Source organism: Thermosynechococcus sp. TG215, assembly GCF_031583455.1.
In the GTDB taxonomy this organism is placed as follows: Bacteria; Cyanobacteriota; Cyanobacteriia; order Thermosynechococcales; family Thermosynechococcaceae; genus Thermosynechococcus.
The window spans coordinates 2,384,781-2,442,451 of record NZ_CP134178.1 but is presented as its reverse complement, the minus strand read 5'-3'; the positions used below and the strand labels follow the sequence as shown (position 1 = coordinate 2,442,451).

Annotated in this window: 50 protein-coding genes, 1 tRNA gene and 1 pseudogene (2 of these 52 cut by a window edge); 15 read left to right on the top strand and 37 right to left on the bottom strand. The window is 54.8% G+C overall.

Annotated elements, in window-relative coordinates; genetic code table 11:
- From RHJ02_RS11935 to glgP, 17 genes and pseudogenes are all read right to left on the bottom strand, one after another.
- On the bottom strand, positions 1-460 hold the beginning of the coding sequence (locus RHJ02_RS11935) for an ABC transporter permease (protein WP_302677438.1). It extends 548 nt beyond the left edge of the window; only the first 460 of its 1,008 coding nucleotides appear in the window; it begins with the start codon at positions 458-460; the stop codon falls past the left edge of the window.
- 3 nt (positions 461-463) lie between these two features.
- Positions 464-757: a DUF2103 domain-containing protein gene (locus RHJ02_RS11930; RefSeq protein ID WP_302678392.1), complete on the bottom strand. Its 294-nt coding sequence runs from the start codon at positions 755-757 to the stop codon at positions 464-466.
- A 1-nt stretch (position 758) separates the two neighbouring features.
- Complete coding sequence (locus RHJ02_RS11925) at positions 759-2,294, bottom strand: hypothetical protein (protein ID WP_310800260.1); 1,536 nt, start codon at positions 2,292-2,294, stop codon at positions 759-761.
- A gap of 12 nt (positions 2,295-2,306) precedes the next feature.
- Positions 2,307-3,443 (bottom strand): 5-(carboxyamino)imidazole ribonucleotide synthase, encoded by a 1,137-nt coding sequence (locus RHJ02_RS11920; RefSeq protein ID WP_206200343.1) that lies wholly within the window; start codon positions 3,441-3,443, stop codon positions 2,307-2,309.
- Positions 3,444-3,504: 61 nt separating this feature from the next.
- Entirely contained in the window at positions 3,505-6,222 is a 2,718-nt protein-coding gene (locus RHJ02_RS11915; RefSeq protein ID WP_310800259.1) for a bifunctional acetate--CoA ligase family protein/GNAT family N-acetyltransferase, read from the bottom strand.
- Positions 6,223-6,300: 78 nt separating this feature from the next.
- A complete protein-coding gene (locus RHJ02_RS11910; RefSeq protein ID WP_206200341.1) occupies positions 6,301-8,487 on the bottom strand; it encodes an amylo-alpha-1,6-glucosidase in 2,187 nt (728 codons plus the stop codon).
- Positions 8,488-8,647: 160 nt separating this feature from the next.
- The gene (locus RHJ02_RS11905) at positions 8,648-11,113 is read right to left on the bottom strand and encodes an ATP-binding cassette domain-containing protein (protein ID WP_310800579.1); all 2,466 of its coding nucleotides are present in this window, start codon (positions 11,111-11,113) and stop codon (positions 8,648-8,650) included.
- Positions 11,114-11,237: 124 nt separating this feature from the next.
- Complete coding sequence (locus RHJ02_RS11900; protein ID WP_310744324.1) at positions 11,238-12,392, bottom strand: efflux RND transporter periplasmic adaptor subunit; 1,155 nt, start codon at positions 12,390-12,392, stop codon at positions 11,238-11,240.
- A 45-nt stretch (positions 12,393-12,437) separates the two neighbouring features.
- A complete protein-coding gene (locus tag RHJ02_RS11895; RefSeq protein ID WP_310743094.1) occupies positions 12,438-12,764 on the bottom strand; it encodes a hypothetical protein in 327 nt (108 codons plus the stop codon).
- Between the two features lie 52 nt (positions 12,765-12,816).
- On the bottom strand, positions 12,817-14,169 hold the full coding sequence (gene rppB / locus RHJ02_RS11890; protein WP_310743093.1) for a two-component system sensor histidine kinase RppB: 1,353 nt from the start codon (positions 14,167-14,169) through the stop codon (positions 12,817-12,819).
- Complete coding sequence (gene rppA, locus RHJ02_RS11885; protein WP_310800258.1) at positions 14,162-14,848, bottom strand: two-component system response regulator RppA; 687 nt, start codon at positions 14,846-14,848, stop codon at positions 14,162-14,164. Before rppA ends, rppB begins: the two co-directional genes overlap by 8 nt.
- A gap of 12 nt (positions 14,849-14,860) precedes the next feature.
- Entirely contained in the window at positions 14,861-15,715 is an 855-nt protein-coding gene (locus tag RHJ02_RS11880) for a hypothetical protein (RefSeq protein WP_286625236.1), read from the bottom strand.
- Positions 15,712-15,933 (bottom strand): hypothetical protein, encoded by a 222-nt coding sequence (locus RHJ02_RS11875; protein WP_302678383.1) that lies wholly within the window; start codon positions 15,931-15,933, stop codon positions 15,712-15,714. The genes RHJ02_RS11880 and RHJ02_RS11875 overlap by 4 nt, the downstream gene beginning before the upstream one ends.
- 35 nt (positions 15,934-15,968) lie before the next feature.
- Positions 15,969-16,841 (bottom strand): annotated as a pseudogene (locus RHJ02_RS11870) (efflux RND transporter permease subunit); the annotation flags it as partial.
- Positions 16,842-16,900: 59 nt separating this feature from the next.
- Positions 16,901-17,383, bottom strand: a complete 483-nt coding sequence (locus tag RHJ02_RS11865) for a hypothetical protein (protein WP_310744596.1) — start codon at positions 17,381-17,383, stop codon at positions 16,901-16,903.
- A complete protein-coding gene (locus RHJ02_RS11860; RefSeq protein WP_206200334.1) occupies positions 17,377-17,682 on the bottom strand; it encodes a nucleotidyltransferase domain-containing protein in 306 nt (101 codons plus the stop codon). Before RHJ02_RS11860 ends, RHJ02_RS11865 begins: the two co-directional genes overlap by 7 nt.
- Before the next feature lie 12 nt (positions 17,683-17,694).
- Positions 17,695-20,286: an alpha-glucan family phosphorylase gene (glgP, locus tag RHJ02_RS11855; protein WP_310800256.1), complete on the bottom strand. Its 2,592-nt coding sequence runs from the start codon at positions 20,284-20,286 to the stop codon at positions 17,695-17,697.
- A 38-nt stretch (positions 20,287-20,324) separates the two neighbouring features.
- On the opposite strand from glgP, the gene RHJ02_RS11850 reads away from it, so the two are divergent.
- Positions 20,325-21,452 (top strand): hypothetical protein, encoded by a 1,128-nt coding sequence (locus RHJ02_RS11850; RefSeq protein WP_302678381.1) that lies wholly within the window; start codon positions 20,325-20,327, stop codon positions 21,450-21,452.
- Here the strand turns inward: RHJ02_RS11850 and RHJ02_RS11845 are convergent.
- On the bottom strand, positions 21,356-22,360 hold the full coding sequence (locus RHJ02_RS11845) for an RsmB/NOP family class I SAM-dependent RNA methyltransferase (RefSeq protein WP_310800255.1): 1,005 nt from the start codon (positions 22,358-22,360) through the stop codon (positions 21,356-21,358). The genes RHJ02_RS11850 and RHJ02_RS11845 overlap by 97 nt on opposite strands.
- Complete coding sequence (locus tag RHJ02_RS11840; RefSeq protein WP_206200330.1) at positions 22,338-23,078, bottom strand: DUF561 domain-containing protein; 741 nt, start codon at positions 23,076-23,078, stop codon at positions 22,338-22,340. Before RHJ02_RS11840 ends, RHJ02_RS11845 begins: the two co-directional genes overlap by 23 nt.
- A 109-nt stretch (positions 23,079-23,187) precedes the next feature.
- Here RHJ02_RS11840 and RHJ02_RS11835 point away from each other — a divergent pair, with 109 nt between their 5' ends.
- Complete coding sequence (locus RHJ02_RS11835; protein WP_206200329.1) at positions 23,188-24,132, top strand: GTP-binding protein; 945 nt, start codon at positions 23,188-23,190, stop codon at positions 24,130-24,132.
- On the opposite strand, the gene RHJ02_RS11830 is transcribed toward RHJ02_RS11835, so the two are convergent.
- Complete coding sequence (locus tag RHJ02_RS11830; RefSeq protein ID WP_310800254.1) at positions 24,129-25,700, bottom strand: iron uptake porin; 1,572 nt, start codon at positions 25,698-25,700, stop codon at positions 24,129-24,131. The two genes, RHJ02_RS11835 and RHJ02_RS11830, sit on opposite strands and share 4 nt — an antisense overlap.
- Positions 25,701-25,836: 136 nt before the next feature.
- On the opposite strand from RHJ02_RS11830, the gene recJ reads away from it, so the two are divergent.
- Positions 25,837-28,125, top strand: coding sequence for a single-stranded-DNA-specific exonuclease RecJ (recJ, locus tag RHJ02_RS11825; protein ID WP_310800253.1), 2,289 nt, complete (start codon positions 25,837-25,839; stop codon positions 28,123-28,125).
- Between the two features lie 19 nt (positions 28,126-28,144).
- On the opposite strand, the gene psb30 is transcribed toward recJ, so the two are convergent.
- On the bottom strand, positions 28,145-28,285 hold the full coding sequence (gene psb30, locus RHJ02_RS11820; protein ID WP_149819710.1) for a photosystem II reaction center protein Ycf12/Psb30: 141 nt from the start codon (positions 28,283-28,285) through the stop codon (positions 28,145-28,147).
- A 153-nt stretch (positions 28,286-28,438) separates the two neighbouring features.
- Between psb30 and larE the strand changes: the two genes are divergently transcribed.
- Positions 28,439-29,251, top strand: a complete 813-nt coding sequence (larE, locus tag RHJ02_RS11815) for an ATP-dependent sacrificial sulfur transferase LarE (RefSeq protein ID WP_206201702.1) — start codon at positions 28,439-28,441, stop codon at positions 29,249-29,251.
- Here the strand turns inward: larE and RHJ02_RS11810 are convergent.
- Together RHJ02_RS11810 and RHJ02_RS11805 are read right to left on the bottom strand one after the other, a co-directional pair.
- A complete protein-coding gene (locus tag RHJ02_RS11810; protein WP_206200327.1) occupies positions 29,223-30,695 on the bottom strand; it encodes a helicase C-terminal domain-containing protein in 1,473 nt (490 codons plus the stop codon). The two genes, larE and RHJ02_RS11810, sit on opposite strands and share 29 nt — an antisense overlap.
- Positions 30,696-30,736: 41 nt before the next feature.
- Positions 30,737-32,230 carry a UDP-N-acetylmuramoyl-L-alanyl-D-glutamate--2,6-diaminopimelate ligase gene (locus RHJ02_RS11805; protein WP_310800251.1) on the bottom strand — a complete coding sequence of 498 codons (1,494 nt, stop codon included), beginning with the start codon at positions 32,228-32,230 and terminating at the stop codon, positions 30,737-30,739.
- A gap of 347 nt (positions 32,231-32,577) precedes the next feature.
- Here RHJ02_RS11805 and RHJ02_RS11800 point away from each other — a divergent pair, with 347 nt between their 5' ends.
- Together RHJ02_RS11800 and glmS are read left to right on the top strand one after the other, a co-directional pair.
- Positions 32,578-32,883, top strand: coding sequence for a hypothetical protein (locus RHJ02_RS11800; protein ID WP_302678374.1), 306 nt, complete (start codon positions 32,578-32,580; stop codon positions 32,881-32,883).
- 39 nt (positions 32,884-32,922) lie between these two features.
- A complete protein-coding gene (glmS, locus tag RHJ02_RS11795) occupies positions 32,923-34,803 on the top strand; it encodes a glutamine--fructose-6-phosphate transaminase (isomerizing) (RefSeq protein WP_310800250.1) in 1,881 nt (626 codons plus the stop codon).
- A gap of 129 nt (positions 34,804-34,932) precedes the next feature.
- On the opposite strand, the gene RHJ02_RS11790 is transcribed toward glmS, so the two are convergent.
- Positions 34,933-35,259, bottom strand: a complete 327-nt coding sequence (locus RHJ02_RS11790) for a 2Fe-2S iron-sulfur cluster-binding protein (RefSeq protein ID WP_206200323.1) — start codon at positions 35,257-35,259, stop codon at positions 34,933-34,935.
- Positions 35,260-35,466: 207 nt separating this feature from the next.
- Positions 35,467-36,207: an FHA domain-containing protein gene (locus RHJ02_RS11785; RefSeq protein ID WP_206200322.1), complete on the bottom strand. Its 741-nt coding sequence runs from the start codon at positions 36,205-36,207 to the stop codon at positions 35,467-35,469.
- Positions 36,208-36,533: 326 nt separating this feature from the next.
- On the opposite strand from RHJ02_RS11785, the gene RHJ02_RS11780 reads away from it, so the two are divergent.
- Positions 36,534-36,671 (top strand): hypothetical protein, encoded by a 138-nt coding sequence (locus tag RHJ02_RS11780; RefSeq protein ID WP_024125599.1) that lies wholly within the window; start codon positions 36,534-36,536, stop codon positions 36,669-36,671.
- Here RHJ02_RS11780 and RHJ02_RS11775 read toward each other — a convergent pair.
- Complete coding sequence (locus tag RHJ02_RS11775) at positions 36,668-39,430, bottom strand: SMC family ATPase (RefSeq protein WP_310744589.1); 2,763 nt, start codon at positions 39,428-39,430, stop codon at positions 36,668-36,670. The genes RHJ02_RS11780 and RHJ02_RS11775 overlap by 4 nt on opposite strands.
- 437 nt (positions 39,431-39,867) lie before the next feature.
- Here RHJ02_RS11775 and RHJ02_RS11770 point away from each other — a divergent pair, with 437 nt between their 5' ends.
- Positions 39,868-40,227, top strand: coding sequence for a hypothetical protein (locus tag RHJ02_RS11770; protein WP_206200320.1), 360 nt, complete (start codon positions 39,868-39,870; stop codon positions 40,225-40,227).
- 11 nt (positions 40,228-40,238) lie between these two features.
- Here the strand turns inward: RHJ02_RS11770 and menD are convergent, their stop codons facing one another.
- The 3 genes from menD to ftsH3 all read right to left on the bottom strand — a co-directional run bounded on the left by menD (position 40,239) and on the right by ftsH3 (position 44,054).
- Positions 40,239-41,927, bottom strand: coding sequence for a 2-succinyl-5-enolpyruvyl-6-hydroxy-3-cyclohexene-1-carboxylic-acid synthase (menD, locus tag RHJ02_RS11765; protein WP_310744588.1), 1,689 nt, complete (start codon positions 41,925-41,927; stop codon positions 40,239-40,241).
- 162 nt (positions 41,928-42,089) lie between these two features.
- Positions 42,090-42,160 (bottom strand) — tRNA-Gly (locus RHJ02_RS11760).
- Between the two features lie 55 nt (positions 42,161-42,215).
- The gene (ftsH3, locus tag RHJ02_RS11755) at positions 42,216-44,054 is read right to left on the bottom strand and encodes an ATP-dependent zinc metalloprotease FtsH3 (RefSeq protein ID WP_302677465.1); all 1,839 of its coding nucleotides are present in this window, start codon (positions 44,052-44,054) and stop codon (positions 42,216-42,218) included.
- A gap of 110 nt (positions 44,055-44,164) precedes the next feature.
- On the opposite strand from ftsH3, the gene RHJ02_RS11750 reads away from it, so the two are divergent.
- Positions 44,165-44,992 carry a pentapeptide repeat-containing protein gene (locus tag RHJ02_RS11750; RefSeq protein ID WP_206200317.1) on the top strand — a complete coding sequence of 276 codons (828 nt, stop codon included), beginning with the start codon at positions 44,165-44,167 and terminating at the stop codon, positions 44,990-44,992.
- Here RHJ02_RS11750 and hisB read toward each other — a convergent pair.
- Positions 44,989-45,621, bottom strand: coding sequence for an imidazoleglycerol-phosphate dehydratase HisB (hisB, locus tag RHJ02_RS11745; RefSeq protein ID WP_206200316.1), 633 nt, complete (start codon positions 45,619-45,621; stop codon positions 44,989-44,991). The genes RHJ02_RS11750 and hisB overlap by 4 nt on opposite strands.
- A 6-nt stretch (positions 45,622-45,627) precedes the next feature.
- On the bottom strand, positions 45,628-46,248 hold the full coding sequence (locus RHJ02_RS11740; RefSeq protein ID WP_206200315.1) for a hypothetical protein: 621 nt from the start codon (positions 46,246-46,248) through the stop codon (positions 45,628-45,630).
- 127 nt (positions 46,249-46,375) lie between these two features.
- On the opposite strand from RHJ02_RS11740, the gene RHJ02_RS11735 reads away from it, so the two are divergent.
- Entirely contained in the window at positions 46,376-47,290 is a 915-nt protein-coding gene (locus RHJ02_RS11735; protein ID WP_310800249.1) for an FtsQ-type POTRA domain-containing protein, read from the top strand.
- Positions 47,291-47,339: 49 nt separating this feature from the next.
- Positions 47,340-48,071: a peptidylprolyl isomerase gene (locus RHJ02_RS11730; RefSeq protein ID WP_206200313.1), complete on the top strand. Its 732-nt coding sequence runs from the start codon at positions 47,340-47,342 to the stop codon at positions 48,069-48,071.
- Here the strand turns inward: RHJ02_RS11730 and RHJ02_RS11725 are convergent.
- Together RHJ02_RS11725 and RHJ02_RS11720 are read right to left on the bottom strand one after the other, a co-directional pair.
- Entirely contained in the window at positions 48,031-48,567 is a 537-nt protein-coding gene (locus RHJ02_RS11725; protein WP_206200312.1) for a DUF2062 domain-containing protein, read from the bottom strand. The genes RHJ02_RS11730 and RHJ02_RS11725 overlap by 41 nt on opposite strands.
- A 78-nt stretch (positions 48,568-48,645) precedes the next feature.
- Positions 48,646-49,857, bottom strand: a complete 1,212-nt coding sequence (locus RHJ02_RS11720) for an MFS transporter (protein WP_206200311.1) — start codon at positions 49,855-49,857, stop codon at positions 48,646-48,648.
- 309 nt (positions 49,858-50,166) lie between these two features.
- On the opposite strand from RHJ02_RS11720, the gene RHJ02_RS11715 reads away from it, so the two are divergent.
- On the top strand, positions 50,167-51,570 hold the full coding sequence (locus RHJ02_RS11715; RefSeq protein WP_206200310.1) for a BCD family MFS transporter: 1,404 nt from the start codon (positions 50,167-50,169) through the stop codon (positions 51,568-51,570).
- Between the two features lie 6 nt (positions 51,571-51,576).
- On the opposite strand, the gene RHJ02_RS11710 is transcribed toward RHJ02_RS11715, so the two are convergent.
- The gene (locus RHJ02_RS11710) at positions 51,577-52,827 is read right to left on the bottom strand and encodes a hypothetical protein (protein WP_302678368.1); all 1,251 of its coding nucleotides are present in this window, start codon (positions 52,825-52,827) and stop codon (positions 51,577-51,579) included.
- A 296-nt stretch (positions 52,828-53,123) separates the two neighbouring features.
- Complete coding sequence (locus RHJ02_RS11705) at positions 53,124-53,528, bottom strand: hypothetical protein (protein WP_149819669.1); 405 nt, start codon at positions 53,526-53,528, stop codon at positions 53,124-53,126.
- 139 nt (positions 53,529-53,667) lie between these two features.
- On the opposite strand from RHJ02_RS11705, the gene RHJ02_RS11700 reads away from it, so the two are divergent.
- From RHJ02_RS11700 to cobA, 3 genes are all read left to right on the top strand, one after another.
- A complete protein-coding gene (locus RHJ02_RS11700; RefSeq protein WP_206200308.1) occupies positions 53,668-54,108 on the top strand; it encodes a DUF29 domain-containing protein in 441 nt (146 codons plus the stop codon).
- An 89-nt stretch (positions 54,109-54,197) separates the two neighbouring features.
- Positions 54,198-54,839, top strand: a complete 642-nt coding sequence (locus RHJ02_RS11695) for an L-threonylcarbamoyladenylate synthase (protein ID WP_206200307.1) — start codon at positions 54,198-54,200, stop codon at positions 54,837-54,839.
- A 53-nt stretch (positions 54,840-54,892) separates the two neighbouring features.
- Positions 54,893-55,660, top strand: a complete 768-nt coding sequence (gene cobA / locus RHJ02_RS11690) for a uroporphyrinogen-III C-methyltransferase (RefSeq protein WP_310800248.1) — start codon at positions 54,893-54,895, stop codon at positions 55,658-55,660.
- Here cobA and RHJ02_RS11685 read toward each other — a convergent pair.
- Both RHJ02_RS11685 and RHJ02_RS11680 read right to left on the bottom strand, forming a co-directional pair.
- Positions 55,634-57,520 (bottom strand): chloride channel protein, encoded by a 1,887-nt coding sequence (locus tag RHJ02_RS11685; RefSeq protein ID WP_310800247.1) that lies wholly within the window; start codon positions 57,518-57,520, stop codon positions 55,634-55,636. The two genes, cobA and RHJ02_RS11685, sit on opposite strands and share 27 nt — an antisense overlap.
- Before the next feature lie 73 nt (positions 57,521-57,593).
- Positions 57,594-57,671: the 3' portion of an NnrU family protein gene (locus tag RHJ02_RS11680; protein ID WP_399379846.1), read on the bottom strand. Its footprint extends 603 nt past the window's final position; only the last 78 of its 681 coding nucleotides appear in the window; its start codon lies off the right edge, out of view; it ends in the stop codon at positions 57,594-57,596.

Genomic DNA, 57,671 nt, shown 5'->3' with positions numbered 1-57,671 from the left:
AGCTAATGACCCGCAGCAGGCGATCGCTCCAACGATCTTGCGTCACCGCTGCCCAAATACCTAAGGGAATGGCTAATCCCCAAGTGAGCAGAATGGAACTTACGGACAACAGGAGGGTGGCGGGTACCCGCTCCCACAATAGGGAGGCCACCGATCGCTGGTAGACAAAACTAGTGCCAAAGTTGCCATAGCGAATAATCTGCCACAGCCAGTGCAAGTATTGCTCCACGGGCGACTTGTCAAGACCAAATTGCCGCTCCAATTCCTGCAGGCGTTCCAAAGAAATTTGGGGATCCGCCTTGAGATTGTCCAGATAGTTGCCCGGTGCCAACTGCATAATGGCAAAACTTAACGCCGAGGCCAACAGCAGCGTGATCAGGGCTTCCCCCAAGCGTTTGAGAACAAGGCGGCTGGTGTCATTCCCAAGGGGTTCAAAGCGTTGGCCAATGGATTTGAGCATGGATCATTTGGAAGCCAGCACGGCATCAATAGCAGCCTTGAGTTCTGCTTCACTGAGTTGGGTAATGACAAACACCTCCTGCACCGTTTTGCCTCGCCGCGCAATCAGCTTAAACCCACCTTTGATGGGCACCGACACCCGTAGATGCAGATGGGGGGATTTCCCTTTGACGGGAGCAATGACACCGGGCGTGAGGGTACTAATGCCTGCCACCTTGGCCAATTTTTCCAAGACGGGAATGAGACCTTCAATGTGAGTGGAGTGATTGAGGACGACCCGACCCGTTCCTGCTGCCATGTTAGGGTAACCACCGTGCGTGCAAGCCGGGTGCCAAAGGTTCTGGCATCCCAACAGCAATTTTATCTTGATTTAATTCTAGGGGGAAAAGCCAAATTTGATGTTGTTGGGGGGAAAGTTGACGCGGTGGCGGGGGGGGTGCTTGGGGGTCAGTGGGCAGTTCTGCCAGATCACTGGGACTGGGGTTGACAGGGGCAGTCTCGCTATACAGATCGCTATTATCCACCACATCGGGCATTTCCCGTCCCTCAACAGCGTCAACGGCCAATGTACGGCCATCGGGTGCCAAGCTGAGGTAGAGTTCCTGCTGCGGGTCAAAATCTTTGAGCTTGAACAGTTCCTTAGTTTTCAGATCAAAGAGGGCAAGATAGGGAACTTCGCGGTAAGAGCCTTCCCCTTCAATGCGGGTGAGGATGGCATAGAGAAATTCCCCCTTGGGGTCAAATTGGCCGGCAATGATTGAGCCATTGATGGTTAGCAGTTCCCTATGCTCGCCAAAGATGTCCACCACATAGAGCGATCGCGAGAAATTGGGGTTAAACTTCACCGCTGCCACTTGCCGGCCATCGCGGCTAAAGTCCAGCACCATGCCATACTGGGGCAAAAAGTCAAAGTCACTCTCACCATTGCCGGCTTCTAGGGGCACAATCGCTAACCCCTGCCCTTGGGCAATGATTAAATGCTGGTTGTCGGGGGCAATGCGAAAATCACCGGCAGCCGCTTGGTTGAGCCGCCGAGGCTGAAAATTTTCATCGAGGAGCCACAGGGAGCTATCCGCAGGCTGGAGACGATTTACCCGCTGAACCACGATTTTGCTGCCATCATTGGCCAACTGAAAGCGCAGGTTTTGATACTCGCTATTGTCAAGGATCAGGGAAATTTCGCCCACGGGTCGAGGTTGCCGGCGGGGGGTTTCAGGGGCATTGAAGTATAGCCCGGTAGTCACGGTGTACAGTTGGGGGTCAAAACCCATTTGCTCGCCGCGCTGACCGGCACTAAAGAGAATGCGATCGCCAGCAGGATAGGGCTGAAAGTCAAACACCCGTAGATTGGCAGGTGTAAGGAATATCTTCCGTTGCAGCGTCAGGTTATAGAGGATGAGGCGCCCCTCTTCAACCCCGGAGCCAAGATAGACCAGCACGCGATCGCGACTGCGAAACTGTCCCTGAAAGGGTTTGATTGGTTTCCCTTGGGGCACAGAAACGGCATCCTCGAGGGAGACTTTGAAGGTTTGACCGTAGGGAATCGGCTGTGTCAGCGTGTAGGCAAAACGACGACCCGACCAACTGGCCTTGCCCTCAAGGGGTGGCTCAATCTTGAGATGCGCCGCCACCGATGACCAATCCATCAGCCGATTAAAGGCGAGGATAAAGGCGCGATCGTCAGACCCCACATCGCGGTTTTGCCATGTAAAGTCCCGCACTTGGGCCTGGGTGCGATCGCCCCCCCACAACAGCAAAAGGGTCAGCACCAGCACCACAAGGAACACACTCAAAGCAGCGCGATCAAGGGGCTGAGGGAAGGAGTGAGAACGCATTAGCAGGAACGGTCACACAGCAACAGGCGTACTATACCAGAGGGCTTCAATGTGCTGGATCATGGGTAGGGCTGCCGCTGGTTCTGCCAACAGCACTGTAAGATGACCCAACTTGCGACCCGCGTAGGTTTGACTTTTACCATACCAGTGAAGGTTCGCGTGGGGGAGAGCCGCCAAGACCTGACATTTTGCCCCATAGTCAACCTGCGGTTCGGCTAAGCCCAAGAGATTTACCATCACCGCTGCCGGTACCTGCATGGCGGGACTGCCCAAGGACTGGCCACTAATGGCGCGCAAGTGCTGCTGAAATTGACTCGTGACGCAGGCATCAATGGTGTAATGCCCAGAATTGTGGGTGCGGGGCGCAATTTCATTCACGAGTACCTCACCCGTGGCTGTGAGGAAAAACTCAATGCCAAAAATACCCACAGCATCAAGTGCCGTTAGGATTTGGCGGGCAATCTGCTGAATTTGCTCACTCACTTGGGGGTCAACCGGGGCAGGGGCAATCACCCAGCGACAGATGGCAGCCACCTGCTGCGTTTCCACCACGGGGTATAGGGCAATGTCTCCTTGGGGCGATCGCGCTGCCATGATCGCCAGTTCTTTGACATAGGGCACAAAGGCTTCCACCAAAAACCCTTGGGGCGGAATTTCTGGCCAACGCTGCTGAAACTGCTGCCATGCCTGCTCATCGGAGATGACAAATGTGCCTTGGCCGTCATAGCCGTGGCGACAGGCTTTAATCACACAGGGAATGCTGGGCGGGCGATCGCCCAAATAGCCAAAGGCGGGTACAGGAATCCCCAGTTGTTGCAAAAAGTGGCGCTGCTGGTACTTGTTCAAGAGGGGAGCCAAGGAGGCAAGGCGGGGATAAAAACAAATCCCCTGCTGTTCAAGGCGCTGCAACCCCTCGAGATCGACAAACTCATTCTCAAAGGTAATCACATCAACCTGCTTAGCCAGTTGCGCTGTCGTTGCCACATCGGCGATCGCCCCATAGCAGACCCCCGCAGCAACCGCGACGGCTGGATCCGTTGCCGCAGACGTTTGTACCCACAGCGAGAGTCCCATTTCCTTGGCCGCCAGCCCCAACATCCAAGCCAACTGACCGCCACCAATAACACCGATCTGAGTTACCTTGTTCACTCTTTCCGCAATAGACTCAACGGAAACTATTGTCCTATCTCAATGCCCCTTGGATTGCCCCCTAGAGATCCAGCTGCACAAACCAAACGCTGGGATCATCACCGGCAGCAAACTCAAAGTTCAATTTGCGGCAAATACGCATCATCCCCTCGTTATCCTTGAGAACATAGGCGTGGATGGCACTTAGCCCCTCATCGCGGCCAATTTGAATCAAGCGGTGTAGTAATTCAGTGCCAAGGCCTTGCCGCTGCCAGCGATCGCTAATCAACATCGAAAACTCGGCTGTATTGCTAAAGTGATCCTTACTGAGGCGAGCCGCACCAATAATTTGCGGTTCACTGGCGCCTTGATGCTCCACCACCAGAGCCATCTCGCGATCGTAGTCCACAAAACAGATGCGCACTAGGCGATCGTGGGCAACCCGCTGCGACAACTTCATCAGGTGGAAATAGCGCAAATAGACACTCTGCTCCGAGAGGGTGGCATGGTACTGCCGCATTAGGGGTTCATCCTCTGGCCGAATCGGTCGAATCAGCACTGGGGTACCATCGCGCAACTGCCAAGGACTCACGTATTGGGTGGGATAGGGACGAATCGCAGGCTTGACAAAGGTGCTTTCCTCTTTGTGGAGCACAATGCGGGCATCCAAGGCCATCAGGCGATCCGGGGGTGCCACCAAGAGGGGGTTGATGTCAATTTCCTTAATCCACGGCTGCTCCACCACCAGCAGGCTAAAGCGCACCAGCAGATCTTCTAATAGGGCAAGGTTGACGGCTGGCCAGCCTCGCACGCCGGCAAAGGCACGGGAGATTTTCGTTTGCTGAATCAGACGGCGTGCCAAGGTGGTGTTCAGGGGGGGAAGGGCGATCGCGGTGTCTTCGAGGACTTCCACCAACTGTCCCCCCGTACCAAAGAGAATCACCGGCCCAAACTGAGCATCGGTGGAACTGCCCAAAATGAGTTCAAACCCCTTCCATGGGATCATCGGCTGCACGGTGACACCAGCAAAATGACCTGCGCCAGCAGCAGTGGTGACATTTTTCTCAATCTGTTGGTAGGCGGTAATGACCGCAGCCGCATCGGGAAGATTGAGGGCAACACCCCCGACATCCGTTTTGTGGGTAATTGTGGGTGAATAGAGCTTGAGAACCACAGGATACCCTAGGCGATCGGCAGCAGCCACTGCCTCTGCTTCACTGCGGGCAATACAGGTTTCCACCACCGGTAGGCCGTAGGCAGCAAGAACCGCCTTGGCTTCCCACTCCGTTAATAGGGTACGCCCCTCACTGCGCACGTGCTCAAAGAGTTGACTGACAGCATTCCGATCCGGGGGGGTGGTGGTTAGGGGCAGCGAGGGGGTTTGGTAAAGCGCCTGCAAGTGATCGCTATAGCGCCACATATAACTAAAGATGCGGGCAGCGGTATCGGCATAGGCATAGGTGGGAATGCCCGCCTGATTGAGAATCGCTTCTCCCCCTTTGACCGTTGTGCCCCCCATCCAACTGGCCAGAATCGGCTTGGCACCACTGGGACGGTTTTTGGCATAGGTAGCGAGATCTTGGGCGATCGCCAGCGGATCGGTCATAGCTTGGGGCGTCAGCACCACCAGTAGGCCATCACTGTTGGCATCAGTTTCACAGTATTGCAGAGCTTTGAGATAGCGATCCGCAGTGGCATCCCCCAAAATATCCACGGGGTTACCGTGGCTCCAAGCGGGGGGGAGCACTTGATTCAGTGCCTGTAGGGTATCCCCAGAGAGGGGACTGAGTTTACCACCCGCCCGAATCAGGGCATCAGTGGCCAAGACCCCAGGTCCACCGGCATTGGTGAGAATCGTCAGATGGGGGCCTTTGGGGCGCGATTGCTTGTCGAGGACTTCGGCCATGTCAAACAAATCTTCAATGGTTTCCACCCGCAGCACCCCACAGCGTTCTAGGGCCGCATCCACCACTGCATCGGATCCCATCAATGCCCCGGTATGGGAAGCGGCGGCCTGAGCGGCGGCGGCAGTACGTCCTGCTTTGATGACAATAATCGGCTTGACATAGGCCACTTCCCGCGCGGCGGAGAGGAACGATCGCGCATCCCCCAGAGATTCCATGTAAATAACAATGCAGCGGGTTTGCGGATCATCGCCTAGGTAGTAAATGAGGTCGCCCCAGCCCACATCCAGCATCGTACCAATGGAAACAAAAGCACTAAAGCCGACATTCTCCTGCAAACTCCAGTCCAAAATCGAAGTGCACAGGGCGCCACTTTGACTGAGAAAGCCGACATGACCCGATCGCGCCATTGTCGCGGCAAAGGTAGCATTCAGCCCCGTGGGCGGACACATTATTCCCAGACAATTGGGACCAATAATGCGCATCCGCGCCTGATGGGCGATGGCTAAAATCTCTTCTTCGAGGGCAAGACCCGCCGCCCCCACTTCCCGAAATCCCGCCGAGACAATAATTGCCCCCTTCACACCCGCTGCTGCACACTCGGCAACCACCGCTGGTACTGTAGCCGCAGGGGTGGCAATGACTGCGAGATCAACCGCTTCGGGGATCGCCGTCACACGGGCATAGGCCTTGATGCCCAACACCGAACTGCGGCGCGGGTTGACGGGAAAAACCGTTCCGCCAAAGGGGGTTTGAATCAGATTCCAGAGAAGGGTGCGGCCAACACTGCCTTCTTTTTCACTGGCACCGATGACAGCAACACTTTTGGGGGCAAAGAGGGGGCGCAGGGGTTGATGACCGGCGCGCCAAATGTCGTAGGCGGTGGTTCGGGTCATGCTGTTGCTTGCGTTACAGAGGTTGGGAACTGAGCCACCTCTACTCTAGCGAGGGCGATCGTCCCGAGTTACGATTCGTTACGCCGGCTGTACTTCCCAGTCACAGCCCTTCTCGCCCGTGCGCCAAAGCCGCAGGTGAAAGCGAGTGTCACCGACCCGCAAATTACGGAGGTGGAGTTCCTCGATACTGTTGGGCAACAGGGGCTGATGCACCAAAAACTTGCCTTGGGGCACATCCACCAGCGGCCAAGCCATGATCTGAATGAATTGAAACAGACTGCCCGTTGCCCAAGCTTGGGGAGAGCAGGCCACGGGATATTGCACCGGTTGGGGATAGGTCTGGCGATCGAAGCCACAGAAAAGTTCTGGTGGGCGCAAATCTGGCTGCCGACAGGCCATATCAAAAAGGGTATCCACCAAGGTCAGGGCAAAGTCACTATCACCAATGGCGCGCAGCCCCAAGGCAATCAGACCCGTATCGTGGGGCCAGACCGACCCCAAGTGATAGCCAATGGGATTGTAGGCAGGGGAGGTGCTGCTGAGGGTACGAATGCCCCAACCATTGAATAGATCCGGCAGCCGCAGACGTTGTCCGACCCGTTGGGCTTTTTCGGGGTCACAGATTCCTGTCATCAAGCACTGACCTGCATTGGACGTGAGGCTATCAACGGGGCGACCCTCGCCATCGAGGGCTAGGGCATAAAATCCCTCCGGTTCAAGCCAAAAGTCGCGGTTAAAGCGAGCTTTGAGATCCGTTGCTTGCTGCCGCCAGCGATCGCCCCACTCGCCATAGCCAAAGTCTCGAGCAAGGGCACTCAGACGGGTTTTGGCGGCATAGACGTAGCCTTGAACTTCACAGAGGGCAATGGGACTGTGAGCCAGTTGACCGCGACGGTTGACGATACAATTGCCAGAATCTTTCCAGCCTTGGTTGTCAATGCCTTTGGCTGCTTGGCGATCGTAGGTGAGGTAGCCCGTGGCGGCCATTTGTTGATCCACCCAGTTCATTGCCGCAAGGGCATGGGGCCAGAGCGCCTCGACCGTGGTGCGATCGCCCGTCCATGCGTAGTAGTCGGCATAGAGCATCAGCCACAGGGGGGTGGCATCCACCGTACCATAGTAGGGGGTATGGGGAATCTCGCGGTTGCGCGCCATCTCGCCAAAGCGCAGTTCATGGAGAATTTTCCCCGGCTGCTCATCGCGCTCAGGACAGACCTGTTTCCCTTGGTAATGGGCAAGGGTGCGCAGCGTATCACGGGCGATCGCTGGATTCAGGATCAGTGTCTGCATGGCTGAGATGATCGAGTCACGGCCAAACAGGGTGGCAAACCAAGGAATGCCAGCCGTCAGCACCTTGCCATGGCCAAAGGACTGCAAGAGCATATAGAGATCTGCCATCCCCCGCCGTAGGATGCGATTCCACTGCGGATTTGAGGTGACAATTTCCGTGCAGTCTGACCACCACTGTTGCCGCTCCTGTTGAGCCGCTTGATCGGCAGCCGCTAGGGATGAAGGCACAGGGACATGGGCTGTGGGTGCCCCATTGGTAAAGGGGCGGATGCAATAGTGAATGCTGTGGTAGCCTTGGGGTTCTAGCTTGAGACGCCAGAGGGCGGTGGTGTCATCAAGACGATCCGGAGGGGTGCCCAAGAACTGCACTTGGGTTTCCATAAGGGCGCCATCAAGCCCTTGGTAGGCAAAGCACAGATCCGCCCGTCCTTTGGTGTGGCGCAATTCACAACTGACGGGTTGCAGCGTTTTTCCCCGCTGTGGGCGACCACCGCCGTATTGGCGAATTTCAAATAAATCTTGAAAGTCTGCCGCAAAGGTTAAACGAATCTCCACGCTGGCCGGCTGCGCCTGATGATTGGTGATGAGAATCGTTTCAAAGAGGGCACCCCGCACCACTAGGAATCGTTCAATTGCTAAGGCCTCCGCGGGCAGAGAAGGTTGCTTGGGATTGGTGCACACCACCTTGAGCGCATGGCTACCTGTACAATGAAAACTCAGCAGAATCGGGCGATCGCCCCCCACGCGCAATTCCGCCTGACTGAGGAAGCGGGTATCCTGACAAAATAAACCTGTAATAGCCGTTTGCTGCTCGTCATTACAGATATTGCCCAACTCATCACAAATGAGCAGCACATCGTCGTCCTTGAGCACCGGAACCGTTTTCGGGTGAGTTCGAATTTTAGTAGCCGGCGGGGGCGGGGCGACAATGGGGATATAATCGCGCCCATACAGGGAAACAACATCGCTCTCCATGGGTGCGGCAGCAGTCTATGTTCAATAGGAACAATTTTGGGTCATTTGTTAGATCATCTCGCAGGACAGCCATAATTGCAATAAGTAAATATGCACAATTGTAATGAGTCAATATGCGGTTGAACCCTGCCTCTGGTTGGAAGATCAACCCCCGATGGCCTTAAGGTGGCGCTTTGCGCCATTGCAAATAGGTGGCCACGCCCGTGTAAATGAGGCTGTGGAGGATCAGCAGTCCCCAATTTAGCAGCAGATTACCCCAAGTGGGAGCATAGACAGGTGTTGGATCAAAGGGCTGAGGCGGTGGTTCAAAAAGGCCAAAATCGAGGGGCGGCGGTACCATGCCATTCACGTCAATCAAGGCACCATAGGCACCCATTGTCCAACGGCCAATCGTCAGCCAAGAGAGGACAGTCGCAACGCCCGTGAGCTTAAAGAGGACACCGGCAAAAATAATTTGCGGCAGGAGCAATGGCGGTAAAATCTTGCTGGCTTGATCACTGTTATTCACAGCAGCAGAGACTAGTAATCCTAAACAGAGACTGGCCACTAGGGTCAGGAAGGTGGTGATGCCAAACCCCACCGGCCAAGGGAGGAGGGTACCCTGCGGCAGACCAAAGGCCAACAGTGCCACAAGGGTAATGAGCAGTGTTTGTACCAAAGCCATCCCCTTACCAAGGGTGAGTTTGGCTGCCATGTAAGCCCAGAGACTGAGATTGGCAAGACGTTCGCGGCGGTAGATGGCCACCTCTGTAATCAAAGCTTGCGCCCAGCCGGAGAGTCCCACCCAAAGACAGGCACAGGTAAAGACAAAGAGAATGCGCAGGGCTTGAGCCGCTTGCAGCAGGCCGGGGGGATCTTGGGGGACAAAGGGGGAGCGATCAATAGCAAAGCGGGTGAGCAGCAGGGCAATGGGGACGCTGATCAGATTCAAGACAAGGCTGAGGCGATCGCGCCACAGGAGTTGCCACTGGCGTTGACACAACACCCGCCATTGATAGAGGTGAGGGGGTGCTGGCTGTTGGGGAGGGGATTCGGCACTGGCACGGTTTTCGCCCCCCAAAACACTGGTGCTCTCATAGTGGTGCCCCATGCTGAGGTGGCTGGCAAGGTAGCGTTGATAGTCCGTGGATTGGCGAAATTTTTGACTCCATTCGGCACTATTTTCGGGAGTCAAGAGGGCATAGATTTCAGCCACGGAATTCAGGGGGCGATCAGCGCTAAAGAATTCACAAGCGCGATCGCTAGAGCCAAAATAGCAAAGACGCCCACCCGAGCCTAGAACCAGCAGGCGATCGCACAAATGCACATGACTCGTAGCATGGGTCACCAAGACAATCGTGCGTTCTTCATCTGCCAATTGCCGCAGCAACTGCATCAACAAAAAGTCTAGCCCCGGATCCAGACCCGAGGTGGGTTCGTCAAGGAAAAAGAGCTTGGGGTTGGCCAATAGCTCAACGGCAATACTCACCCGCTTGCGCTGACCGCCACTGAGACTCGCCACCAGTTGATCTTCAGTTCCCGTTAACTGCACCTGTTCAAGAACTCGCTGAATGGCGGCTTTGCGGTTTTGGGCATCGGTATCCGCTGGTAAGCGCAGTTGCGCCGCATAGTTCAGGACTTCGGCGACCGTGAGGCGGGCGTGGACAATATCATCTTGGGGTACATAACCAATTTGGTGACGGTAGGTGGCAAGATTGCGATGCAGATCGAGACCATTGAGTAGCACCTGTCCTGCCTGAAGGGGAGCCAGCCCCATCAACACTTTCAAGAGGGTGGATTTCCCCGTACCACTGCCACCGACAATACCCACAAGCTGCGTCGGCTCCGCCACAAAGGAGACCTCTTGCAAGAGGGAGCGATCGCCGGCAGCCGTTTTCACCCATCGTTCCAATCCCCAAGCATCAATGCGAATGTGGCTGCCCTGATCCGTAATCTCCAAGGTCTCGTGGCGGTAGAGCAGGACAAAGGGGCCAATGCGAATTTGATCGCCATTGCGCAGCGTGTAGGGTTCCCTCAGCAATTGATCATTGACATAGGTGCCATTGGTACTGCCCAAATCTCGCAAAATATAGAGACCCGCACCCGTGCGATCAATACTGGCATGGCGTAGGGAGACCGTGGGGGCAGCCAATTGCCAATGCTGATAGCTGTTGCTGGTTTCGCGCCCTAAAGTCAGCGGCCATTCCTTGAGGGCTTTGAGGACAAGGCGGCGCTGCTGGGGCAAAGGAGGTGGACTCGCCGCTCCCAAAGACTGGATCTGCACCAGTAGTTGCACCTTATTTCTGGGGTTTTGGCCAATCTCTAGACGTAGGGTTTCCCCAAGGGCAAAGCCCTCTTCAATGCCGATGCGGCGTTGGTGGTAGAACGTGCCATTGGTGCTGCGGCGTTGATGGCCATCTCCATCCCAAAGGTAGTAGGTTGCCCCCTGTTGCTTAAAAACGGCATGGCGGTTGGAAATCACTGACCAGAGTGGCTCATCGGGCACTACTAAATCCGCCCATTGGTAATCGCGTCCAAGGCGATGCTCCGGTTGGGTCAGGGAATAGGTCAACATTTTCCCCTGACTTTCGAGGGTGAGGGTGACGGTGGGGAGATCAACAACCGTTTTTGGGGGGGGCGATCGCATCACTATCTGCCTGTTCAAGGTGTTCAAAACTCTAACTAATATCTTGCCTAGTTTGGCAGACACCCTGTCCTCGTGACACACAAACCCCTCAGAATGGAGAAGATCGAGTGGCATTTTGCGATTTCTAAGGGTTGACCTTCGTGGGGGTAGAAGATTGAGAGGGTTCGGTATGCGCTGCGGAATTCAGCCGTTGTGTTCGATAGGCTTGCCAACCTAGACCTGCCCCAAATAGAGCGATCGCCCCAACAGCCGCCCCCAACCAAATCCACGGTGGAGAGTCTGTTTCCGGTTTTGTGTCTGAAGTAGCGGTTGAGGTATCCCCCCACAGAGATTGGGCATAGAGTTGCATCGTACCTTGGGTAACAATACGATCGCCCCCATAAAGACCGCTAATCACTTCTACCTGATCGCCAACTCGCTGGCCAAGGGTCACTTCGACAGCTTCAAAGGCAGTACCATTCTGCACAAACACAAGGGGGGGCTGATCGACTGGCTCCACGATCGCGGACTGGGGAATCATCACGGCATTGCGGGTTTGGCGATCGTCAAAAATTTGGACAGTCGCAAAGCTACTAGATTTGAGTTTTTGGCTGGAATTAGCCAAGCTGGCGCGTACCGCAACTTGCTGCGTGGCGGGATCAACGACACTATCAATGAGTTCAATACGACTGCGGAAAACACGATTGGGAAGTCCTGCAACAGTGATATTTAGAGCTTGACCCACAGCCACCTGTGCTCGCTGTGCTTCTGTAAGGTAAGCAACAACTTGGAGGCGATCGCCATTGACAATTTTGAGGAGGGGTTTACCAGCATCTTCACTGGCCTCGCCGGGAGTAATCCTTTGCTCTACCACCGTACCAGCAATGGGAGCTGTGATCGTGACACTGCCATCGGCATTGGCGGTTGTGCCCAATTGTTGCAGGCGGGTGCGGTAGGTCTGTTGACTGAGGTGTAGCCGATCGCGAGCTACCGCCACTTGGGCTTGGGCGCGTTGCAGTTGGGCATAGGCTTCAGCAGGGGGGAGTTGACTTTGGGCTTGGGCAAGTTGGGCTTGGGCGGCTGCTAACTCCTCTTCTGTGGCTAAAAAAGCTCGCCGGGCAATGGCACCGGCATTCAATAGTTCGCGATCAAAGCGTTCTTGCGCCGCTTGGACTTTGACTTGCGCTTCGCGGAAGGTAGCAGCGGCAATCCGTTGCTGTTGTTGGAAATTTTGCTGGGCAAAGCGCAGATCTGCTTCCGCCGCCCGTACACTCATGAGGGCTTCACTTTGGCGATCCAAAGCACTGGTTCGCAGTTCCGCCAGTTCAGGGCTAGCCAGAATGGCTCAGGGCTGGCCGACACGAACCCGATCGCCCGGCTGCACCAGCAACCGCAGTAGGGTACCGCGTACGGGCATGGTTACTACGGCCTGCTGATTGGGCAACGCCACCAGTTCACCCGTCACCTCTAAAATGGCAGCCAGCGGACGGGGTTGCACCGTTTCTAACCGCAGCCCCAATTGCTCTTGGGTAGTCGCGTCCACCTCGACTGCCGTCGGCCCAGTCCCCGCTGTGGGGGCGTGAAACTCGTTTCCATGCCCAGCATGACTGTAGGCTGCAGGGGGCAACAACAGTACCAAAAAAACAAGGGGCGATCGCAACCACTTCAACATTTCTGCGCCTCAAAGCGAGCCATGACTTATTTTGACGGCAGCCGATGAAATGTTAATGAAATTGAGGGTCGGTTTTTGTTGATAGTGGCAAATATACGGTAAACGTACTGCCTTGACCCAAGTCGCTCTTAACCTGAATCCGTCCGCGATGGTGATGGAGAATTGCTTGGGCGATTGCCAATCCCAACCCTGCTCCGCCCTGTTGCCGCCCGCGATCTCTAGCAACGCGATAGAAGCGGTCAAAAATCTTCTCCTGATCCGCTGCTACGATACCGATACCAGAGTCAGTGACGGTGAATACCGCCTCTTGGTGCTGTTGGTGTAGCGTTACCTCTACCTGCCCGCCTGCGGGTGTATATTGGAGTGCATTTTGCAGCAGATTGCGAATGACGCGGCTCAGTTGACTGGGAATCCCCCACACGTAAAGTTGGGGAGCCATGCCTTCCTGCCAATGGAGATCAATGCCGCCGGCGATCGCCAAGACCACAAGTTCATTCACCACCTCACTAATGAGTTCGGTCAGACAGCAGCGTTCTGCCATTGGCAATCTCTCAGTTTGATCCAGCCGCGACAACAACAGCAAATCCTGCACCAAATCCGTAAGGCGATGGCTCTGGCGCTGGAGAGCATTCAAGGTTTGTGCCACGACCTCTGGGGCAGGATCTGGATCCGTCGCCAAGGCCTCCAAAGTGGCGCGAATGGCGGCAACGGGAGTGCGCAGTTCGTGAGCCGCATCAGCGGTAAACTGCTCCATGCGCACATAGCTTTGGTAAATGGGAACCATCGCTCGCCCTGCTAAGTGCCAACCGGCAAAACCAATGAGTGTCATGCCCAAAGGCAGTCCAGTCAACAGTAACCAGCGCAGCATCGTCAATCGCTGATCCTCCAATTGGAGCGATCGCCCAAGGACAAAATACCCCCAAGGTGCACCCGTCACCGTTTTTAGGAAAACGCGGTGCTGTTGATAGCGTTGGCCATCCGTCGCCACCATAATTTGCCAGTCTTGGGGCGGAAACTCCACAAAGGGAGGCACGCCTAGGTAGCCGATGGGCTGACCCTGCCCGCTCCAAAACACCAAATAGTAGCGGGATTGTTGACTCAGACCCAACACATGCCGCTGAGGATCAAGGGGGGGATGGGCACAGGGTTGAGTCGCGCGACATAGCCCCGGCAGTGTTGCCAGCACAGTGGTATTAAACTGACCTGCGTGAGTGAGCTTTGCCTCCAACTGATCGTGAAGAGTGCCAGCAACGGAGGCCATCTCCTGCCGGAGGGTTTGTGCCTGAAAATGGCTGATGATGGCGTACATTCCCCAGCCCATGCCGTTGAGAATAGCGCTCATGGTGAGGGCATACCAGAGGGCAAGACGACTGCGGCTGTGGCGGAAGAGCTTATGATCAACCATGATCGACAACAAAGCGATAGCCTAACCCATGGACGGTTTCAATGCAGTGCTCTTGACCAAGGAGGGCGAGTTTGCGGCGCAGCAGGCGAATTTGTGCTGCCACTACATTACTACTGGGTTCACTGCCCACTTCCCAAAGCTGCATCATCAGTTGGTCGCTACTGAGAATCCGCTGGGGGCGTTTCATGAGGTATTCCAAGGTCTGGAATTCCTTAGCGGTTAACTGCACCTCAGTACCCGCCCTATTTCTCAGGGTGAAGGTACCATAGTCTAACGTTAATGCCCCTTGACACAATTGCTGGGGTTGGAATTGGGGCGATCGCCGCAGTAAAGCCCGCAGCCGCGCCAGCAACTCAGCCATTGCAAAGGGCTTAATCAAATAGTCATCTGCCCCCGCATCTAATCCCTGAACGCGATCGCTGAGGCCATCCCGTGCCGTCAGCAACAAAATGGGCACCGTGTAGTGGTGGATACGCAGTCGCTGACAAACCTCCAACCCCGACAGCCGAGGGACCATCCAATCCAAAATCGCAACACTGTAGTCCACCTGCAACTGCTCAACATAGGCCCAAGCCAGTTCCCCCTCCTGCGCCCAGTCCACCACATAGCCTTCTCGTTGCAACACGCGCTGAATGGCGGCTCCTAAATCCGGTTCATCTTCAAGCAGCAACACCTTCATCCGTGCAATCCCCTAATTCACCGTCACCCAAAAGGGAGCAGTAACAATTTGCTCACCCCGCTGGAACTGTCCCCAGAGCTTGTAACGTCCGGGCACAGGAAACTGGGTCATAAAACGGATTACCTCCTTAGGTTGATGATCCACGGCATGGGCATGGAGATAATCAGCAGGTTCGAGGGGAGTCGTGTCTCGCAAAATCACCAGATGCCCTGCTTCGCCAAGGTAGGGGCGCAGATCCCTAAGGGGTTGCTGGGTGGCAGCATCCCGTAGGCGAAAGGCCACTTCCACCGCTGATCCAGCCTTGAGGGGTTGAGGGAGTTTTAGTTCGACTGCCGTTGTGCCAATCACTTGGGTGGTTTGAGCGGTTGGTGTACTCGATGCGGGCGGCGTTCCTTCAGCCGCGATCGGGATCATCGCCACCGTTTCGTCAGCGCCAGCGGGTTTATAATCGGCAATGAGGGTGTAGCCTCCCCCTTGGGGCAATGTGGTTGTGACTTGAAACTGACCTTCACCCAGATAGCGGGGATGCAGGTGCTGAAACACTTGAAAATCATCACTGACGATGATCAGGTGCATTAGCGCCTCTTGAAAACGCTCAAACTGCGTCACTGCTTCACCAGTGTGGGTGCGAATCGCCAACGTAAAGGTGGTTGGTTGTTGAGGCGTAGGTGCGGGCGCATTCAGCAGTTCCATATGGGTCGTAGCAGAGCCGTCTGCGTGCTCATGGTTGGGACTGTGGTGCAGGTGATGGTGGTCATGAAGCATAGGCATTTGCCGTTGCTGGGCAATCCCAAGGGTGGCGATCGCCCCACTCAAGAGCATGGCCAGTCCCAAGAGGGTGGGTTGGATAAAGCGTGGTAGCATCATTCTTGTCTTCCTCCCTGATTGAGTTCATAACGAAAGCGAAAACGACTGTTAATGGGTTGACCATTGATGGTGCTAAGGAGAACAATACGATAGTCTCCTGCCACGGGATTGGCTAGCCGTGCGGTGTAGTGTTTGTCCTCAGGGGTATAGGTCATCGGTAGAGTGACCCGATCGCCCGTTAGCGTTTCAATATCAGCAGTAACGGTAGCAGTACCCACGGGAATATGGTCTTCCCCCTCTTGGATATAGAAGTCAATATAAGGATAATTGCTCGCTGTCCATTAACACTGCCATCTCCCCGCGCTAAGGCAGGCCCTTTCGTGACTGTTGCCACATTCTGCACGCGAATTGGTTGGCCATTGCGGTGCGCCACCAACGCCACCGCTAAATCAGCGACTGATGTTGCCCGACCAATGCCCCGCACAATTAACTCCTGATCGGGAGTGACAATGACCCCACCCGCTGCATTTTCATTGGCGCCACTCACCCCCGCCACCACGTCCTGCAAGGAGACCTGTTGTGCGGCGAGGCGATCAGGATCAACCAGCACCTGATACTGGGGCACATCTCCACCATAGGCAATCACTTGGGACACCCCCGGCACTGCCAAGAGGCGATTCACCACCTTTTGATCCACAAGCTGTCGCAGTTCCATGAGGGAGGTGGCATCTGGGGCAGTGGGCACCTTGGGGGCAAGGGCATACATCAAAATCGTGGCAATCAGGGAGGTAATCGGTGAAATTTGGGGTGAGGCATTAGGTGGTAGGCGATCGCGCACCTCCTGCAACCGCTCGGTAATCAGTTGCCGTGCTTGATAGATATTCGTTTGCCAACTAAAAACTACCTTGACAACAGATAAGCCAAGAGACGATGCAGAGCGCACAGTTTCGACCCCTGCCGTACCATTGACGACACTTTCAATGGGCAGCGTAATCAGCGATTCCACTTCCTCTGGTGCTAGGCCCGGTGCCTCCGTTTGAATTTCCACTTGGGGGGGCGCAAACTCTGGCAGTATATCAAGGGGCATTTGCCGCAGTTGAAAAATACCGAAAATCGTCAGGGCGATTGCCCCGAGCACCACCAACCAACGTTGGACAATTGACCACCAAAGAATTCGATTCAGCATTACCACAGTGTGTTACTAAGGCTGATTTTGGCAAAGGCACATGAAATAAAGATGAAAAGCTAGGAGTTGCCGGACGATTGGTGCTTTATTCGTTGGCAAAACCGAGTTGCAGTTTCAATCAGGACAGGAACAAACTCGTGGGCAGCTTGCAAACTCGTGGCTAAAATGGCTGCATCTCGAATGTAGTCGTGAACCATTTGATTGCGCAGTTGCCGCATAGTAAACCAAGCGTCTGCATCAGGCACAAGGCCGAGTCGCTCAGCACGGTCAAGGTTTTCCAAAAAAGTTGCCACTGGTTCGCCAAAGGCACTCAGATAGGCGGGCAACAGCTTGCTCCCTAGGGTATCTTGAAGGCGACCAAAGCGTGCCACAAAAGCATCCACCCGCTCCGCTAGGTCAATATCCTCCTCCAATTGTGCTGCCCGCCGTGCCGTAAATGGCTCCTGAAAGAGGCGTTGATCCGTCACCTGTAGGTGTGCCACTTCTCGCTCCACCAGTTGGCAGAGGTGATGTAGGCGTTCCTGAAGTTGAGGACTCAACATTGAAGGCGAACTCCCGTTTGTTGGGCCCAATCGTGAATCGGCTGCCGCTGGAGATTGGGTGCCCAGAGGAGAATATCCACTTTACGACCTGCCATGGCGCGGCTGATTTTGGCACTGAGTCGAGCACTGACAAGGGCAGGATTCTCAACGGGGTGAGACAGCCGGATCAATAAATCCACATCGCCGCCCTTCAGGCGATCGTCCACCCGCGAACCAAACAACCACACCTCAGCCTCGCTACCCACCAGCGCCGCCACTATCTGGCAAATTTGCTGCACTTGCTGATCCGTTAATCGCAACCTGATTCTCTCCTAAGCCCACAAGACCAGTCCCATTTCATAGGGATGACTCAGATAGACGTGGCGCGGTAGCAGTTGGAGGGCAATGCCTTGGTGGCCACTCGTGTCGTAGCTCATCTCGGCGGTGTACAGGCTATAGCCTTCAGGGGTGGTACCCACAAACGTCATCAGGGTAGGACAAGCCTCCTCTAGGGTACCGGCGTCATTCACCCGCCCTTGGAACAAAATCACCTGTACGTCATTGGGGGAGAGCGCACCGAGGGCAATCACAGCTTTGACTTCAACTATTTCATTGACTTCGAGGTTGTGCTCAGCCGAGGTTTCAACACTGATGATCTGAATTGAGTACCAGTGTTCAAAGATATGGGCTTTCCAGCGTGCCAGTTCCTTGGCTGCAGCATAGTTATTTTCCTTGAGAGTAAAGTAGCGATCGCTGGCGGGGAAATAGCCCCGATGGGCATACTCGCGCACCATTCGCGCGGTGTTAAACTGAGGCGTATTGAGAGCAAGGGCTGCCTTCATTTTTTGCACCCAGCCGCGCGGCACCCCATTTTCATCGCGATCGTAAAACAGGGGAATGACATCCCGCTCCAACCGTTCATAGAGCGCATTGGCTTCCACCAGATCTTGATAGTGGCGATCGTCATAGGTTTCGCCGTGGCCAATCGCCCAACCCGTTTTCACATAGTCCGCCTCGTCCCACCAACCGTCCAAGGTACTCAGATTGGGTAAGCCATTCATGGCCGCCTTCATGCCGCTGGTGCCGGAGGCCTCCTGAGGCCGCAAAGGGGTATTCAGCCAAACATCACAGCCTGCCACCATCATTTTTGCCACGTGCATATCGTAATCCGGGATAAAGGTAATGTGGTTGGCCATGCCCTCTTGGCGCGTAAAGTGAATAATTTCCTGAATCAGTTCTTTGCCGGGGTTATCCTTGGGGTGCGCCTTGCCCGCAATCACAAACTGGACAATCGGCCGCCGCTGCTTCACCTCCGTTTTCACCGGTACTGATCCCAATAAAATTCGCCGCAGCCGTTCCACATCCCGCAAAAAGAGAGTGGCGCGTTTATAGGTAGCAAAGCGACGGGCAAAGCCAATGGTCAAGGCGGTCGGATCCAGCACTTCTGCCGCTTGCGTCAATTCAGCACTAGAGGCGCCCTGCTCTTCAAGCATCCGTTGTAGGCGCGATCGCACAAACATCACCAACTGATAGCGGCAAATCTCATGGATACGCCACAACTCCTCATCGGGAATACTGCTGACCCGCGACCAGAGGGGATCCGCCAAGGGCGCATCAGACCACTGCGGCCCAAGGTAAATATCCAGCAGGTATTGCAATGGTTCAGAAACCCGACTGCGAGCATGGACGCCATTGGTAATCGAGGTAATCGGCACCTCCGTCGGCGGCAGATTGGGCCACAGGCCTTGGAACATTTGGCGGGAGACTTCACCGTGGAGCGCGCTCACCCCATTGACAAAACTGGCGGTATGAATGGCTAGGTTCGCCATACTAAAGGGTTCTTGAAAAGCCCCCGGATTCACACGGCCAAGGGAGAGAAACTCCTGCTGCGAAAGGTTAAAGGCCTCCGCATAGTGGCCGACATAGTACGTCACCTTATCGGCAGGAAACAGATCAATCCCCGCAGGCACGGGGGTATGGGTGGTAAAGAGTTGGCTGGCCTTGACCACCTGCAAGGCTTCATCGTAGGTAAGCTGCTCTTCGGTGATCAGTTGACGAATCCGCTCTAGGGACAAAAAGGCCGAGTGCCCCTCATTCATGTGATAGACCGTTGGCCGCAACCCCAAGCTGTGGAGCAGGCGTACTCCCCCAATGCCTAGGAGCATCTCCTGATGGATGCGCAGATCCATATCGCCGCCATAGAGGTAATCGGTGATCTGCTGATCGTAGGCGCTGTTTTCTGGCAGGTTTGTGTCTAAAAGATAAAGGGGAACCCGACCCACCTGAACTTGCCAGATCCGTGCTTGCACGTCCCGATTGGGGTAATCAACCCGGATGCGGAGTTCTTGGCCTTGGGGAGTCGTGACGAGTTTCAGGGGCAGGGTATAAAAATCATTGCTGGGATAGCGTTCCTGCTGCCAGCCATCGGCACTGAGGTACTGCGAAAAGTAGCCCTTTTGATAGAGCAGCCCCACCCCCACCAAAGGGAGTCCCAAGTCACTAGCAGATTTGAGGTGATCCCCTGCCAACACCCCCAACCCCCCAGAATAGATCGGCAGGCACTCTGTCAAGCCAAATTCAAGGGAAAAATAGGCAATACACTCGCCGGGAGGCGCGTCCGTGCGCGTTTGCTGGTACCACGTCTGCACAGGCTGGGCATATTCTTGAAATTGGCTGATCACCCGCTCCATCTGTGCCAAAAAGCCGTTGTCGGCCGCCGCATCCAAGAGGCGATCTTGGCGAATACGTCCCAACAGGGCGACGGGATTGTGGTTGGTTTGCTCCCACAGTTCTGGGTCGAGACGGCGAAAGAGGGCGATCGCCTCCGTGTTCCACGTCCAGTAGAGGTTGTAGGCCAGTTCCCGCAGGGGTTCCAAACGTTGCGGCAAGTGAGGACGAACGTTAAACATGCGGATGGGCTTCATAGGAGCTGCCAGTGTCGTCGTTTCTATCTTAATTTCCTATGCGCTTTGAGTATGATTTGCTGATTGTGGCGGCGAGTCCTTTGGCATTGGACATTGCCTATCGGTGTGCGGCCTTGGGGCGGATTGGCCTAGTGATCCCAGCCGCTGATGCGCAGTGGCAATGGCAGTGGCAACGCTGGTGGCTGTCGCAGTTTCCCCCTCAAAGATTGGATACTCAGCAGTGGCAGCACTTTCAAGCCCACCTCAGCCACGGACAGCGCCGCTATGCCCCTAGGGTCTTGGAATTGGTGGGGGTCGATGTGATCACAGGGGCGGGGGAATTTGTCTGGCAGCCCCGCTGTCATTTTCAGGTGGGGGGCGATCGCCTCTATGCGCGAGGCTATTTCCTCCTTGATGCGCCTGCGGCAATGGATGCTCAGGATATGGACGCCCTCAGCAGGATTGAGCTGGCCTGTTGGCACCACTGGTCTGGCAAAGCCTCGCATCCCGATGCACAAGGTCTGCCGCTTGTGGCCACAGAAGATGCGTGGTTCAACGATCGCCTGCATGCTGCCCTGAGTGGCCTCGGTCTAGGGGTTCCCCCACTGGGAAGGCGCAAAGCCCCCGATCCAACTCCTTTGAACCTGCACCGCCTCCAGCGAGATGCTCAAGGGTGGCTGCGGATCAATTCCCAGGGGCGCACCAGTCATCCCCAAGTCTATGCCTGTGGCGGTTGGCAGCGGGGGTACCATTTGCCCTCCCTGACCTACTTTGAAGCCTTTGCGATCGCCCGCCAGATTTTACAGCGAAAATCCCTGCCCCTTGATTACTACCGTCAACCGTGGTGGATTGCCCTACCTGTTCCCATTGCCCGCGTCGGTTGGAATGCGCGGCAAGCCCAGCAACGCCTCAGGGAACCCGTTCAACTGTGGGAGATTCAGCAGTTTAGTTCCGAGGGTCAGAGCTTGGGTCAAGTGGTGATCAACCGCCAAGGACAACTGCTGGGAGCTACCTTAATGGGTCAGGACGCGATCGCCGGTAGTCGCATTTTCGGGCGGTGTTTAGATCAAAATGCCGTTGCTGCCATTACCTATGCCGGTTGGGAATTCGATTGCCAGCGCCAGCGATCGCCCAAGGCGCAACCTTCAGCCAATTGCGGTAAAGGATTGGCTTCCCCAGACCCCTGATGCTGCCAGAGGATCGTAAAGGCGCCCGCTCCTTCCCCTTGGTGGGGCCACAGCCGATAGCAGGGAAAGGCTGCTAGATGGGATTGATAGGCCACTAGTGCCGCCACAGGTTGAGGAACCCACTGCGGAAACCTTGCCATCAGCCAAGCCGCCACATCCTCATTTTCATCCTGACTAAAGGTGCAGGTGCTATAGAGCAACCATCCCCCCGGGCGCACCAAGGCTGTTGCAGTTGCGAGAATGCGTTTTTGCCGCCGTTGGTTGTGGCGAATCGTCAATGGATGGAAACACCCTTCAGCTTTTTGCCCCTTGGCCAGCAGCGATTGCCCAGAGCAGGGAGCATCCACAATCACCACATCAGCAGCGCCTTGGAACTCAGCAGCCAGCACTTCACTATCCCAAGCGGTGACGCCCACTGGATGCACTCGACAGCGTTTGAGATTGCTAATCAGCATCCCCACCCGTTTGCCAATGGTTTCATTACAGATGAGGTAGCGGGGTTGCAGCGATCGCCACGCAAAGAGGCTCTTGCCGCCGGGCGCCGCACACACATCAATCACCAATGACGGCTCTTGGGGCAGCGTCAGCAGCGGAACCGCCGCAAACACCGATGAGCTATCCAAGCAATAATAAGCCCCGGCCTCATGGAGAGGGTGTTGACCGGTACGGCTGCCGGGGGCAAAGCGACTCACCCAAGGGGGCTGCCAAGAAAGTGGCGGCAATGGTTCAAAGGGTAAGGGGGACGCTGGCTCGCGACACCACAGCACCGTGGCAGGGTAGGGCGGGGGAGTGGTGAGAGCCTCTAAAAAACGCTCCCGATCGCCGGCAGTCTCAAAGAGACGGTTAGCACAGGCCACAGCCAATCGGGAGAGCTTCACCACAGGCTTAGCGGTGGAGGGCGATGGCACCTTTGACTGCTTCGGCGAGGGCACGCACACTGGCCACCATGGCCACTTCACTATTGAGTTGGTTGACGGCAGAGCCGACCCCGACACCCGCAGCCCCAGCAGCGATCGCCAAGGGAATCGTCACTGTCGAAAGCCCCGAAGCACACAGCACCGGCACCGCAACGGCGCGGGAAATTTCGTAGGTTGCCGCCAATGTCGGGGCTGCTTTTTCAATGAGACCCAACGTGCCACTGTGGTGGGGTTGGCTACTGGTTCCCCCTTCGGTTTGAATGACATCGGCGCCGGCGGCCACCAAGGCCTCAGCGAGGGCAACCTGTTGATCCAAGGGCAGCGTGTGGGGCACTGTGACCGACAGCATGATTTGGGGCAACAACTCGCGAGTTTGGCGCGTCAATACCAGCACTTCCTCAGCGCTAAACACCCGCCCTTGGGCGTAGAAGCTATCGTAGTTGCCGATTTCCACCAGATCGGCACCAGCAGCAACGGCATTTAGCAGTTGTAATGGCTCCACCGCAGACACACAGACCGGCAGTGTCGTCAGTTCCTTGGCAAGGCGCACCAGCTCAGGATCGGCAGCAATATCCACAAAAGTGGCACCCCCTTGATCGGCAGCAGTCACCACCGCCCGCACGCGATCGCGATCAAAATTGTTGAGGCCACTAATAATCTTGAGAACAGAACGCTGCTCAAAGGCAGCGGCTAAACGCGGATGCAGCATAGACTTGAAACTTTCCGTAGTTGTGCATTTTTTTATCCTACAGCCCTTTTCACAACGACTGTAACGGATATTTGATAGGCTCAAAGAGTCTCTAGCTGTTGTCCAGCCTATGACCGTTCCCGTTACAGTGCTCACTGGCTACTTGGGTGCCGGTAAAACCACACTCCTCAATCGCATTCTCACCCACGAACACGGCAAGAAGGTCGCTGTGATTGTCAACGAGTTTGGCGAAGTGGGCATTGATCATCAACTGGTGGTCAATACCGATGAAGAAATTTTCGAGATGAATAATGGCTGCATTTGCTGTACGGTGCGCGGCGACTTGATCCGTATCATTGGCAACCTGATGAAGCGGCGGCACAAGTTTGATCACCTTGTTATTGAAACCACGGGGCTTGCCGATCCCGCACCCGTCATTCAAACCTTCTTCATGGATGAGGACATCCGCAGCCAAACTCACCTAGATGCCGTGATTACCGTGGTGGATGCCAAGCACATTCACTACCACTGGCAAGCGGACGAAGCCCAAGAGCAAATTGCCTTTGCCGATGTGATTTTGCTCAATAAGACGGATTTGGTGAGCGAAGCAGACCTCGCCCAGTTGCGCGATCGCATTCATGCCATGAACCCCTTGGCCAAAGTGTATTGCACCCAGCAGGCCGCCATCCCCATGGAGCACATCCTCGATGTGGGGGGCTTTGACCTTGAGCGGGCCCTCGAACTCGACCCAGACTTTCTTGGCGAAGATCACCATGAACACGATGAATCTGTGGGTTCTGTGGCCATTGTTGCTGAGGGCAAATTGGATGGCGCTAAGCTGCAAACGTGGCTGAGCCAGTTGCTGCAAACCCAAGGCCCCGATATTTTCCGCATGAAGGGGATTTTGCACCTCGCGGAGCAGCCCCAGCCCTTTGTTTTTCAGGGGGTGCATATGCTCTTTGATGGTCGTCCCCTCGATCGCCCCCTTGGCCATCAGCGCAATGAACTCATCTTTATTGGCCGTAACCTTGATGAGCACCAGCTCCGCCAAGCCTTTAGGGCGTGTCTGATTTAGAAGCTAAACGTGGTGCGGATCAGCCCTTGGAAAATGGGGCTATTGGTAGCGCTATTGTTGGCATTGGTGATTGCCATAAACACAGGCGTAATTGAGATATTGTCGCTGAGGGGATAGCGGAAAAAGAGTTCATAGTTGGTTTGGGTAGCATCATTGATCCCGGGTTGTGATGCCAACGAGTTAATAAAGGGCTGACCCACCGCCGCTGCTAGCAATGATCCTTCCGCCAACAAGTCCCGATAGGCCAAACCCGCCATCCATGTTTGTGCGGTGGTGTTCACTTGGCCACCAAGGAAAGGGACAGTAAATGGCCCCAAGCCATTAATCGTTGCTCCATCGCCATAGAGTTTCATATCGGAGTAAGCATAGCGGCCAAAGAGGCCAAACTTACCGAGGGTGAGTTCCACATTGACACCGCCGGCATTCTGGGAAATATTCAGGGTTGAGGAGTTGGTATATTGCAGGCGCACCGCAAAGTTGTTCCGTTCATTGGCACCAAAGGCACGGGCAAACTCCAGTTCCACGGTTCCCTGATAGGGATCGCCAAAAAGACCTCCTCCCGTAGGGATACCCGTCGGTGCTCCCGCTGCAGCGGCCACATAAACACCGCGCAGTGTGAAGAATCCGCCTCCCGGATTCCATTCAATACTGACACCCGCCCCACCGGGATCATTGACGGCGTAGGGCACAATCAGCGGGTTGTTGATAAAGAAATTGGAACTAAAATCCGTGAAAGAATCGTTGGCATAGCTATTGGTATCCACAATATCACTGGGATAAAATTGCGACCCAACACCAATCGTTAAATCCTCTGTGGGCTTGAAGCTGTAGAACAGTCGAGATAATTCCACATTTGCGCCAACGCCACTGTAATCGGCAGCGCCACCGGCAATCAAGCCGTCAGTACCAATCCCCGTTGCCCCAAACGTATCTAACCCGTTGTTACCCACTTCGAGGGTCGTGGTCAGTAAATCCGTACCGCGAAAACTGGTATTGAGGTTAATCTCCACCTTGCTAATCACCGTCGGATTGTAGCTGCCCCCAGTGAACGTATTCCCAGAGATGGGGTCAACGACTTGGCGAGTATTGCCACCGGCTTGAAAGGCCATCACGGCATCCACAGAGAGCTTGGTGGTTGTTGAAAATTGCGTGGCCTCCAGAGTAGCAGTACGGGCTTCGAGGTTGTCCACCCGTCCGCGTAGGGTGGCCAGTTCGGCGGCAAACTCCTCCCTAAGCCGTTGCAAGGTGGCTAAATCTTCCTTGGTGGCAAAGCGATCGCTAATCACATCCAAGCAGGCATTCAAAGCAGCCGCCATTTCAAACCGCGTCAGGGCACGGTTGCCCCGAAAGGTGCCATCGGGATAGCCAGCAATACAGCCGTACTTTTCCACAAGGGACGCAAGGGCTTGATAGGCCCAATCGGTGGGGCGCACGTCAGACAGTTGGGAGACAGAGGTCACCTGTCCGATGCTGGCGGGAGCGGGCATCCTAGGTTCAGCAACAGCGGCTGGACTGAGTAGTGCAAGGTGAATGGCAGCCACCATAACCGTTGTTAGGGATTTTTCCATCACTGACCTCCTTACCTCACACCAAGACACGGCCTCGGGAATTCACCAAGGCTAAATGAGAATGGTAACGATTATTATTCTATTTTTTCGGTCTGTCAACCGAAGCCACGCTCAAGTTAGCATTGGGGTTATCGCTTTGCCTATCTCCCCCCGCCGCATTATGGGTGCCCTTCCCCAGCAACGTTGGCTCTTGCCACCCATTGATCTCGAGTCTTGTGACGCCTTGAGGCAGGCCTTGGGTTGCCCCGCATCACTAGCGGAAATTTATCTGCGGCGGGGTCTGACGACTCCAGAAGCGGTACAGGCCTTTCTCGAGCCGGAAACTCTAGCGCTACCGCCACCGCAAACGGTCTTTCCCGACCTTGATCTGGCAGTGGAACTCCTGCAGCAGGCGATCGCCCGCGGTGACAAAATGACCATTTGTGGCGATTACGATGCTGATGGCATGACCAGTACCGCTCTGCTGTTGCGTGCGCTGCGCCATTTGGGAGCCGACATTGACTATGAAATTCCCTCCCGCATGCAGGAAGGCTATGGCCTCAATGAGCGGATTGTTCAAGACTGCTACGAGCGGGGTGTGAAACTGATTCTCACCGTGGACAACGGCATTGCTGCCCACCAGCCCATTCTTAAGGCCCGGGAACTGGGACTGACGGTGATCGTGACGGATCACCACGATGTGCCGGAGCAACTGCCCCCTGCCCATGCCATTCTGAATCCGAAACTGGTGCCGCCAACATCCCCTTACCATACCCTAGCCGGGGTGGGGATGGCCTATACTCTTGCTCTGTCCTTGGCACAGCGATTGGGCAACTGGCGGGAACTGGTGCGGCCTTTGCGGGAACTGTGTACCCTTGGCACGATCGCGGATTTGGCGCCCTTGATGGGGGTGAATCGCCGCTGGGTCAAGCAGGGGTTACAAACAATTCCCACCTCTTCTCTTGTGGGGGTGCAAGCGCTGATGCAGATGGCGGGTTGTTTGCCAGCCCAGAATACCGCCCTCAAGCCCACAGCGGTAGGGTTTCGGCTGGGACCACGCATCAATGCCATTGGCCGCATTGGTGATCCCCAAGTGGTGATTGACCTGCTGACCACCGAGGATCCGCAGCGTGCTCAGGAACTGGCAGCCCTGTGTGAGGAAACCAACCGTCGCCGTCAGGAACTCTGTGCTGAGATTGAGAGACAGGCGATCGCCCACCTTGAAGAGACGGGCTTTGATCCCCAACAGGAGTGGGTCTTAGTGATCGTCCAGCCCGACTGGCACCATGGGGTCATTGGCATTGTTGCCTCGCGGCTCGTGGAGCGCTACGGCGTACCGGTGTTTATTGGCACCTATGAAGATGAGACAACCATTCGCGGCTCAATTCGCAGTATTCCCGAATTCCATGTCTTTGAGGCCCTTGAAGCGACCAAGGATCTGCTCTTGAAATATGGCGGTCATAGGGCAGCCGGGGGGTTTAGCCTACGGGCAGAGCATTTAGCGACTTGGCGCGATCGCCTGCGAGCCTTTGCCCAAACCTGTCTCAAACCAGAGGATCTGCGTCCCCTTGTTACCCTTGACGCCGAAGTCTCCTTTGAGCAGCTGACGTGGGACTTTTACGCCCAAGTGGAGCAACTGCAACCCTTTGGCAGTGAGAATCCGCAGCCAATTTTCTGTAGTCGCGGGGTCAAGATTCTCGAACAAGCACCCATGGGTCAGCAGGGGGAACATCTGCAACTCACCCTAGAGCAGAATGGGCGGCAGATGACCGCTAAGGCTTGGCGCTGGGGACAATTTTTTCCGTTGCCCACCACGGTCGATATTGCCTATCACCTCACAGCCCACACTTGGAATGGCGAAACCCAGTTGGAACTGGAACTCAAGGGCGTCAAACCCTCACTGGCGTGGCACATCCCTGATCCACCCAGTCACCCGCTTCCCCATTGGCAACCCCTACCGCCTTTGACAACGCTCCTGCCGCAGTTGCGGGACAATGTCTTGCTCTATGGCTATGGCCGTCCTGAGGTCCCCCCGAACTTAACCACGGCAATCATTCACTACGATCGCCCCCGCGATCGCTGTCGCACCCTCATTCTCTGGTCACTGCCGCCCTCTGCCACCCACTTGCGTTGGCTCTTGGCCATTGCCCAACCAGAAATGGTCTATGTAGGGTGCCAACGACCGGCGATCGCTCCGCTGACAACCCTCATCCTCTCAATTCAAAATGACCTCAAAGAACAGACTAAGGTGAATCTTTTAGCCTTGAGTCAAACCTATTGGATTGCTCCCTGTACGCTTGTAGCGATCCTGCGCCATTTGGGCTATGGCTGTGAAGGATTTGCTCCCACCCTGAGCATTACCGCAGAACTAACACGATTGCAACGCTGGTATCAGCTGCAAGCTAAGGATTTGGCACGGCTAGCGCAAAGGTGGGAGACTTCCTAATTCTTGGCAAAACAATGGCCTACAAATTGCCGCGCCGCACAGCCAGTAGGAAGATAATTGCCGGCCCTGCAATGCCAATCATGGCAATCATGGTCAGTTGGGCAATCACTTCAAAGTTGATATTGCTAAGAAACTCAATAATGCCATTGAAAATTCCCATAGGTTCTCCCGAGCAATCAGCGGTTATTAGTTCGTGATTTTATTGTAGAGCAGGGGGGAGCACTCGCAGCATTTGCTTAATGGGCGCTTGAGCTTGCTGCGTCTATCCCTAAGCTACACTGTAGGAGCAGAATTCTCGGAACATTGGTCGGTGATGGGCGTGGACAAACTAGCGGCCTTACGGGATCTCATTGGCGAACTCGATCAAGCCTTGATTGCCTACTCTGGCGGCATTGATAGTACGCTTGTGGCCAAAGTTGCTCAGGATGTCTTGGGCGATCGCGCGGTGGCAGTCACGGCGGTGTCCCCCTCGCTCTTTCCAGCGGATCTAGAGGATGCCCGCATTCAGGCGGCGGCCATCGGCATTCGCCATGAACTCATTGAAACCCATGAACTGGACAATCCCAACTACGCCACGAACCCGGTGAATCGCTGTTATTTCTGCAAAAGTGAACTCCACGATCGCCTGCGGGAACTGGCACAGGCGTGGGGCTATGACTACATTCTCGATGGTGTAAATGCTGATGACCTCCAAGACTATCGCCCCGGCATTGCTGCGGCCAAAGAGCGGGGGGTGCGATCGCCCCTTGCCGAGGTGGGGATTACCAAGCTAGAGGTGCGCGAAATTGCCAAATCCTTGGGTCTGCCGTGGTGGAATAAACCTGCTCAACCCTGCCTGAGTTCGCGCTTTCCCTACGGTGAGGAAATTACCCTTGCCAAGCTGCAACGGGTGGGCCATGCCGAATACTACCTGCGCAAGCAGGGCTGGGAACTGTGCCGCGTCCGCAGTCATGGCGATACGGCGCGCATTGAGGTGCCCCAAGCGCAGATTGCCCACTTTGTGACGATGATGGATCTGGAGAAGCTGGTGAACCACTTTCAGTCCCTTGGCTTTACCTATGTCACCTTGGATCTGGAGGGCTTTCGCAGTGGCAAACTCAACGCGGTGATTGGGCGCGATCGCTAACGCGGTTGTAGGGACTGAGACTCTGGAGAATTTCCCGGCCATAGCTGCGCTCCGTGAGCCGCCGATCCAAAATCGCCACCAGCGTTTCATCCTGACGCACAGGGGCAAGGGCGCGATCCAATATCGTCAAGCACTCTGGCAAGAGATACTGGCGAAACCAATCCTGTTTTTGCTGCTTGTGCCATTCAATGCGGGCACTTACCACCGCTTTTTCCGGCGAGGGCAAGGGCAGTGTGGTCAAGACAAACAGCGCCGGGCAAGGCAACTGCGCCCCATGACGCAGCCAAAAGGCTTCCCCCGTCACTAAAATCGTGTTCGTATCAAGGGTTGGCGTCTCCACCTGTACCCGTGAACCGTAGAGGGCAGCCAATTGGGTGGCCAACTGTTCCCGCAGCGGCACATCACTCACAAGGATCACCGCCCGCCGATGGCCAATCGTGCCAATAAGATCGTAGAGACGCCGCAGGACGGCTGGGGCAAATTCCGGGGTGTTGGGGAGAGGTAAGTCTTCGGAGATCGCAAGGGTAATCGCTTCACTGTGGCGATCGCTGGCAAATTTAATCGTCGTTTGGGGCGGAATCCCTAGTTCCTGCTGCACATAGGCTAGAGGGGAGTCTGTATCGGGGCCGCTGCCGATGAGGACAAAAGGCGCTTGCGACCAAAGCTCCTTAAAATAGGCGCGGAAACTGAGGGGGTGTCCTTGGAGGCTGAAGTACCCCACCGTGGGGTGGCGCCGTCCCCAAATCACCGTGTCACTGCGGTTGAGGTAGTCCCGCAATTGCGACCATTGGGGAGGTAGCGCCTGCGGCCATTGATGCAGGAGTTCAAGGAGCGGTTGCTGTTCTGTAGGGGTGAGCAGATAGTCGCCGTAGGGATTCTGAGGCCGCTGAAAGAGGTGCTGCACCAACTGGGCATAGACTTGGCGAATCGCACCAACAGCGCTGGGAATCGCGAGTTTCAGGTGCTCCCAATCGCTGGTGGTAATGGTGCAGGTCATCTGCTGCTGGGCAATTTGGGGCAAGGCTTCAATGCCATCAATGATCGTGACAACGTTGGGATGGGCGGTGGCGTGGCGACACCAGTCCTCGAGGCTCATTACAAGCACCCCCTCAAAGGCTGGCTGCGGGTACGGGCTATGCTGAATCGGTTTCGCAACCGCAAGGAAGGTGAGGAGTTCAGGAATTTCTTGGTGCAGTAGTCGTGTCAGTCGCTCTTGGGGGACGACGAGCAGGGCCGGTTCAGGATACAACAGCAGCGGCAGCAGATAACTCAGGCCATAGCGATGTTGCAACACTGCCCGCTGAGTGACTTGAAGTAAACACCCCCGCTGCAGCCGTAGGGCACGGGCAACCAGCCGCGCCAAGGTGAGATGGTGAGGCCACCGGCGATCGCCACTGCTGCGTAAAAATGCCCGTAATTGGCGGTGAACCTCTGCCTCAATCACAATCTGCTCGCTGTGGAACAACAATCCCCTATTGTGGCACGTTAGCCTTGATTCAGTTGTTGTTTGCGTCGCTGTTCGAGGGCAGTACGGGCTTCCTCGCGATCGTCGAAGTGGACTTTTTCAGTGCCCAGAATTTGGTAGTCCTCATGACCTTTGCCAGCAATGATCACGCCATCACCCGGCGCTGCCCTCAGAATGGCTTGCAGAATCGCTTGACGGCGATCGGCCTCAACGATCAGCGGCGTTTGCGGTGGGATACCAGCAAGGATGTCATCAAGAATGCGGCGGGGATCCTCGGTGCGCGGGTTATCGGATGTCACCACCACTTGATCCGCAAGGCGAGCGGCAATGGCTCCCATCTGGGGACGCTTGGTACGATCGCGATCGCCCCCACAGCCAAAGACACAGATTAGCTTACCGGGAATAAAGGGACGGGCAGCTTTTAACAAGTTCTCAAGGCTATCGGGGGTATGGGCATAATCCACAAGAACCGTAATCTCTTGGTCTGGGCTAATGCGCACCTGCTCCATCCGCCCCGGTACCCCCGCAAAATCACGAATCGCCTTCAGCATCGATTCTAGGGGGAGTCCTACCGCTGCCCCCATGGCGATCGCGGCCAGCACATTGGCCACATTAAACTGTCCCACCAACGGCGAGTCTAGGGTGCCGCTACCGATAGGGGTATGAACCGTGCCCGTCACGCCATTGACACGATAGGTGAGATGCTCAGCCCGAAAATCAGCATTCTCGCTGAGGCCATAGGTCCAGTAGCGATCGCGCGGCAACTGTTGAGCCAGTCGCTGGCCAAAGGGATCATCGCCATTGAGAATTGCTCGACCCTTGAGATAGTCAGCAGTAAAGAGCTTGGCCTTAGCGGCAAAATAGTCCTCCAGATCGCGGTGATAATCCAGATGATCTTGGGTCAAGTTGGTAAAAGCCGCCACCTCAAACTGACAGCCCCACACCCGATCCTGCGCCAAGGCATGGGAACTCACCTCCATCACCCCAAACCGACAGCCCGCTGCGACTGCTGCCGCTAATTGTTCCTGAAGGGTCACCGCAAAGGGCGTGGTATGACTGGCAATCTCACAGTGTCCCGGCCAGCGACTGTAGAGCGTTCCCAAGAGTGCCGTTGGATAGCCCACACTGTTGAGGAGATGTTCCACCAAGTGGGTGGTGGTTGTTTTGCCGTTGGTACCCGTAACCCCTAGCAGGCTGAGATGCTGGCTGGGGTAATGATAAAAAGCAGCCGCGAGCCGACCACAGGCACGCTCAATATCGGGCACCACAATCACACAGGCATCTCCCTCACGGGGTTTGGCTTGCGGAGACACCACAGCCGCGATCGCCCCCGCTGCCAAGGCACTTGGCCAAAAATTGCCCCCATTCACCCGCGTGCCAGGCATGCCAATAAACAACGAGCCACGCTGACACTCCCAAGAATTCGTACTCAGGGACTTCACCTCTTGATCGAGGGCAGGATGCTCAAAACTCGGCGTAATCTCTGCCGCCGTCAGGAGTTCCCGTAGGTTCATGGCTGTGCATCTCCAGTGATAGGCCGTTTAGGGTATTGTGGCACTACGGCACTTGGCTGTAAAAGATACGGCAATGAACGACCCCGCTGTATGGATGAGGAATTCTGCGAGAGGAGATGCAGCCTAGGCACGTACCAGTTTGTGAAGTGTCTTGAGTTGCACTGAAAGCGCATGGACCCTAGCGGATTGGCGTAATTGCTCAACACAGCAGGTGACGGGAGTTACAGGCTGTCCCCCTAGCATCCTGTGACAATTTTTGCCCAAAGCTTGCCTTTTGTTAAAATTCCGATAATCTAGTTCATAAAAATCCGAATAATAACATGTCATTAAGGTGTGGGTGTTGGGTGATGAGTGAGTGGCACAAAACAGACTGGAACATGGATGATCAAGAATGGCAAGCGATCGCCAATTCTCGCCGCCAGATTGAAACCTCTTGGCACAGGACAATTCACCGCGTTCAGGTTCCCTCCAGAACCGCCTCGAAACCCTTAGACGCGATCACCATGCCAGCAGTTTCCCATCCGCGTTCGATTCAACCCATTGGTATTCAACCGTGGCAAGCCGAATTCACCAAAGAACGCTTTGCCTCCCGTTCGCGACTCCCCCTCAAACGGTCACAGGTGGAACTGCCGCAATTTGCCAGCCGTCGTTAGAGCACTCCTGTTTCTCTCAGCTTACGAGGTCTATCAATTATGTGTGGCATTGTTGGTTATATTGGCCCACAGCGAGCAACCCAAGTCCTGCTTCAGGGGCTGCAAAAGCTGGAATATCGGGGCTATGATTCCGCTGGCATTGCCACCCTCAATGAGGGCGAACTCCTCTGTGTGCGCGCCAAGGGCAAACTCCACAACTTAGCCGAAAAAGTTGAACAGCTCGACATTGTTGCCCATGTTGGCATTGGCCACACCCGTTGGGCGACCCACGGTAAACCAGAGGAACACAATGCCCACCCTCATCGCGACAGCCGCGATCGCCTAGCCGTGGTGCAAAATGGCATCATTGAAAACTACCGTGAACTGCGGGAGCAACTCCAAGCGCGGGGGCACATTTTCCGCTCCGAAACCGATACAGAAGTCATTCCCCACCTGATTGCCGAAGCGTTGCCTGAGGCCCCCACCGCCAATGGCCTCCTAGAAGCAGTGCGTCAAGCTGTGCATCAATTGGAAGGGGCGTTTGCGATCGCCGTTATCTGTGCAGATTATCCCGATGAATTGATCGTGGCCCGGCAGCAAGCTCCTCTTGTGATTGGTTTTGGCCAAGGGGAATTCTTCTGCGCCTCCGATACCCCAGCGATCATTCCCTATACCCGTGCTGTATTGCCGCTGGAAAATGGCGAACTGGCTCGGTTGACGCCCACAGGGGTTGAAGTCTATGACTTTGCGGGACATCGCCTACGCAAAACCCCTCGCACCCTCAACTGGAACCCCGTCATGGTGGAAAAGCAGGGCTTTAAGCACTACATGCTCAAGGAAATCTATGAGCAGCCGGGGGTGGTGCGCACCTGTTTAGAGGACTATTTGCGAGCCGATTGGGATGAGAACAGTTCCTTTAGCCCGGTGCAATTGCACCTAGACCCCAGCCTCCTCGAAAATCTGCAGCACATTCAAATTGTTGCCTGTGGCACCAGTTGGCACGCCAGCCTTGTGGGCAAATATCTTCTTGAGCAAATCGCCCAGATTCCCACCAGTGTGCAATATGCCTCAGAGTTTCGCTACGCGCCGCCGCCCCTGCTACCCCATACCCTGACCATTGGTGTCACCCAGTCTGGGGAAACAGCCGATACCCTTGCCGCTCTAGAGATGGAGCTAAAACGCCGCCAAGGACTCGCGGGCGCTCTCCAACCTCGTTTGCTGGGGATTACCAATCGCCCAGAAAGTAGTCTTGGGCATCTGGTGCCCCACATTATTGATACCCGTGCCGGTATTGAAATTGGCGTAGCCGCCACAAAAACATTCGTTGCCCAGTTGATGGCCTTCTATCTGCTGACCCTAGAATTGACATGGCAGCGGCAGTCTTGCGATCGCTCCCGCTTGGCGGAACTCGTCACTGGCTTGCGCCAATTGCCTGCCCAGATGGAGCAAATTTTAGAAAGCCAAGAACGCTATATTGAAGCTCTCTCCCATGACTTTTCCGAGACCCAAGACTTTATCTTTTTGGGACGCGGCATCAACTTTCCCATTGCCCTCGAAGGTGCCCTCAAACTCAAGGAAATTAGCTATATCCATGCCGAGGGGTATCCTGCCGGTGAGATGAAACATGGCCCGATCGCCCTCCTCGATGCCAAAGTACCGGTGGTCACGATCGCCATGCCCGGCAGTGTCTTTGAGAAAGTCCTCTCCAATGCCCAAGAAGCCCGTGCCCGCGATGCCCGCCTCATTGGTGTCACCCCCCTCGACGGGGCTGAAGCCCAGCACACCTTCGATAACCTTTTACCTGTACCCGAGGTCGATGAGCTTCTCTCCCCCATCCTGACGGTGATCCCCCTGCAACTGTTGGCGTATCACATTGCTGCCCGCCGTGGCTTAGATGTCGATCAACCCCGCAACCTCGCCAAGTCAGTAACCGTTGAATAACCTTGTATTACACCGACGGCAATGCCAATAACTAATAAAAGATAAAAGACCACATAGAAAAACTTGTGGTTCTGCTCCTAGGGGGTACTTAATTTTTGAGCGATAATAATGACGAAATTAACTAAAAGATTAAGTCAAGTTCAGTAAGTTATCTTCTTCGTGGGTTGAGATCACGCAATCGGATGTGGGATAGGCCGCACACAGCAGCACAAATCCAGCATCCAACTCCTTGGGCTTTAAAAAGGAGTGATCCGACTGATCCACCGTCCCTTTGATGATCCGACCAGCACAGTTGACGCAGGCACCGGCGCGGCAGGAGTAGGGCAAAGCAATGCCCTGGGCTTCGGCAGCATCAAGAATGTACTCGTCGGCATGAACACGAATAGTTTTATTCAAGCCTCTTGCTTCATTGACCAGTGTGACACTATAAACTTTGCTATGATCCCGCTTTGTCATTTAAGCTCTCCTAAAACTGGCTTTTGAAATGTCTGTCTGTTTGTCCGCTTAACTCATGACTTTAGAGCGATCGCAACCCCACAGGCAGTTGTAGAACGCATTCCATATTGCTTTCATTTTAGCAAAGGCACTCAGGGGAACGACTGTTATACGGAATTGTTTATACTTTGAAACTATTTATCAAAGCAATGCAGGATCTGGGTTGAGCTAGTTGCCGGTTTGAGTGGCAGGTGGTGTACCCTGCGGTTGACTGGGGGAGAAGCCCGATCGCCAGACGGCTCCTGCGATAATGGCAACAACCACAAGGGCGATCGCCCCTAGACCCACGAGGCTGGTTTTTGAGCCTTGGCTCTCTTTTTCATGGACGGTTTCTTTGTTGTTCCCCTGCGGCTCCCTGTCGCTCTCACTGGCCAAGGTCTCTTTTGCGGATTCGGCTTCAGGATGTAACTGCGTGGCTGCCGCTGCCACCAATTCACGGCTCGGGGTTCGCCGCAGTTCGCCACTTAGCTCCATACCCACAAGGGTTTCCTTGGCACCCCGCAGATCGGATTTAATGCTTTGGAAGGCAATGGATTGCAGATATTGGCTGAACTCGGTATCCGCCATCGAGAGCATGAGATAGGAAGCCTTGGCTTTACGACCAAAGAGAATCACATCGCCGTGCTGCAATTCATGGCTACTGATGCGCTTGCCATTGACAAAGGTGCCGTTGGTACTGGGCTTACCATTGGCATTGCCATCCACCAAACGATAGCGGTAGCTGGTGGTACCGGGGACAGGTACCCGCAGGAGAATAGCGTGCTGGCGAGAAACCGTTTCAAAGTCAATAACAATGGCATTACTCTCATCGCGCCCAAGGGAGTAGGCCGCTGCCTCAAGGGCGATCGCCCGCCGGCCACCCACGGTATTCAAAATTAAAACGTGACGTTCCTGTTGCAGGCTATTCATTACCTCTATCCCCCGTATTTCAACAGCCCTCAAGAAATCATCCCCTCTGCAAATCTGAATCCTCCCCGCCTTCAGCTTGAGTTAGGGCAGGAGCAACGTTACAAAACGTTACAAAACGTGACACTTCAACAAGTGGTCTAGGCTGTGTGCTTACTTCTACCTTTGCCTGTTTCACCTAGGGCTGCTGTGATATTGATCACATTTAAGAGGGTTTTTAGGGAGCGCCACAAATCGTAACAAGTCGTTATCCTCAACCCCACTGCCAAAAAAGCAGCCTAAAATTAATTTGGTTACTGTGGATTCAATGGTGCTTGGAGTTTATTCCTATGGCCACGGATTTTAATCGCGGCATTATGAAGTTTGATGGTGCCGACAGCCCAGCGATGATCGCGATTTCTGCCGTTTTGATTCTTGGCTTTATTGCGGCACTCATTTGGTGGGCTCTCCACACGGCCTACGCCTAAGGGAGCGATCGCTCCAGATGGATCGTGTGCTCGGTGAGGGCTTCAAAGGTTGCATCGTGGCTAATCACAAAAAGTTGATGAAAACTTCTGAGGTTGCTCAGGCTCTCGGCCAGTTGTTGGCGGCGCATCTGATCCATATTGGTGGTCGGCTCATCAAAAAAGGCAATGTCGGTGTTCACGAGTACCCGCAACAAGGCTAAGCGCACCGCAAGGGCCGCACACATTTGCTCACCGCCGGAGAGGCTTTTGAAGGGTCGCCAGTAGCCGCCTTCATTCACCTGAATCTCATAGTCCGATGTCCACTGGAGTGCTACATCAGGACGATTGAGGAGTTCGCGCAGTAGGCGATCGGCTTCGCTGGAAACGGTGTGCAGATAGGCTTCACTGACGCGGGGGCCACTCTTTTTGAAAATCTCGCGGGCCGTCTCAATCAGATAGTGGTGTTTCTGTGCCGCTACCAGCTTTTGCAGTGTCTTTTCCTTTTCGGCGGCGACTTCATCAAGATGCTTGAGGGTGGCAAGGCAGCTTTGGTACTGCTTTTCTTTTTCAGGAATCGCACCAAGGAGCCGTTGATACTCGCGGTGTAGGTTTTCGTAGCGATCGCGCACGGCTTCCAGAGCGGCTAAATCGACCTCTTGCTCTTGGGCGTTGTACTCTGCTTGGGCTTTGGCAAGGGCAGCTTTCAACTCATTGGCGGCTTGCATAGCTGTTCTCAGGGCAGCTTCATAGCTTTCTACTTGGGCGGCCTGCTGCTGGTGTTGGAGATAGGTATCATAGCTGGGACGTAGTCTAGCTAGCTCATCGCTAAGCTGTTGCCGCTGTTCCTCAAGGGTGGCATAGTGTTGGCGTTCCTCATAGAGGGGGGTGAGGCGAGCTTGTAGGGTGGCCTGTTCGGTACCCAAACGTGCGTAGTCGGCTTCCAGTTGGGGGGCTGCTGCCTGCTGCTCCAGTAACAGTTGGCGCTGGGCATGGGGTTGGCCAAGGTTGGCGCGTTCTTCCCGTAACTCGTTCAAGCGGCGTTCTAAATCAGTGAGTTCTTTGCTTAGGGGTTCTACGGTTTGCTGGCGATCGCCCAACTGCTTAAGCTCTGCTGCCAAACGGCTGCGTTCCTCCTCAAGGGCTTGGGCTTGCAAGAGGGATCGTTCTGCGGCGGCAGCACGGGCAATGTCAGTTTCTAACTGTTTTAACGTTTGGTTGAGGGCAGGAATAGCGGCAGGATCTGTGAGGGTTTGTCGCAGTGCCGTGAGTTGATCCAAAAGCCAACGGTAGTTCTCCTGCAGCTGTTGGAGTGCCGTTAGCCCCTGTTCAATGGCAGGGCGAACTAGAGCAAATTGCTGAGCGGCAGTGAGTTCGGCGATCGCCGCCGCTACAAGGGGATCCGTTTCCGTGGCTTGGGTTTGCGCTCTCTTGAGAATGGGATCGAGGGTAGCAGCAAAGGCATGGGCGGCGGTGGCGTGGCTGAGTTGGGCTTGGAGTCGCTCCCGTTCTGCCTGTTTAGCGCTCAAGGTGGCGGCTATGGGACGCTGTTGCTCTAGGGCTTGCACCTGTTGCGCAATTTTCTCAAGGCGGGCTTGCAACGTTGCCGCTTGTTGCTTGAGGTGGCGCAGTTCTTGATCCGCCTGCTGGGCTTGCTGGTAGCGCGCCTCAAGGGGGGCAATTTCGGCATCGAGGGCGTCGGCAGCAGCAATTTGGGGTTCAAGGGCAGCAAGTTGACTAGCAATGGTGGCGATCGCTTGGCGTTGGCTTTCAATACTAGCTAATTGGGTGGCCAGCTTTTGTTGCTGCTGCTCTAGCTTGCGAATGTTCTGCTCAAGGGCAGCTCGTCCCCGTAGTTGCTGCTCAAGTTCTTGGTAGCGGCTCTCTTGCTGCCGATAGCGATCATAGTCGGATTGCAGTTGCTGGCACTGGGCTTGGCTATTGCGAGCTGCGGCCAACTGGCGCTGGCGATCGCGACAGAGTTCCTCCTGCTGACGCAGTTGGGCTTCGAGGCGCTGACAGGTTTGCGCAAGACGGTTCAGCGTTTCAACGGCAGCTTCGTATTGCTGTTTTTCGGTGGCTAAGGCCTGACATTGTTGGTGTAATTCCTCGCACTGCTGGCGATCGCGCTCTAGCTCCGCTGCCAAGGCGGTTGCCTGTTGTTCATATTGCGATCGCGTGGCCAGTTCCTGCTTTTGCACAGCCAACTGCCGCTCTAGGGACACCACCCGCTCTTGGGAAAAATTCACGAGGGCAAGGGCATTGTCAAAGGCTTGGCGATAGTCACTGACTTGCAAAATCGGTTCAAAAACTTGCCGCCGCTGGGCGGGTGGCTTGAGAAAATCCGCCGTGATCATCCCTTGGGGAATGCCAATGATCTGCTCAAAGAGATCCCGAAGCGGAAAGGCACTGCGGATACCAAGGTGCTCCTGCAACCACACCTGCACATCTTCACGCAACGAAAGACCGAGGTCTCCCACTTGGGGGTCATAAATCGCGTACCCCATTTGCGTATTGCGCCGTACCACATAGGAGCGACCATCTGCTGCCGAGATAAACTGAACTGTGGCTTCGGCGCGTTTAGCACCCTTGCGAATAATCGCCTTATTAAAGCCACTGCCATAGCCCGAGGTGGCATCAAAGAGAACCCAAGCAATGGCTTCAAAAATACTGGTTTTGCCCGCACCATTCTCGCCACAGATGACATTCACACCGGGCAGAAACTCAAACGTGCGATCGCGGTGGGTCTTAAAGTTTTTTAGGGTTAGTCGCTGAATTTCCACCGTCTGTCTCCAAAGGCTAGGGCAGTTGATAGAACGTTGATCAACCCATATCAAACAACAAGTGAGAGACCAGAAGCTAGCTACCCTCGCTCAGCCAAGTGTGAAGTTCCTGAAGAATATTGCTTGTCGGCAGGTGTTCTGCATTGATAAAACAATCCATACTTTTACAAAAGTTTACTTGGTCTTAAGTCTTTTTGAAAAAGTTGCCATTGGCGAGTGACTTTCCCTAGGCTGGATCTATAGTAATACCCTTGTTTCTCGGCAAGCTTGGTCTCCGCACTCGATGCTCCTGACGCTAGGCATCCTACGCTTGGGGAAATGCCTACTCTATCAAGTGTATTTCTAGTGCCTAGGGTTGGTGATGCCTCGCACCGCTATTTTCCCTAGAGGCAGTTGAGTTGACAACTACAGCATTCCACCACGAGAGGATTTGACCTGTGGATTTATTACATAAACAGATTCTGGTTCTGAGTAACAAAATTGATGCCCTCTACCAGATCGTTGAACAACTCAACCAAAAGGTTTCTAAGGCCCTAGAGGAGGGGCGGCTCAAGCCTCTGCCCGTAACCCCTACTGAGCAGAATCCTCTGCCCAAACCGCGTCCTTTGGTGAGTACCCCAGAACACAAGGATATTCTGGTGGATGATGACTATAGCCAAACACGCAACCTCAGTGGCGATCGCCCCCTGAGTCCAGAGGTGCAAATTCAACGGCTGACGGCACAACTCACGGCGGCCTACAATCAGATTGCGGCGCTAGAGGAGCAGTTGCTCTCCCACCACATCCATAGCCACTGAGGTACCGCAAGTTAAATTGTGAGGTGAGCCAGTACCTGCTGGCGCCATTGGGCATTTTGCTGGCGATCGCTCTTAAATTCCAAAAGTCGTACCTTTGGCCAAGGGGCAAGGGAAAGTTGGGTTTTCACATCCGCCCAGTCTTGTAAGCAGTGATAGGGAATGCCGTAGGCCGCTGCAAGCTGGGCAAAATTGACCGCTTGGGGGGTGGCAAAAAAGCTCTCAAAGGGTGGATCAAACCGCCGAATCGGTAGATGCTCAAAAATACCACCGCCGTTGTTATTGATCAGCAGTACGGTTAGACACCCTTGAAACTGGGGCGTGATCAGCCAGCCATTGGTATCGTGCAAGCAGGCCAAATCCCCCGTGATCAAGAGGGTGGGCTGACCGCGATGGGCAACCCCAAAGGCACTAGATAATGTGCCATCAATGCCGTTGGCGCCTCGATTAAAGTAAAAACGATGGTGGCGATCGCTCGCCCGCCAAACACTCTCAACATCGCGCACGGGCATACTACTGGCCACAAAAATCGCCGTTTGCGATGGCAACCACTGCGGCAGATGGTAAATCAGCTTGGCCTCACAGAACCAATCAATGGCCTCCAAGGTTCGCTTCAGTTGCTCATGTACTCGTTGATCGTGGTCTTGCCAGTCCTTGAGGTAGGGGTTGGGGGGCAGGGGGTCGGGGGGGCAGTCCAGATCTTGGGGGGCGATCGCCAGCGTCTGACAGCGGCCATGGAGGGGATTGTTGTTATCGCCCGTGGGGTCAAGGCACCAGATCAGCGGATCGCAGGCACTGAGCCACTCCCGCAGGGCTTTACTGGTGGGCAGCGGTCCCAGTTGAATCACTGCTTCAGGACGCAAGGATTCCCGTAGGTGGCCATTTCGCAGCAGCAGATCGTAATGGGTAATGCCGTGGGGCAGTCCCCGTGCGTAGGAGAGGGCATCGGCAAGCACTGGCCACTGCAGAAACCGACTCAGGCGATCAATCGCGTCCGCTTCCGCCAAAGGCTCCACCCCATGACTGGGTCCCGCAATAATCAACCCCCGCTGCATCTGTTGCCATGTTTGCCAAGGGAGAGCGGTGACAACCCGAGGCGGCACAAAGGGCTGCACCTGATCAAAGAAGTTTTCAGGAAGTGCCCCATGAAAATTGGCCTCAGGGCGCAGGTCAAGGGGATCCCGTAGAGGAATATTCAAATGGACTGGGCCTGGATCTGGCCAGAGGGCAGTTTGCCAGCTATGGCAGAGGGTTTGCCGCAGGTAGGGCAGCAAAGCAAGTTCCGGCAGACTTAGTTCGCGATAGTGACGTACGGCATGACCATAGAGATGCACCTGATCAATGGCTTGTCCCGCTTGGCAAAAGCGCAATTCGGGGGGGCGATCGGCGGTCAGCACAATTAACGGTAAATGACTAAGGCTTGCTTCAATAATCGCGGGATAGAAATTGGCCGCAGCAGTACCTGAAGTGCAGACAAGGGCAACGGGTCGTCCCTGCTGTTGGACAAGGCCAAGGGCAAAAAAAGCTGCCGAGCGTTCGTCAAGAATCGGCAGGGCCTCAAGATGGGGATGGGCAGCAGCCGCGATCGCCAATGGTCCCGAACGTGATCCCGGCGAGAGAACGACTGTCCGCAGTCCTAAGCGATAGAGGGTTTCAAAGAGGACGCTCGCCCAGAGGACATTGAGATTTTCAGTGAGAATCATTCATCAATCCAGAAGTGCTATCCTAGCCGAAGTGGCTGAGCCATAGGCCACCCATAGAATAGGGTGCTAAATCCAGTTTGAGCCTATTTTGAGACTTTGAAAGAGCATCCCAGAGTCTTTGCAATACGCCAAAATGCAGGTTCTTCAAGGAGTTGAGTGTTAAGCGGGCAGCGGGAATCGAACCCGCGTCTCTAGCTTGGAAGGCTAGGGTTTTACCATTAAACCATGCCCGCAGTCCCAAGGAATACTACATTAGCACGACCCTTGGGGCGATCGCAAAGGGCAAGCCTAGGGAATCGTTGCCATCTTCACATCGTTGCGATCCAAGATGCTTTGGAGTTCCTCCGCATCGATTGTTTCTTTTTCAATCAGCACTTGGGCAATTTGGTCAAGGACGTGGCGGTTGTTCACCAAGACCTCTTTGGCACGACGATAGGCTTGCTCGACGAGATTGCGCACTTCGTCATCAATGGTGGCAGCCGTTTCCTCGGAAAAGTCCCGTTCTGCCATAATGTCGCGGCCAAGGAAGACATTCCCGGTTTGCCGTCCCAAGGCCACAGGTCCTAGGCGATCGCTCATGCCAAAGCGGGTAACCATTTGGCGAGCCACCCGTGCCACCTGTTGCAGGTCGTTTGAGGCACCGGTTGTCACCTCCTCTTCACCAAAGACAATTTCTTCAGCAATGCGACCCCCAAGGGCAACGGCCATTTGGTTTTGCAGGTAGGCACGGCTATAGAGACCCGAATCCATCTGATCCTCGTTGGGAGTAAACCAAGTCAGACCACCTGCCCGCCCCCGGGGAATGATGCTCACTTTTTGAACGGGATCGTAGTCGGGCATCAGGGCACCGACAAGGGCATGACCCGCCTCATGGTAGGCGACTAACTTCTTGCGGCGATCGCTCATGACACGGTCTTTTTTCTCAGGCCCAGCGAGGACGCGATCGATGGCATCGTTAATCTCATCCATGGAGATTTCAGTCAGGTTGCGGCGAGCCGCCAGAATAGCCGCTTCATTGAGTAGGTTCGAGAGATCCGCACCGGTAAAGCCGGGGGTACGGCGGGCAATTTTATCGAGATCCACATCCTTAGCGAGGGTTTTGCCACGGGCATGAACCTTGAGAATATCGAGGCGACCTTTGTAATCCGGACGATCCACCACCACTTGACGGTCAAAACGCCCCGGACGCAATAGTGCTGCATCCAAAACATCCGGACGGTTCGTTGCAGCAATAATAATGATGCCCGTATTCCCCTCAAAGCCATCCATTTCCGTCAGCAGTTGGTTGAGGGTTTGCTCCCGTTCATCATTGCCCCCCCCCAGACCAGCACCGCGCTGGCGACCGACGGCATCAATCTCATCAATGAAGACAATACAAGGGGCATTGGCTTTGGCTTGTTCAAAGAGGTCGCGCACCCGTGAGGCACCCACCCCAACGAACATTTCCACAAACTCAGAACCAGAAATTGAGAAGAAGGGAACGCCCGCTTCACCAGCCACTGCCCGCGCAAGCAGGGTTTTACCCGTTCCGGGAGGCCCGACAAGGAGAACCCCCTTGGGAATTTTGGCGCCCACTTCGGTAAAGCGATCGGCGTACTTGAGGAATTCCACCACTTCACCCAGTTCCAGCTTGGCCTGATCAATGCCAGCCACATCATTAAAGGTCACTTGGGTTTGGGGTTCCATCTGTACCCGTGCCCGTGACTTACCAAAGTTCATCGCTTGGTTGCCAGGACCTGCTTGGGCACGCCGCAACAGGAAAAAGAGCAGTACCAAAAGACCAATGGGAACCAGTAAGCTGCTCAGGGCGCGGAACCAGAAGCCATCGTTGCTTTGGGGCAAGACGGCGATGTCCACATTGTTGCTAATGAGAATGTCCAACAGTTCAGGATCGTTGGGAAGATTGACCAGCACCCGCGTGCCATCTTGGGTAATCGCTTGTGCCTGCGAGCGGTCGGGGGTAATACTGACTTTGGTGATTTGCTGATTTTCGACCTGTTGGATGAACTCACTGTAGGGCCATGTCTGTTTGGTCGTGGGTTGGCGATCAAAGAAGGCAGTGGCCAAGGCCAGCACCACGATTGCAAGAAGAACATATAAACCTGCGTTTCGCCATTGTTTATTCACCGATCGCCATCCTCCGCTAGGAAAAGTGAAAAGTCTTTACATAAGTTCATACTAACGCATTCTTTCGCAACCCTAGGTGAGCAGTCCCGTGGTTAAGATCATCAATATCCATGATAAGCCGTCAGAAAATGCTCGATTTAGACACCTGCTACCGGGTACTGGAGTTGGAGCCGGGGGCAACCCTCGAGGAAGTGAACCGAGCTTATCGGGATTTAGTGTTTATTTGGCATCCCGATCGCATCCCGAAGGACAACACACGGCTAATCGAGAAGGCACAAGAGAAAATTAAGCAGTTTAATGAAGCGCGGGATCAACTGCGGCAACATATTGCCCGACACGGCAGCCAAACCTCCCAGCGGACTGCTAGCCAGCGGCAAACCTATCGTTCCTCGCCGCCACCCCCACGCTATCAATCCAATCCCTACACCTATCGCAGCTATCATGCGCCCCGTGAGCCGCAGCAAACGACGCACCAGACCTATAGCCAACACCACAACCACACCTACGGCACCTATCAGCGCCAACGCACAGCCGCGCCCCCGCCCCCAGAACCACCCCGCACGACGCCTCCCCACAAGGATATGTCGGGGGTGAATTTACAGGGAGCCAACCTGAGCGAAAAGGACTTTGAGGGGCGCAATCTCAGCCATGCCAATCTCAGCTATGCCGATCTCAGTGATGCCTTTTTGCACCGCGTGATTCTCCACCGTGCTAACCTGCGCCACGCCAATCTCTTTCGCGCCAATTTGCTGCAAGCAGATCTCAGCTATGCCGACCTGCAAGAGGCTAATCTCATTGGTGCTGACTTGAGTGGGGCTGATCTGCGGGGTGCCGATTTACGGGGAGCAAAGATGAGCCAAGGCAATCGCCTCCTAGTGAAACTGACCGGGGCACGCCTCACGGGAGCGATTATGCCCGATGGGCACGTCCACACCTAAGCTTGGATCACCCCCTTAGAACTGGGAATGTGCTGACTGCGGCGCGGGTCAATGGCGATCGCCATGCGTAGGGCACGGGCAAAGGCTTTGAAGGTCGCTTCAATAATGTGGTGGGAGTTAATGCCATCCAATTGGCGAATATGCAGCGTCATGCGGCTATGGTTCACCAAAGCAACGAAAAACTCCCGCACCAGTTGCGTATCATAGGTGCCCACCCGCTGCGTGGGAATCTGCAACCCATAGCTAAGGTGGGGACGCCCCGAGAAGTCTAGGGCAACTTCCACCAAACTTTCATCAAGGGGAGCCACAAAGTGACCAAAACGATGAATCCCCCGGCGATCGCCCAAGGCTTGATCGAGTGCCATCCCCAAGGTAATGCCCACATCCTCATTGGTGTGGTGGTCGTCAATATGGGTGTCGCCTGTGGCCTGCACCCGCAAATCCACAAGGCCGTGGGAGCAAAGCTGATCCAGCATGTGATCGAGAAAGGGAATCCCCGTGTGATTGTCCGCTCGACCATTGCCATCGAGAACCAGTTCAACGTGAACGCTAGTTTCTTTGGTCTGGCGATCGACCGTGGCTTGGCGCAACCGAGGCGCGTGGCCATTACTGAGGAGAGAGTCGTTCATGAAGCGTTACTGACGCGGTTGGGGATTGGCAGAGGTGGCTGGCGGTGGACTCGCCGCAGGCGTTCCGGAAGGAATTGCCCCCGTACGCGGAAAGGGCACATCCACAAAACCTAATTCTAGCAATTGCTGATAGGCCTTTTGTCCCAGTTCACGGGTGGGGTTTTGGCTGCGGATAATTTCTACCAAAAGGGGCACGGCAAGCTCAGGTTGGTTATTAGCGCGATAGACCAAAGCCAGTTGAAAAGTCGCTTGATCGCGCAGTTGTGCTGCTTCTAGGGCACGGCGACGGTTGCTATCGGCAGCCGCAGTATCAATCCCCAAAAAGCTAGAGTTGAGGGACTGGTAAAAGTTCGAGAGTTGGTTCATCACCGTACGGGCTTCTAAGAGCTTGCGAGCGGCGACGGCATAATTTTGGCTATTGACTGCGGCGGCAGCCTCATCCATCAAGCGCTTGCCCCCCTCAAGGGTATAGATTGAAGAGCTGGGTGGGGGTGTGGGATTCACAATCTGGACATTGGGGCTAGAAGATTGATTCTGAGCAAACACCGCCCGCGGGAGTACCCCCAGTAGTAACACCCCGAGGAGCAGCGATGATCTTGAGCAGTGAGCAAATGTATTCAGGGGCATGGTGCGAAGCCTTTACTAAGATAGAGGCAGTCAAGCGGACAATCAACATCGCGTATCTTACCACCAAGTAATGACAGCCCGTGCAGGATCCTAAGTTCCAATTTTCCTCAAGACTGAGGCCGTGGCCATGGTAAATCCCACCCCTCAGGGGACAACGGCTCATGATGCCATTCGGGAACGGCGCCGCCAATTGCAAAGTAAACGCCGCTGGCGGCAACTGGCAGGGCTTTGGCGTACCAGTGTCCTCTTGACCTTAACAGGGGGACTGGTTTGGGGACTGACGCTGCCGGACTGGGTTATCCGCCGCCCGGAGCAAGTGGTGATTCGCGGCAATCAACTGCTGAAAACGGAAGCGTTGCAGGCACAATTGCCCCTTGAGTATCCGGAGTCACTGCTGCGTTTGCGGCCACAGGAGATCATTCATGCCCTAGAAACGACGCTGCCTCTGCAACGGGTGACGATCGCCCGCCAACTCTTTCCGCCGACACTGATTGTCGAAGTCCAAGAACGCAAGCCTGTCGCAGTCGCCACCTGCAATCAATGCTGGGTAATAAGTGCAACCGGGCAGCTGCAAGGGCCTGCCAGTCGCTGGTTGGTGGATGGCCTCGGATTTGTTGCCCCGCTGAGTAGCTATCAAGCCAGTGCCGTGAAGCCAATGCCCACACTCCAATTGCAGGGGTATTTTGTACCCGTTAAGGATGCACCGCGCCCGCAGACAATGGCCATCGATCGCGATCGCCAGCAGCAGTGGCAGCAAATTCACCAGATTCTCCAGCAGCAGGATTTACCGATTACGGGTTTAGATTGGCGCAATGAACAGAATCTAATTGTCCAAACCCCCCTCGCGCCGGTTCATCTTGGGGTGGTGCAGTGGCATAGTCCCACATTGAAGAAACAACTCAGTGCCCTAGCCAGCCTCAAGCAGTTACCTCAGTACTTGGATCCCCGCCAAATGGTCTTTATTGACTTGGTGAACCCCGATGAACCCTTAGTGCAACTGCGGCAACAACCAACACAGCAACCCCTTCCCCGCAGTCATTAGGGCGCAAGGGCACGGCATAATAGAACGGTTAGCTTGGAGTGGCTGGTCAATGAAACCCCTGAAGTTCGGCACAAGATTGCCCCGATTTCTGCCACAGTTGGTGATGGTGCTCGGTGTGCTTCTGCTGGTGAGTTGCGCGTCACTCTCCTCAGTGGCTGACACCAGTTCAATTCCAGGAGCACAAAGCCCAACCCCTATGGCCAATTTACCTCGACTCAATGGCGATGCAACGGTTGTACTGACAGTCAACGATCGCCCGATTACGATTCAAGTGAAGGGGGATGCTGCCCCGATTACCGCTGGCAATTTTGTGGATTTAGTGCAGCGGGGAGTCTATGATGGCACGATTTTTCACCGTGTGGTTCGTGAACCCCGACCCTTTGTGGTTCAAGGCGGGGATCCCCAGAGCAAAGACCCCAGTGTGTCGCCGCAACTCTACGGCACGGGTTCATTCATTGACCCCGCGACCAATCGCCCCCGCTACATTCCCCTAGAAATTCTCGGTCAGGGCAGTGACACCCCCACCTATAGCCAAGCGGGCAAAGTCTCACCCGTTCTCAATCATACGCGCGGTGCGGTGGCCATGGCGCGATCGCAACTCCCCGATTCGGCCTCAGCCCAGTTTTATATTGCCCTTGATCAACTGGATTTTCTGGATGGCAATTATGCCGTCTTTGGCTATGTCACCGATGGTATGGACGTGGTGGACAGGATCCAACAGGGCGATCGCCTGCAATCCGCTAAGGTTGTGGCCGGTTTAGAAAATTTACAGCAGCCATAGCAGAACGCCGCCGAAAGCGTTGTCGCAGGGTGGGTAGCAGTCGCAAACACAGGGCGTAGGTGAGGAGTCCGGCAACCACGCCCACCCAAACACTGCCAAAAATCAGAATCGTTGCCATTTGCCCCCCCTGTTCGAGGAGCTTTTCCCAAGATTGCCACTCACCAAAAGATAGGGCAGGCTGCCCCATCAGCCACCAACCCACCTGAAAGTTAAACCAAAACAGGGGGACATAGGTGAAGGGGTTGCTCACCCAAGTGGCAAGGGCAGCCAAGGGCTTGTTGCCGCGCACAAGGAGGGCCACCGTGACGGCAATAAGTATTTGCCCCCCAAACAGGGGCAGCATGCCAGCAAAGACCCCTGCCCCAAGGCCACGGGCAATACTCTCAGTGCTACTGTGGGAGCGCATCAAGCGCAAATAGTGATAGCGGAGCGATCGTCGCCAAGCATGGAGCCAACGGGGCTGTCGAGAAGGCTGAGGAAAAGACAACCGCATCATAGGTGAGCGTCGAGAGGGTTCAAAGGTTGAAAAAATGGGCGAATAAAGGTCTTTGCTTAGCAGTTTGACATATTTTGCTTAGAGAGTGCTAGGGGTCGCATCCTTGGGCTTGCCCAATCCCAGCGCCAAAAAGCCAAGGGCGATCGCCATCATCACACTGCTTTGCCAAGCGGGCGCCACCCCACCCCAGCGATCGAAGACCCACCCTGCCCATGCCGGTCCAGCAATCCCCGCCACACTTTGGAGTGATTGGCTAGCGCCAATAATTTTCCCCTGATCTTGATCTCGCACCCGATTGGAGATCACCCCTCGCAGCGAGGGCAACATGATTCCCACGCCAAAGGCCAAACCCACCACACACCCATAAAGCAAGGGCGCACTAAAGCCGCCCGCACTGGGCACCGCCGCAATCCCCAACAAGGCCAAGGCCACTAGGAGCAATCCCCCCAAGCTCAAGCGCTGCTCACCAAAGCGAGGAATCAATGAGCGAATCAAGCCCGCCTGCACAATCGTACTCACCACGCCAATAATCACAAAAATGATCCCCGCTTGGGCAGGTCCCCAACTCAATTGCCGCTTCAAGAAGAGGACGAAGATACTGGTAAAGCCAGCAAAGGCAAAGTTGAAAATAAAGAAGGCCATGAGTAAGGCTTGGAGGGTGCGTTGATTGAATAGCTCCAACCACTGTTGCTGCAAGGCAAAGCTCTTTAGGGTCAGGGGCGATCGCTGGGCTGCGGGCAATGACTCTGGCAAGATGAAATAGGCCAAGATGACATTCACCAGTGCCAAGCCCGCTGCAAACCAAATCGGCAACTTGAGATCAATGGCTGCTAGACTGCCGCCAATGGCCGGCCCAAAAATGAAGCCAATGCCAAAGGCTGCCCCCGTTAAACCAAAGTTCTTAGCCCGATCTGCTGGAGCAGAGGTGTCAGCAATATAGGCCTGAGCCGTTGAAACCACGCCCCCCGTGAGACCATCAATAATCCGCGAGACAAAGAGCAGCCAAGGAACCGTCGCCACAGCAAAGAGAATGTAGGACAGGGCCGTACCGGCAATGCAAATCAGCAACACCGGGCGACGTCCCCAATGATCCGAGAGGGCACCCAAAAGGGGAGCAGCAATGAATTGGGCAGCAGCAAAGGCAGAAAATAACAGCGTCAAGCTCAACGCATCAAAGTTAAATCGCTCCACGAGGAAGGGCAAAATGGGGAAAATCAGACTCTCACCCAAACGGTCGATGACAATTGTGAGTAAAACAATGAATAATGGTGAGCGTAGGTTGATCCCCATTGATGTGATACGTCCTCAACTGATGGATGCCTGCCCTGTACGGTTTTGACCCCCAGAAAAAGGCAGTACAATAAAAGACTACAACTTAACACAATACAGTCCTTTTCCCATCGATTGGACACAGCCCAAAACATCCTACTGATGAGGTGATGCCACCCATGTCTGCTTATACGGAATCTTTGAAGCGATCGCTCTTTTTGACACTGATTGCCCTAGTTGTATCATTGACGATTTCCTTCTTGATGGCAATCTAAATTTGCCCTGAAAATCATTTATCATCTTCTATCAGTGATGTGAGTTGAGTGAGGTATGGCCACTCGTTCTGCCGCTGCACCCCCGCCGCTGCCCCTGTGGGTCATGTTTCGCTTGGGTCTGTTTCAGATGGCACTGGGGATGATGTCGATTCTGGTGTTGGGGGTGCTCAACCGCATCCTGATTAAAGAACTGGCGGTGCCGGCCACATTGGTGACGCTGACGATCGCCATGCATCAATTTGTCTCACCGGTGCGCGTGTGGTTTGGTCAGCTCTCCGATGCCCATCCCATTGGCGGCTATCATCGCACGGGGTATGTCTGGGGTGGGGCTTTGGCCTTTACGTTGGTCACCTACGCGATTGTTCAAGTGATCTGGCAGGTGGGGCAGAGTTTAGATCAAGCGGGCTGGAGTCTCATCACCCAAGGGTGGATTGGCCTATTGGGATTGCTCTTTGCCGCCTATGGCATTTGTGTCAGTAGTAGCTCGACCCCCTTTGCTGCCCTGCTCGTGGATGTCTCCGAAGAGGAAGATCGGGGCAAATTGGTGGGCATTGTCTGGTCCATGTTGACCGTGGGCATTGTGGCGGGTGCCATTCTCAGTAGTGTGCTGCTGCGGCAGTTGGAGCTAGACCCCCCCATTGAACTGCTACAACAAAGTGTTAATCGCCTCTTTTTGGTGGTTTTGACGGTGGTCTTTGCCCTCGCGATCGCCAGCACGTGGGGGGTTGAGGCCAAGTATTCCCGCTACCATGTGCGCAGCCGTGCCTGTGACAATCCGGAAAACATTACCCTTGGTCGCGCCCTGAAAATTCTCACGGCCAACTCCCAAACGTGGCGCTTTTTTCTCTTCCTTGTCCTGATGACCCTGAGTTTATTTATTCAGGAACCGATTCTGGAACCCTTTGGCGGTGAAGTTTTTGGCATGACGATCGCCGAAACCACCCGCTTGAATGCCTACTGGGGCATGGGTACCCTTGTGGGTCTAAGTTTCACCGGATTTTTGATTGTGCCCCGCCTCGGCAAGATCCGCACCACCACCTATGGCTGTTGGGGGGTGGCCTTGATGTTCTTGCTCTTGATCATCTCAGGCGTCACGCAGCAGGTGTGGCTCTTTCAGTTGCAACTCTTTCTCTTTGGCATTGCCGCTGGGGTGACAACAACGGGTGCCCTCAGTCTCATGCTGGACTTAACGGCGGCGGAAACAGCGGGGACATTTATTGGCGCTTGGGGCTTAGCGCAGGCTATTGCCCGGGGATCAGCGACTGTTGTCGGCGGAACGGCCCTTGATATTGGGCGTCAACTGTTTGGCGTGCCGATCCTCGCCTATGGATTTGTCTTTTGTCTGCCGATGCTGGGAATGCTGGCCGCTGTCTTGCTTCTGAAACGAGTGGATGTCAGTCAATTTCGCCAACAATCTCAGGTGGCGATCGCCAAGGTCTTGGCTGAGGACTTGGAATAGAGTCACCTACCAGCGGGCAAAGAAGGAAAAATCCAACTTACCAAAGTGGGTGACATGGGCGATATTAAAATGCTCTAGGCAATTCACCAGCCAGCGTACCTTGCCGCGACTAAAGGACTGATAGTGGTTAAACAGGATCGCAAAGCGTTTTTCAAGGTAGGGTTTTACTTTCTTGCTGAGGAGCACAACCTTGAGCAATAAGCCAATCGTTGCCGCCGTGCCGATGGTATTGAGCAAGTCAACAAAAACCAGATGGTTAGGATTTTGGGCGCTATCCACCACTAAGTAGTTGAGGGTCTGGCTACAGGTGCGCACAATCGTAAATTCATTCAGAGGTTGTGGCTGCTGAAAGAGGGGCAGCGTTTCCAAATACTGGTAAAAGCGCTGGCGAAAGCGACCCCGCCCCACATCCGCTGTGGTGTCCGTCAAGTAGTGGAAGAAGGCATCCCGAAAGTCGCGGGTGGATTTCAGGCGTTGCAGCCGCTGTCCAAATTGACTGGCCAAGTCGCGATAGGTGTGGCGGCCATCCACCTTACCGACAAAATGTTGAATCGAGGTTCTGACTTCCTCAGCAGAGAGCAACGTGGGATTTTTCACCAGTGGGATATTGTTATGCCCCTGAGCACGGCGAAACTCACTCGTGAGGTATTGACTCAGGTTCATTTCAAACTGCTGAGTGGCCTTTTGCTGAAAGTCTTGAATGTAGCGCAGGTCTTCGGGTGTCGTGTCATCGCCCACCAAGCAGTGGTTATAGAGATAGGGATAGCGGCGAATTAAGGTGGCAAGGGGGCGATCGCTATTTTGCTGAATCTGTGAAACGTCTTGGGCATCTTCTTGCAGAAATTGCACCATGCGCTGGAGCTTCTGAAAGGCTTCACTCTCTAAATAATCCTTGAGGAGCAGCCGCAGCTTACGCACAATCGGTGCCCGGCTCAGACCCCCCGCCGGCATCGCCACAGGCGTTTGCAGCATAGCCAGAAATTCGGGAACTGCCCCTTGGAGCAAAGGACGCGACTGCCAGCGGTTAATCAAAATGTGGCAGCAGCGGTTCATAAAGGGACGAAAATTATCTGCCACCCGTGCCCCCGTCACAATCCGATCCATCACTTCTTGAATCTGGCGATCGGGATAGGTATAGCCCATGAGAAAAAGGGCACGAAACCGCTCAATGACTTGCTGTGGACTCTCGTGCTGCACGCATTCCAGCAAGTGTTCATAAATCAGTTGGTAGTCGTTTGTCTTTATCCAAGTATTCATAGGGGATAATGCGCTCCTAAGCCACGCCGCTACCGACCGTGCTGGAATTCAGGGGCACAATTGAGAGGGTCTAACATACCTGCATCATAGAAGGCAACATATCGTTAACTGGTGATCGAAAGCACGTTTTTCCCGTGATCCTAATCACAAGAATGACTTAGGTACCTTTGATCGCTGACTAGCGCAAACACCCTACTACTTTTTGATGATAAACAACAAGACAATCAATTGACAACCGACGATAAAAATTGGTGCCAAGTTCTCTCCTCATAAAGAGTTTTTAGGCTTCGCGAGCATTAGCGCCCCTGATACCCCGAAAGCTGAGCTAGACCCTCTAGGGGATAGACCCCCTCATAGCGTTTACCGTTGATTTCCCATGTGGGGTAGGCACGGATATTGGCCTGCTTGCACAGTTCTGGCTGGCCATTGGTACCGCGGGCATCGCACTCAATATAGTTGATACTTTTGAAAGCGCTGCCAAAGAGTTCTTTTTGCTTCATGCAAGCGGGACACCAGTAGGCACCGTACATCTTGGCATTGATTTTCTTGAGGTGGTTCGCCAGCCCTTGGGGGGAAATGGTCTGACTGGTTCCCTGCGCCATGACCATATCGGGAGAGTGCAAAACAGGTAAACGGGGCACAAGGGCGATCGCCAGCCCCACACCCAAGCCAAACAGGAGATAGCGCAAGGAGTTTTTCATTGAGAACCATCCACTAACCGAATCTAGTGTACTGTACTCCACATAGTGCTAGAGCTAAAGACCGCGAGTACCGTCTTGTAGTTCCGCTATTCTGAAAATTGCATCTAAGAATCATGCTGGCACGCCTTATCTAGGAACAATGAAGCAGCAGTACGACCAAGATTACAGTGCGTGGATTGCAGAAACAGTGGCATTGTTGCGAGAAGGACGATGGCAAGAGTTGGATCTGCCCCATCTCATTGCTGAGGTAGAGGACTTGGGCAAAAGTGAACGGCGCGCCATCAATAGCCAGTTAACTCGTCTGCTGCTACACCTCTTAAAGTGGCAATATCAACCCCAGCGCCGATCCGATAGTTGGTTGGATTCGATCACGGATGCCCGCACTCAAATTGAGCTGACCATAGCTGATAGTCCGAGCTTGCGGGATTATCCGGCCAGCCAACTTGCCATAAACTATGAACGCGCTCGCCGCCAAGCAGCAGAGCAAACGGGTTTACCGCTGAGCACCTTTCCTGAAACCTGCCCTTATCCCCTAGAGAGGGTTTTGACCCAGAATTGGCTCCCCGAAACGGACACTTAGCTCAAAACACTAGATGAGGTGCATTCGCCCGTGCTATTGCCGTTAAACTAAAACTACGTTATAGCGGCAGTGCCCTTGCGGATCTTTGAATGGCAGCGATTTTTGAGCTTCATCCGGTTAACCCCCAGCCCCGCACGATCGCCCAAATTGTTGAGGCCCTCAAGGAAGGGGCAGTCATGCTCTACCCCACGGATACCGTCTATGCCATTGGCTGCGACATGAACCACAAAGGAGCGGTGCAACGGGTACGCCAACTCAAGCAACTCTCCAACGATAAACCCGTCACTTTTTTGTGCTCTTCCCTCTCCAACATTGCCCAGTATGCCTATGTCAGCAATGCCGCTTATCGCCTCATGCGTCGCCTGATCCCAGGCCCCTACACCTTTTTGCTCCCCGCTACCAAACTGGTGCCCCGCCTTGTCCAAAATCCCAAACGCAAAACCACAGGGATTCGCGTACCTGACCACGTTGTGAGCCAAGCGCTGTTGACCGCCTTGGGGAATCCGATTATTTCCACCTCAGCACGACTGCCCGACGACGAGACGTATTACGTGAATACCGCAGATCTCTTCGATGCCTTTGACAAACGGGTGGATTTAATTATTGATACCGGCGAACCCCCCGGACAGCAAATGTCGAGTATCCTTGATCTCACCGTTGACCCCCCGCTACTGGTACGCAAGGGACAAGGGTGGGAAGCGCTGCCAGCAGAACTGGTGACTGTTGAGTGAGCCACTCCAGCTTTTCAGCAGATAGAAACCGTTATACAAGGTTTGATTCAAGAATGAGTTCATCGCAATTAATTGGCAAAGTATATTTAGTGGGCGCAGGTCCCGGCGATGTGGGGCTACTGACGGTGCGTGCCAAGACGCTACTGGAGTGGGCGGATGTGGTGCTCTACGATGCGCTGATTAGCCCCGAAATTCTTAACTTGATCAACCCCGAAGCGGAAAAAATTCATGTGGGCAAGCGGCGGGGCAACCATACCCTCTCCCAAGCGGAGATTTGCCGCCTGTTGATTGACTTGGCTCAGCGCCATGCGGTGATTGTGCGCCTCAAGGGGGGTGATCCCTTTGTCTTTGGCCGAGGGGGTGAAGAGTGTCTTGCCCTTGTCGAGGCTGGCATTACTGTCGAAGTGGTGCCGGGGGTCACCAGTGGGGTGGCTGCACCTGCCTATGCGCACATTCCCCTCACCCATCGGGATTTTAGTTCTTCGGTGGTTTTTGTCACGGGCCATGAGGCTGCTGGTCGCTATCAACCGCGCGTCAATTGGTCGGCTCTGGCTACGGCGGTGGATACGATTGTGATTTACATGGGACTCCATCATCTGCGGGAAATTGTGCCGCAACTCCTGGCAGGGGGGCGATCGCCCCAGACGCCCTTGGCCTTTATTGAATCAGGGACAACACCGCAGCAACGGGTGGTGGTGACAACCCTAGAGCGAGCGATCGCCACCTATGACGAGGCACAGATTCAAACGCCTGCCTTGATTGTCATTGGCGAGGTCATTCACCTGCGCTGCCAGCTAATGGGAGGTCTCCACCAGATCTGAAACAGCGGGTTCTAGGGGCAGCGACAGCATCGCCTGCTCCAAATAGGGCAAAAGCTTACGTCGCGTTTGATCCAGAGAATAGGCAAGGCGGATATTCTCTCTGGTGAGCAGTCCCAAAACCCGTTGCGGATTGTTGCGATCCACCACGGGTAACTGCCTCAAATCCCGCGCCCCCATGCGATCGAGGGCGTCCTTCAGGGGTTCATCACCGTAGGCAAGCAATAGCTCCCGCGTACAGACACTCCCCACCGTTTGCGTTTGATAGGCCGTTGTTTCCTGATCAGTTTCCCAACGGGTCAGCACCCGATTAATATCCCCAAGGGTGACCAACCCCATCAAGTCCTGCTGACTATCGGTCACAAAGGCGCAGTAGGCTTTTTTTTCAATCAGTTGCAAGCCAGCTTCAACCACAGGCATTGCTTCGCTAAGAAACAGCACCTCCGATTGCATGGCTTCCGCCACAGAAAGATTGGGGGGACTTTCCTCCTGCTCCTCCTTCTGGGTCTGAGCGCTGGGTGCCAATGCGGGCAGTTCGCCCCGTTTTTGAACACTCAAACTATTCACCAACCAGACACTTAAGCCCACCGCTGCCATCAAGGGCAAAATAATGCGGTAGTCCCGCGTCATTTCAAACAGCAGCAAAATAGCTGTTAAGGGAGCATTGACACTTGCCGCGAGGACAGTTGCCATTCCCACTGTGGCATAGGCTGCTGGTGCAGCAATACTGTTGGCAAACATGGGTAGCAGGATGGGCAACACTTTACCATAAGCGGCACCAAGGGACGCGCCCAAAAAGAGCGCCGGTGCAAAGATGCCCCCCACTAGACCACTGCCTAAACTCACTGCTGTTAAGACCATCTTGGTCAGTAGCAAGATCAACAGCAAGCCGAGGGAAAAATTCACATCCCTGAGAATTGCTTCCACCGTTTCATAGCCAATGCCCAGCACTTGCGGTAAATGCAAAGCCACAAGGCCAACGCAGAGGCCACCCACTAGGGGACGCAGCGCTAGGGGAATACGACCTAAAAACTGCATGGGTGGAATTTTCCCCTGAAAGACTTGGGGGAGCCACTGAAGTAACTGGGTATAGACAATGGCAACGCCGTAGGCCAACAGTCCTAAGCCCAAATACAAGGGCAACTCAAGGGAACTGCGCACCTCATAGGTGGGCAAATCAAAGGCGGGTTGTGCCCCCAAGCCAATTTGGGTAATCAGGGCAGAAATCACAGCAGCCAAAAGCACCACACTCACAGCCGTTGTTTCAAACGTGGTGCCCAATACCACCTCTAGGGCAAAGAACACGCCAGCGATCGGGGCATTGAAGCCTGCTGCCAACCCTGCCGCCGCCCCTGCACCGAGGAGCAACTTTTGCCGTTCTCGGGAAACCTTCAGCGCTTGACCCAAGAGAATGCCGATGTTGGCACCCACTTCCACACTGGGGCCTTCTGGACCAAGGGACGCACCTGTACCAAGGGAAATCGCCGCCGCAAGGGTTTTGGCAATGGGGCGAATGAAGGGAATTTCCTTGCCTGCTTCTACAGCACCCATCAATGACATCAGGTTGGGACTAAACTCTTGGACAAACCAGCGGATGATCCCCACCAGCAAGCCTCCCAAGGCCGGAACGCAGGCCAGTGTCCAAGCGCCCCATCGACCAATAAGCCCCATCAAGTCTTCAAGGGCCATGTGATGAATTGTCTCAATCAGGTAACGAAACAGCAGCACACTCAGCCCTGCACTACCGCCAATGAGTACTGCCAAGACCAGTACGACGGTTTCCGGGGGCGGTTGTAATTGATTGAAAAGTCGAGTGAGGCGAGATTCAGCAGTCAGAGAAGGAGGGGAGGATGGGGAGGACACTGTTGCAAAGCGGTGAGAAAAAGTTGCTTAAAATAGCTCCATCTTCAATTATGCGGAATTTCCAATGGAGAAGCTAAAAGGGCAAAATTTGCGGCGTGACATGATAAAAGTAAGGATGTAGCCACCACAGCAAACCGACAAAGATGGCTAC

What these genes read in the sequence shown, in the direction of transcription:
- RHJ02_RS11910 (WP_206200341.1), bottom strand. Translation starts at nt 8,487, where the DNA reads ATGGAGAGCGATGTTGTTTCCCTGTATGGGCGCGATTATATCCCCATT.
- RHJ02_RS11800 (WP_302678374.1), top strand. Translation starts at nt 32,578, where the DNA reads ATGAGTGAGTGGCACAAAACAGACTGGAACATGGATGATCAAGAATGG.
- RHJ02_RS11705 (WP_149819669.1), bottom strand. Translation starts at nt 53,528, where the DNA reads ATGAAAAACTCCTTGCGCTATCTCCTGTTTGGCTTGGGTGTGGGGCTG.
- menD (WP_310744588.1), bottom strand. Translation starts at nt 41,927, where the DNA reads ATGATTCTCACTGAAAATCTCAATGTCCTCTGGGCGAGCGTCCTCTTT.
- RHJ02_RS11785 (WP_206200322.1), bottom strand. Translation starts at nt 36,207, where the DNA reads ATGAATAGCCTGCAACAGGAACGTCACGTTTTAATTTTGAATACCGTG.
- RHJ02_RS11830 (WP_310800254.1), bottom strand. Translation starts at nt 25,700, where the DNA reads ATGGAAAAATCCCTAACAACGGTTATGGTGGCTGCCATTCACCTTGCA.
- RHJ02_RS11915 (WP_310800259.1), bottom strand. Translation starts at nt 6,222, where the DNA reads ATGACCCGAACCACCGCCTACGACATTTGGCGCGCCGGTCATCAACCC.
- RHJ02_RS11790 (WP_206200323.1), bottom strand. Translation starts at nt 35,259, where the DNA reads ATGACAAAGCGGGATCATAGCAAAGTTTATAGTGTCACACTGGTCAAT.
- RHJ02_RS11895 (WP_310743094.1), bottom strand. Translation starts at nt 12,764, where the DNA reads ATGTTGAAGTGGTTGCGATCGCCCCTTGTTTTTTTGGTACTGTTGTTG.
- RHJ02_RS11835 (WP_206200329.1), top strand. Translation starts at nt 23,188, where the DNA reads ATGACCGTTCCCGTTACAGTGCTCACTGGCTACTTGGGTGCCGGTAAA.
- RHJ02_RS11850 (WP_302678381.1), top strand. Translation starts at nt 20,325, where the DNA reads ATGCGCTTTGAGTATGATTTGCTGATTGTGGCGGCGAGTCCTTTGGCA.
- psb30 (WP_149819710.1), bottom strand. Translation starts at nt 28,285, where the DNA reads ATGGGAATTTTCAATGGCATTATTGAGTTTCTTAGCAATATCAACTTT.
- rppB (WP_310743093.1), bottom strand. Translation starts at nt 14,169, where the DNA reads ATGGTTGATCATAAGCTCTTCCGCCACAGCCGCAGTCGTCTTGCCCTC.
- RHJ02_RS11925 (WP_310800260.1), bottom strand. Translation starts at nt 2,294, where the DNA reads ATGCGTTCTCACTCCTTCCCTCAGCCCCTTGATCGCGCTGCTTTGAGT.
- cobA (WP_310800248.1), top strand. Translation starts at nt 54,893, where the DNA reads ATGAGTTCATCGCAATTAATTGGCAAAGTATATTTAGTGGGCGCAGGT.
- RHJ02_RS11740 (WP_206200315.1), bottom strand. Translation starts at nt 46,248, where the DNA reads ATGCCCCTGAATACATTTGCTCACTGCTCAAGATCATCGCTGCTCCTC.
- RHJ02_RS11930 (WP_302678392.1), bottom strand. Translation starts at nt 757, where the DNA reads ATGGCAGCAGGAACGGGTCGGGTCGTCCTCAATCACTCCACTCACATT.
- RHJ02_RS11735 (WP_310800249.1), top strand. Translation starts at nt 46,376, where the DNA reads ATGGTAAATCCCACCCCTCAGGGGACAACGGCTCATGATGCCATTCGG.
- RHJ02_RS11840 (WP_206200330.1), bottom strand. Translation starts at nt 23,078, where the DNA reads ATGCTGCATCCGCGTTTAGCCGCTGCCTTTGAGCAGCGTTCTGTTCTC.
- RHJ02_RS11750 (WP_206200317.1), top strand. Translation starts at nt 44,165, where the DNA reads ATGATAAGCCGTCAGAAAATGCTCGATTTAGACACCTGCTACCGGGTA.
- hisB (WP_206200316.1), bottom strand. Translation starts at nt 45,621, where the DNA reads ATGAACGACTCTCTCCTCAGTAATGGCCACGCGCCTCGGTTGCGCCAA.
- RHJ02_RS11695 (WP_206200307.1), top strand. Translation starts at nt 54,198, where the DNA reads ATGGCAGCGATTTTTGAGCTTCATCCGGTTAACCCCCAGCCCCGCACG.
- RHJ02_RS11780 (WP_024125599.1), top strand. Translation starts at nt 36,534, where the DNA reads ATGGCCACGGATTTTAATCGCGGCATTATGAAGTTTGATGGTGCCGAC.
- rppA (WP_310800258.1), bottom strand. Translation starts at nt 14,848, where the DNA reads ATGAAGGTGTTGCTGCTTGAAGATGAACCGGATTTAGGAGCCGCCATT.
- RHJ02_RS11905 (WP_310800579.1), bottom strand. Translation starts at nt 11,113, where the DNA reads ATGCGATCGCCCCCCCCAAAAACGGTTGTTGATCTCCCCACCGTCACC.
- RHJ02_RS11730 (WP_206200313.1), top strand. Translation starts at nt 47,340, where the DNA reads ATGAAACCCCTGAAGTTCGGCACAAGATTGCCCCGATTTCTGCCACAG.
- RHJ02_RS11700 (WP_206200308.1), top strand. Translation starts at nt 53,668, where the DNA reads ATGAAGCAGCAGTACGACCAAGATTACAGTGCGTGGATTGCAGAAACA.
- RHJ02_RS11725 (WP_206200312.1), bottom strand. Translation starts at nt 48,567, where the DNA reads ATGATGCGGTTGTCTTTTCCTCAGCCTTCTCGACAGCCCCGTTGGCTC.
- RHJ02_RS11880 (WP_286625236.1), bottom strand. Translation starts at nt 15,715, where the DNA reads ATGATGCTACCACGCTTTATCCAACCCACCCTCTTGGGACTGGCCATG.
- RHJ02_RS11715 (WP_206200310.1), top strand. Translation starts at nt 50,167, where the DNA reads ATGGCCACTCGTTCTGCCGCTGCACCCCCGCCGCTGCCCCTGTGGGTC.
- glmS (WP_310800250.1), top strand. Translation starts at nt 32,923, where the DNA reads ATGTGTGGCATTGTTGGTTATATTGGCCCACAGCGAGCAACCCAAGTC.
- larE (WP_206201702.1), top strand. Translation starts at nt 28,439, where the DNA reads ATGGGCGTGGACAAACTAGCGGCCTTACGGGATCTCATTGGCGAACTC.
- RHJ02_RS11865 (WP_310744596.1), bottom strand. Translation starts at nt 17,383, where the DNA reads ATGTTGAGTCCTCAACTTCAGGAACGCCTACATCACCTCTGCCAACTG.
- RHJ02_RS11710 (WP_302678368.1), bottom strand. Translation starts at nt 52,827, where the DNA reads ATGAATACTTGGATAAAGACAAACGACTACCAACTGATTTATGAACAC.
- glgP (WP_310800256.1), bottom strand. Translation starts at nt 20,286, where the DNA reads ATGAAGCCCATCCGCATGTTTAACGTTCGTCCTCACTTGCCGCAACGT.
- RHJ02_RS11720 (WP_206200311.1), bottom strand. Translation starts at nt 49,857, where the DNA reads ATGGGGATCAACCTACGCTCACCATTATTCATTGTTTTACTCACAATT.
- RHJ02_RS11805 (WP_310800251.1), bottom strand. Translation starts at nt 32,230, where the DNA reads ATGAACCTACGGGAACTCCTGACGGCGGCAGAGATTACGCCGAGTTTT.